Annotated in this window: 57 protein-coding genes and 4 tRNA genes; 45 read left to right on the top strand and 16 right to left on the bottom strand. The window is 52.8% G+C overall.

The features are described 5' to 3' along the window. Window positions 1–389: 389 nt before the first annotated feature. Window positions 390–1,619 carry a hypothetical protein gene (locus NFS31_RS18170; protein ID WP_251498233.1) on the top strand — a complete coding sequence of 410 codons (1,230 nt, stop codon included), beginning with the start codon at window positions 390–392 and terminating at the stop codon, window positions 1,617–1,619. 95 nt (window positions 1,620–1,714) lie between these two features. Here the strand turns inward: NFS31_RS18170 and NFS31_RS28500 are convergent, their stop codons facing one another. Next, a complete protein-coding gene (locus NFS31_RS28500) occupies window positions 1,715–1,765 on the bottom strand; it encodes a hypothetical protein (RefSeq protein WP_465223441.1) in 51 nt (16 codons plus the stop codon). Here NFS31_RS28500 and NFS31_RS18165 point away from each other — a divergent pair. Further along, window positions 1,745–2,419, top strand: a complete 675-nt coding sequence (locus NFS31_RS18165) for a DUF6783 domain-containing protein (RefSeq protein ID WP_465223440.1) — start codon at window positions 1,745–1,747, stop codon at window positions 2,417–2,419. The two genes, NFS31_RS28500 and NFS31_RS18165, sit on opposite strands and share 21 nt — an antisense overlap. Before the next feature lie 60 nt (window positions 2,420–2,479). Here NFS31_RS18165 and NFS31_RS18160 read toward each other — a convergent pair whose 3' ends face one another. Together NFS31_RS18160 and NFS31_RS18155 are read right to left on the bottom strand one after the other, a co-directional pair. Then, window positions 2,480–2,863, bottom strand: a complete 384-nt coding sequence (locus NFS31_RS18160; RefSeq protein ID WP_251498228.1) for an IS3 family transposase — start codon at window positions 2,861–2,863, stop codon at window positions 2,480–2,482. A gap of 160 nt (window positions 2,864–3,023) precedes the next feature. Continuing rightward, complete coding sequence (locus tag NFS31_RS18155) at window positions 3,024–3,185, bottom strand: transposase (protein ID WP_251498226.1); 162 nt, start codon at window positions 3,183–3,185, stop codon at window positions 3,024–3,026. Window positions 3,186–3,600: 415 nt separating this feature from the next. On the opposite strand from NFS31_RS18155, the gene NFS31_RS18150 reads away from it, so the two are divergent. The 6 genes from NFS31_RS18150 (at window position 3,601) to NFS31_RS18125 (ending at window position 8,624) form a co-directional block, all read left to right on the top strand. Next, entirely contained in the window at window positions 3,601–5,028 is a 1,428-nt protein-coding gene (locus NFS31_RS18150) for an MATE family efflux transporter (protein ID WP_251498224.1), read from the top strand. Between the two features lie 114 nt (window positions 5,029–5,142). After that, on the top strand, window positions 5,143–5,871 hold the full coding sequence (locus NFS31_RS18145; protein ID WP_251498222.1) for a MarR family winged helix-turn-helix transcriptional regulator: 729 nt from the start codon (window positions 5,143–5,145) through the stop codon (window positions 5,869–5,871). 2 nt (window positions 5,872–5,873) lie between these two features. Beyond that, window positions 5,874–6,035 (top strand): hypothetical protein, encoded by a 162-nt coding sequence (locus NFS31_RS18140; RefSeq protein WP_251498220.1) that lies wholly within the window; start codon window positions 5,874–5,876, stop codon window positions 6,033–6,035. Between the two features lie 20 nt (window positions 6,036–6,055). After that, window positions 6,056–7,282, top strand: coding sequence for an ABC transporter ATP-binding protein (locus tag NFS31_RS18135; protein WP_251498218.1), 1,227 nt, complete (start codon window positions 6,056–6,058; stop codon window positions 7,280–7,282). 72 nt (window positions 7,283–7,354) lie between these two features. Continuing rightward, a complete protein-coding gene (locus NFS31_RS18130; RefSeq protein ID WP_251498215.1) occupies window positions 7,355–7,768 on the top strand; it encodes an ABC transporter transmembrane domain-containing protein in 414 nt (137 codons plus the stop codon). A 64-nt stretch (window positions 7,769–7,832) separates the two neighbouring features. Continuing rightward, window positions 7,833–8,624 carry an ABC transporter ATP-binding protein gene (locus NFS31_RS18125; protein ID WP_251498212.1) on the top strand — a complete coding sequence of 264 codons (792 nt, stop codon included), beginning with the start codon at window positions 7,833–7,835 and terminating at the stop codon, window positions 8,622–8,624. A gap of 296 nt (window positions 8,625–8,920) precedes the next feature. On the opposite strand, the gene NFS31_RS18120 is transcribed toward NFS31_RS18125, so the two are convergent. After that, window positions 8,921–9,169 (bottom strand): hypothetical protein, encoded by a 249-nt coding sequence (locus NFS31_RS18120; RefSeq protein ID WP_251498209.1) that lies wholly within the window; start codon window positions 9,167–9,169, stop codon window positions 8,921–8,923. 440 nt (window positions 9,170–9,609) lie between these two features. On the opposite strand from NFS31_RS18120, the gene NFS31_RS18115 reads away from it, so the two are divergent. The 3 genes from NFS31_RS18115 to NFS31_RS18105 all read left to right on the top strand — a co-directional run bounded on the left by NFS31_RS18115 (window position 9,610) and on the right by NFS31_RS18105 (window position 12,409). After that, complete coding sequence (locus NFS31_RS18115; RefSeq protein ID WP_251498206.1) at window positions 9,610–9,753, top strand: hypothetical protein; 144 nt, start codon at window positions 9,610–9,612, stop codon at window positions 9,751–9,753. A gap of 676 nt (window positions 9,754–10,429) precedes the next feature. Beyond that, a complete protein-coding gene (locus NFS31_RS18110) occupies window positions 10,430–11,692 on the top strand; it encodes a M15 family metallopeptidase (RefSeq protein WP_251498203.1) in 1,263 nt (420 codons plus the stop codon). A 354-nt stretch (window positions 11,693–12,046) separates the two neighbouring features. Continuing rightward, complete coding sequence (locus NFS31_RS18105) at window positions 12,047–12,409, top strand: hypothetical protein (protein ID WP_251498200.1); 363 nt, start codon at window positions 12,047–12,049, stop codon at window positions 12,407–12,409. A 123-nt stretch (window positions 12,410–12,532) separates the two neighbouring features. On the opposite strand, the gene NFS31_RS18100 is transcribed toward NFS31_RS18105, so the two are convergent. Continuing rightward, entirely contained in the window at window positions 12,533–12,997 is a 465-nt protein-coding gene (locus tag NFS31_RS18100; protein WP_251498197.1) for a GNAT family N-acetyltransferase, read from the bottom strand. A gap of 396 nt (window positions 12,998–13,393) precedes the next feature. On the opposite strand from NFS31_RS18100, the gene NFS31_RS18095 reads away from it, so the two are divergent. From NFS31_RS18095 to NFS31_RS18080, 4 genes are all read left to right on the top strand, one after another. Then, entirely contained in the window at window positions 13,394–13,735 is a 342-nt protein-coding gene (locus NFS31_RS18095) for a hypothetical protein (RefSeq protein ID WP_251498194.1), read from the top strand. A 158-nt stretch (window positions 13,736–13,893) separates the two neighbouring features. Next, window positions 13,894–15,318 (top strand): Wadjet anti-phage system protein JetA family protein, encoded by a 1,425-nt coding sequence (locus tag NFS31_RS18090; RefSeq protein WP_251498191.1) that lies wholly within the window; start codon window positions 13,894–13,896, stop codon window positions 15,316–15,318. A gap of 54 nt (window positions 15,319–15,372) precedes the next feature. After that, the gene (locus NFS31_RS18085) at window positions 15,373–16,023 is read left to right on the top strand and encodes a DUF4194 domain-containing protein (RefSeq protein WP_251498188.1); all 651 of its coding nucleotides are present in this window, start codon (window positions 15,373–15,375) and stop codon (window positions 16,021–16,023) included. Further along, window positions 15,995–19,255, top strand: coding sequence for an ATP-binding protein (locus tag NFS31_RS18080; protein ID WP_251498185.1), 3,261 nt, complete (start codon window positions 15,995–15,997; stop codon window positions 19,253–19,255). Before NFS31_RS18085 ends, NFS31_RS18080 begins: the two co-directional genes overlap by 29 nt. Window positions 19,256–19,378: 123 nt before the next feature. Here NFS31_RS18080 and NFS31_RS18075 read toward each other — a convergent pair whose 3' ends face one another. The 3 genes from NFS31_RS18075 to NFS31_RS18065 all read right to left on the bottom strand — a co-directional run bounded on the left by NFS31_RS18075 (window position 19,379) and on the right by NFS31_RS18065 (window position 20,313). Beyond that, window positions 19,379–20,014 (bottom strand): DUF6652 family protein, encoded by a 636-nt coding sequence (locus NFS31_RS18075; protein WP_251498182.1) that lies wholly within the window; start codon window positions 20,012–20,014, stop codon window positions 19,379–19,381. A 137-nt stretch (window positions 20,015–20,151) separates the two neighbouring features. Then, a tRNA-Met gene (locus NFS31_RS18070) sits at window positions 20,152–20,225 on the bottom strand. A gap of 15 nt (window positions 20,226–20,240) precedes the next feature. Further along, window positions 20,241–20,313: transfer RNA gene (locus tag NFS31_RS18065), tRNA-Val, on the bottom strand. Window positions 20,314–20,490: 177 nt separating this feature from the next. Here NFS31_RS18065 and NFS31_RS18060 point away from each other — a divergent pair. From NFS31_RS18060 to NFS31_RS18025, 8 genes are all read left to right on the top strand, one after another. Then, window positions 20,491–21,417: a diacylglycerol/lipid kinase family protein gene (locus NFS31_RS18060; RefSeq protein WP_251498179.1), complete on the top strand. Its 927-nt coding sequence runs from the start codon at window positions 20,491–20,493 to the stop codon at window positions 21,415–21,417. 85 nt (window positions 21,418–21,502) lie between these two features. Further along, window positions 21,503–22,054: a 2-C-methyl-D-erythritol 2,4-cyclodiphosphate synthase gene (gene ispF, locus NFS31_RS18055; protein WP_251498176.1), complete on the top strand. Its 552-nt coding sequence runs from the start codon at window positions 21,503–21,505 to the stop codon at window positions 22,052–22,054. A 31-nt stretch (window positions 22,055–22,085) separates the two neighbouring features. Beyond that, window positions 22,086–23,495, top strand: coding sequence for a cysteine--tRNA ligase (cysS, locus tag NFS31_RS18050; RefSeq protein ID WP_251498173.1), 1,410 nt, complete (start codon window positions 22,086–22,088; stop codon window positions 23,493–23,495). Continuing rightward, entirely contained in the window at window positions 23,480–23,911 is a 432-nt protein-coding gene (locus NFS31_RS18045; protein ID WP_251498170.1) for a Mini-ribonuclease 3, read from the top strand. Before cysS ends, NFS31_RS18045 begins: the two co-directional genes overlap by 16 nt. A gap of 62 nt (window positions 23,912–23,973) precedes the next feature. Beyond that, complete coding sequence (gene rlmB, locus NFS31_RS18040; protein WP_251498167.1) at window positions 23,974–24,735, top strand: 23S rRNA (guanosine(2251)-2'-O)-methyltransferase RlmB; 762 nt, start codon at window positions 23,974–23,976, stop codon at window positions 24,733–24,735. Window positions 24,736–24,778: 43 nt separating this feature from the next. Beyond that, a complete protein-coding gene (locus NFS31_RS18035; protein WP_251498164.1) occupies window positions 24,779–25,114 on the top strand; it encodes a cyclic-di-AMP receptor in 336 nt (111 codons plus the stop codon). A gap of 324 nt (window positions 25,115–25,438) precedes the next feature. Then, window positions 25,439–26,011, top strand: coding sequence for a 3'-5' exonuclease (locus NFS31_RS18030; protein ID WP_251498161.1), 573 nt, complete (start codon window positions 25,439–25,441; stop codon window positions 26,009–26,011). A gap of 150 nt (window positions 26,012–26,161) precedes the next feature. Beyond that, window positions 26,162–26,234 (top strand) — tRNA-Thr (locus tag NFS31_RS18025). 238 nt (window positions 26,235–26,472) lie between these two features. On the opposite strand, the gene NFS31_RS18020 is transcribed toward NFS31_RS18025, so the two are convergent. Beyond that, entirely contained in the window at window positions 26,473–26,961 is a 489-nt protein-coding gene (locus tag NFS31_RS18020) for a putative ABC transporter permease (RefSeq protein ID WP_251498158.1), read from the bottom strand. 65 nt (window positions 26,962–27,026) lie between these two features. Then, the gene (locus NFS31_RS27915; protein WP_416389481.1) at window positions 27,027–27,215 is read right to left on the bottom strand and encodes a DUF6783 domain-containing protein; all 189 of its coding nucleotides are present in this window, start codon (window positions 27,213–27,215) and stop codon (window positions 27,027–27,029) included. On the opposite strand from NFS31_RS27915, the gene NFS31_RS27910 reads away from it, so the two are divergent. Beyond that, window positions 27,195–27,245 (top strand): hypothetical protein, encoded by a 51-nt coding sequence (locus NFS31_RS27910; RefSeq protein WP_334303110.1) that lies wholly within the window; start codon window positions 27,195–27,197, stop codon window positions 27,243–27,245. The genes NFS31_RS27915 and NFS31_RS27910 overlap by 21 nt on opposite strands. A gap of 198 nt (window positions 27,246–27,443) precedes the next feature. Here NFS31_RS27910 and mutM read toward each other — a convergent pair whose 3' ends face one another. The 3 genes from mutM to NFS31_RS27905 are packed head-to-tail and all read right to left on the bottom strand — an operon-like array spanning window position 27,444 to window position 28,563. Continuing rightward, window positions 27,444–28,277: a bifunctional DNA-formamidopyrimidine glycosylase/DNA-(apurinic or apyrimidinic site) lyase gene (gene mutM, locus NFS31_RS18015; RefSeq protein WP_251498155.1), complete on the bottom strand. Its 834-nt coding sequence runs from the start codon at window positions 28,275–28,277 to the stop codon at window positions 27,444–27,446. Continuing rightward, window positions 28,270–28,401, bottom strand: coding sequence for a hypothetical protein (locus NFS31_RS26910; protein WP_275563906.1), 132 nt, complete (start codon window positions 28,399–28,401; stop codon window positions 28,270–28,272). Before NFS31_RS26910 ends, mutM begins: the two co-directional genes overlap by 8 nt. Before the next feature lie 15 nt (window positions 28,402–28,416). After that, entirely contained in the window at window positions 28,417–28,563 is a 147-nt protein-coding gene (locus NFS31_RS27905) for a DUF6783 domain-containing protein (RefSeq protein WP_334303109.1), read from the bottom strand. Between NFS31_RS27905 and NFS31_RS27900 the strand changes: the two genes are divergently transcribed. Beyond that, entirely contained in the window at window positions 28,507–28,710 is a 204-nt protein-coding gene (locus tag NFS31_RS27900; protein WP_416389480.1) for a DUF6783 domain-containing protein, read from the top strand. The genes NFS31_RS27905 and NFS31_RS27900 overlap by 57 nt on opposite strands. A 120-nt stretch (window positions 28,711–28,830) precedes the next feature. Here NFS31_RS27900 and NFS31_RS18010 read toward each other — a convergent pair. Next, window positions 28,831–28,913, bottom strand: a tRNA-Leu gene (locus NFS31_RS18010). Window positions 28,914–29,364: 451 nt separating this feature from the next. On the opposite strand from NFS31_RS18010, the gene NFS31_RS18005 reads away from it, so the two are divergent. From NFS31_RS18005 to NFS31_RS17975, 7 genes are all read left to right on the top strand, one after another. Beyond that, window positions 29,365–29,703, top strand: a complete 339-nt coding sequence (locus tag NFS31_RS18005; RefSeq protein ID WP_251498152.1) for an anti-sigma factor family protein — start codon at window positions 29,365–29,367, stop codon at window positions 29,701–29,703. A 53-nt stretch (window positions 29,704–29,756) separates the two neighbouring features. Further along, on the top strand, window positions 29,757–32,429 hold the full coding sequence (gene polA, locus NFS31_RS18000; protein WP_251498149.1) for a DNA polymerase I: 2,673 nt from the start codon (window positions 29,757–29,759) through the stop codon (window positions 32,427–32,429). Window positions 32,430–32,468: 39 nt separating this feature from the next. Continuing rightward, on the top strand, window positions 32,469–33,050 hold the full coding sequence (coaE, locus tag NFS31_RS17995) for a dephospho-CoA kinase (RefSeq protein WP_251498147.1): 582 nt from the start codon (window positions 32,469–32,471) through the stop codon (window positions 33,048–33,050). 1 nt (window position 33,051) lies between these two features. Beyond that, the gene (locus NFS31_RS17990; RefSeq protein WP_251498144.1) at window positions 33,052–33,849 is read left to right on the top strand and encodes an MBL fold metallo-hydrolase; all 798 of its coding nucleotides are present in this window, start codon (window positions 33,052–33,054) and stop codon (window positions 33,847–33,849) included. Between the two features lie 15 nt (window positions 33,850–33,864). Beyond that, window positions 33,865–34,137, top strand: a complete 273-nt coding sequence (locus NFS31_RS17985) for an ACT domain-containing protein (RefSeq protein WP_251498142.1) — start codon at window positions 33,865–33,867, stop codon at window positions 34,135–34,137. A 33-nt stretch (window positions 34,138–34,170) separates the two neighbouring features. Further along, complete coding sequence (locus NFS31_RS17980) at window positions 34,171–35,535, top strand: PFL family protein (protein ID WP_251498138.1); 1,365 nt, start codon at window positions 34,171–34,173, stop codon at window positions 35,533–35,535. Window positions 35,536–35,797: 262 nt separating this feature from the next. Then, window positions 35,798–37,096 (top strand): class I SAM-dependent methyltransferase, encoded by a 1,299-nt coding sequence (locus tag NFS31_RS17975; RefSeq protein ID WP_251498235.1) that lies wholly within the window; start codon window positions 35,798–35,800, stop codon window positions 37,094–37,096. Window positions 37,097–37,406: 310 nt separating this feature from the next. Here NFS31_RS17975 and NFS31_RS17970 read toward each other — a convergent pair whose 3' ends face one another. Continuing rightward, window positions 37,407–38,627, bottom strand: a complete 1,221-nt coding sequence (locus tag NFS31_RS17970; protein WP_251498135.1) for a tRNA(Met) cytidine acetate ligase — start codon at window positions 38,625–38,627, stop codon at window positions 37,407–37,409. Window positions 38,628–39,110: 483 nt separating this feature from the next. Between NFS31_RS17970 and pta the strand changes: the two genes are divergently transcribed. From pta to ggt, 8 genes are all read left to right on the top strand, one after another. Then, entirely contained in the window at window positions 39,111–40,112 is a 1,002-nt protein-coding gene (gene pta / locus NFS31_RS17965) for a phosphate acetyltransferase (RefSeq protein ID WP_251498133.1), read from the top strand. A gap of 87 nt (window positions 40,113–40,199) precedes the next feature. Beyond that, a complete protein-coding gene (locus tag NFS31_RS17960; RefSeq protein WP_251498130.1) occupies window positions 40,200–41,390 on the top strand; it encodes an acetate/propionate family kinase in 1,191 nt (396 codons plus the stop codon). A 59-nt stretch (window positions 41,391–41,449) separates the two neighbouring features. After that, window positions 41,450–41,977, top strand: coding sequence for a YceD family protein (locus NFS31_RS17955; protein WP_251498128.1), 528 nt, complete (start codon window positions 41,450–41,452; stop codon window positions 41,975–41,977). A 2-nt stretch (window positions 41,978–41,979) separates the two neighbouring features. Further along, window positions 41,980–42,162, top strand: a complete 183-nt coding sequence (gene rpmF / locus NFS31_RS17950) for a 50S ribosomal protein L32 (protein ID WP_002564324.1) — start codon at window positions 41,980–41,982, stop codon at window positions 42,160–42,162. A gap of 758 nt (window positions 42,163–42,920) precedes the next feature. Continuing rightward, window positions 42,921–44,330 (top strand): sensor histidine kinase, encoded by a 1,410-nt coding sequence (locus NFS31_RS17940; protein WP_251498126.1) that lies wholly within the window; start codon window positions 42,921–42,923, stop codon window positions 44,328–44,330. Then, window positions 44,311–44,943: a response regulator gene (locus tag NFS31_RS17935; protein ID WP_251498123.1), complete on the top strand. Its 633-nt coding sequence runs from the start codon at window positions 44,311–44,313 to the stop codon at window positions 44,941–44,943. The genes NFS31_RS17940 and NFS31_RS17935 overlap by 20 nt, the downstream gene beginning before the upstream one ends. Before the next feature lie 195 nt (window positions 44,944–45,138). Beyond that, window positions 45,139–45,837, top strand: coding sequence for a DUF6305 family protein (locus NFS31_RS17930; protein WP_251498120.1), 699 nt, complete (start codon window positions 45,139–45,141; stop codon window positions 45,835–45,837). A gap of 131 nt (window positions 45,838–45,968) precedes the next feature. Further along, on the top strand, window positions 45,969–47,813 hold the full coding sequence (gene ggt, locus NFS31_RS17925; RefSeq protein ID WP_251498117.1) for a gamma-glutamyltransferase: 1,845 nt from the start codon (window positions 45,969–45,971) through the stop codon (window positions 47,811–47,813). A gap of 85 nt (window positions 47,814–47,898) precedes the next feature. Here the strand turns inward: ggt and NFS31_RS17920 are convergent, their stop codons facing one another. Beyond that, complete coding sequence (locus NFS31_RS17920) at window positions 47,899–48,156, bottom strand: hypothetical protein (protein ID WP_251498114.1); 258 nt, start codon at window positions 48,154–48,156, stop codon at window positions 47,899–47,901. A gap of 413 nt (window positions 48,157–48,569) precedes the next feature. Here NFS31_RS17920 and NFS31_RS17915 point away from each other — a divergent pair, with 413 nt between their 5' ends. The 5 genes from NFS31_RS17915 to NFS31_RS17895 all read left to right on the top strand — a co-directional run bounded on the left by NFS31_RS17915 (window position 48,570) and on the right by NFS31_RS17895 (window position 53,414). Beyond that, complete coding sequence (locus NFS31_RS17915) at window positions 48,570–49,250, top strand: 4'-phosphopantetheinyl transferase family protein (protein ID WP_251498111.1); 681 nt, start codon at window positions 48,570–48,572, stop codon at window positions 49,248–49,250. Between the two features lie 33 nt (window positions 49,251–49,283). Further along, on the top strand, window positions 49,284–50,618 hold the full coding sequence (locus NFS31_RS17910; RefSeq protein ID WP_251498107.1) for a sensor histidine kinase: 1,335 nt from the start codon (window positions 49,284–49,286) through the stop codon (window positions 50,616–50,618). Window positions 50,619–50,884: 266 nt separating this feature from the next. Beyond that, the gene (locus NFS31_RS17905) at window positions 50,885–51,079 is read left to right on the top strand and encodes a hypothetical protein (RefSeq protein ID WP_251498104.1); all 195 of its coding nucleotides are present in this window, start codon (window positions 50,885–50,887) and stop codon (window positions 51,077–51,079) included. A gap of 44 nt (window positions 51,080–51,123) precedes the next feature. Continuing rightward, window positions 51,124–51,747, top strand: coding sequence for a VOC family protein (locus NFS31_RS17900; protein ID WP_251498101.1), 624 nt, complete (start codon window positions 51,124–51,126; stop codon window positions 51,745–51,747). 86 nt (window positions 51,748–51,833) lie between these two features. After that, window positions 51,834–53,414, top strand: coding sequence for a dicarboxylate/amino acid:cation symporter (locus NFS31_RS17895; protein WP_251498098.1), 1,581 nt, complete (start codon window positions 51,834–51,836; stop codon window positions 53,412–53,414). Window positions 53,415–53,525 lie beyond the last annotated feature (111 nt).

Genomic DNA, 53,525 nt, shown 5'->3' with positions numbered 1-53,525 from the left:
TGGTTTTGTCAATAAAATTCAGGTGGTTCGGCTAAGTGTGGCGAAAATTCATCGTCACGTTTTCGAGAATCCGGGTTTTCAAATAATTTATAACATTTACCCTTCATATTATACAATAGCGGTCAGGAAAATACAAAAGCTTTGCATGAAAAGACATTTTTTTGTGGATTTTGGGAACGGCATTGTGTTGTCCGCAGGGTTACAGTTTCCTTACATTTACAAAAAATAATGAAAAAATTACCAGAATGACCAAATGAATGAAAAAAATGTCGTTTGGTGCAAATGGGGTTGAAATTATGACCGGAATAAAAAATAATAAGAAGTGTCATTGATTTCAAAAAACAGCTACACAAAAGTTCACTACCTAATACAGAATGGAGAAATTTAATATGGTAAAAACAAAAAAATTAAGTGGAAAGAAGTTTTTTGTAAAAGGAGAAAGTCGGATGAAAAGGCAACTATGTTTGATGTTGACTGTTATTTTTTCTATGTCTATATTTGGGTGTGGAAATTCAGGACAGGGACAGGATTCTGGAAGTAAAATATCAAATGTTCAAAATGAAGCAGGTTCTGAAACAGAAGAACCTTATGTAGAAAACGATATACCTGATGAGAAAATTATTTTTCCAGCGAGTTACGAGAACACCATAGAAAATGTTGATTTTAAGATGGATGTTATTGTTGGTGCTGATTTAGGAGAGAAATTTCCAATTACCGCGAAAGCAAGAATGTTGAAAGTAAATGAGGAGCGGGCATTTCAATCATTATTCAGCGGTAATGATGATTACGAAGTATACAGTTATGAAGAAAAAAACGAATATGGGGAAAAAGTAGATACGGCAACTTATGTCACTCCAGAGGAAATAACGTTATCTTATGGTCCGCTTTCCAGTCAGATGTCATATATGCAAAGAGATTTAATGCCATATATACGCAGCTCTTTTGTACTTGATCCGGCAGATGAGCGATATAATGCAGGTTTGTATTCTACAGAAGAACAATTGTCGTTTATGACGCGTGAGGAGGCTTTTCAGATAATTGATAACGCATTAACAGAAGTGAATATTAAATTTGAGCATGTTTATACGGGATATGCGTTAGATTACGATTGTATGCAGTCACAGGAATATCACGAAGATATGGACGGAAATATTGACCGGGCAAACTATAAAAACGGGTGGTCTGTCTCAGATGAAGGCTATTATTTTTGTGTCAATCAGATATACAGAGAATTGCCGCTTTATCATGTATATTGTGAGATATTTTCAGATGCAGCAGATGTAAATGCTCCGGTACAGGCATTTATATCAAAAGATGGAATAGAGTATTTGGACATTGAAAGAGTATTTGAAATTTCCGATGAAGGAATGGCAGTCTCTTTATCTCCTATGGATGTGATTGCTGAAACGGTTGCTCATAAGTATAACCAAATACCCGGAAGCTCAACATATGAAATGACAGAAGCAGAATTATGTTATTATGTTGATTTATCTTCAGGAACAGGCGTATATGATGTAAAGCCTGTCTGGATCGTGAAGGGGATTGAAAAAAGTGAACAGCATGAGCAGGATATTCAGGTCATTATAGATGCACAGACAGCGAAGGAGATTATACCTTGAGAAAATTTTGTAATTATTTAAAAACAGACTTAAAGAGGTAGTTGGAGTCCTTGATAATTGGTTTTCAACTTTTAAGAAGCCCAATGACAAGCTTGCTACTTTATGCTCTTTTTCCTAGAGCGTGTTTGAAAATTCATTCCTGGCATCTGCACGCCCCACTTCGCGGTATATTTGTGCCAAATTCACTTAACGCAGCCCACTACGCCGCGTTCATTTGGCACAAATCTCCCACAAAGTGGCACGCACAGCTACCAGAAAGCAATTTTCAAACACGCTCTAGAGTCAAACGGAAAGAATTAACGTCGTTTACTATAAAAACCATCAATGAACAGCAGGCTGCGCGAATCCGGGAACAGGAAGAGACGATCAGGGAACTGCGGGCGGTCATCGGGGAACTGCGCGTCCTGAAGGCAAACCTGGAGGAAACCATCGGGGAATTCCGCCGGAAGTTCTTCGGGGTGCGCAGCGAAAAGGCATCTCCTTCTTCCGAAGATCCGGAGCAGGAAGCGGTCGGAGAGAAAATCAAAGTAAAAAGCCACACCCGTGAACGAAAGAAAAAAGCAGTCCGCGGCGACCTGTACGCCGCACTTCCGGTAAGGGAGATCCGGTGTCCGGTTTCGGAAGAAGAGAAGAACTGTCCCTACTGCAACGCCCCGATGGAGCCCCTGGGCTATCGATTCGTAAGGGAAGAACTGCGCATCACACCGGCAAGAGTGGAAAGGGTCCGTTATCTGCAGGAGACCGTGATCTGTCCGGAATGTAAAAAAGACGGAGATGGCTGCATGAACAACTCCTTCTGAGGGAGGTCCTTCATGCAGATGCGGGATATCAAACAACCGGGAGGAGCGCCGCTGCAAAAGCTATGCGATCGGAAGGAAGAATGCGCTGTTCCATAATTCCGCAGTTTCCACCACCCTTGATATCTGCCCAAAGGGATGCTGCCGGAAAAATACCGACGGCGACGAACTCAGGAACAGATATGTGAAATCCGTACACCATTTCTGGTTCGGCCTGTCCGCATGGAAGTCCTGCTTCAGCTTGTTCTCGAATACCTTATGGGGCCTCCCGGGCTTTGTCCCCGGCTTTTCAGGACGGACAACGGAATGCAGCCCCGGCTCGGTGTTCATATATTTATGAATGGTCGTCTGGCTGTAGCGGCAGCCTTGGCGCTCCAGACAGGCCGTCATGCTGCGGCAGCCGTCCACTCCGCTGTGGCTGCGGCAGATTTCGGCAATCTGCTTCATGAGTTTTCTGCTTTTTGAGTATAATAACCAGCCTTCCGGTGTTTCCGGTAGTTATAGCAGGCATTCGGGCAGATCTCCAGCCGCCTGAGCAGCCAGCGAACGCCGAATTCTTCATAATGTTGGTCGATAAACCGGTAAGCCTCTAACCGATTTCCTTCGCTTAAGGGTCTGTCCGGCATTCTTTGCTGAATTCGCTGCACCACTTGGAGATGCTGGCTTTGGATACACCATATTCAGCGGTGATGCTTTTGTAGGTTCGTCCTTCTTCCACATGGAGACGGACAATCTTCTTTTTAAATTCGGGAGTGTAATTCTGTAACATAATGAGTACCTCTTTTCTTGTGATTTTGATTATATCTGATTAGCCACTCCTGTTACAACTCTATTATAGCATATCAGCTATGTGTGCCGGGAGATCGTAAGACGGGCCGGCATCCTCTATGAGGTGCAGCATAAAGCAGGCTGAGTGGGAAACAGCCTCACCGGCAGAAAAGGGGTGCTTTGTACATATTATACAAGTGTAAACAATAATATTTTTGTGCAAAAACACCTTTGAATTTTTTCCTGAAAAACATATAATATATGTAAGAACGTGTGGCGTAAACTGCGTAAATCCGGTTACATGCCATGCGTTTTTTTTGATAAGAAACATACTGTAATAGGTATTCAGCGTGTAGCCTTCGGCGTAAATCCAGCGGCCGGGGTTATGCGCTGTTTTTGCATGAAAGGAGACAGACATGGAAACAAAAAACAATGTATTTCTGATGGAAGAGCCGGTTTCCCGGCTGATGGGGAAATACGCAGTCCCCTGTATCATCTCACTCCTCGTGGGCGCGCTGTACAATATCGTTGACCAGATATTTATAGCCAATGCATCGTACCTCGGCTCTTATGGAAATGCAGCCAATACAGTGGTATTTCCGCTGACAGTGATCGCTCTTGCTGTTGCGGTGATGGTGGGCGATGGCTGCTGTGCGTTTGTGAGCCTGAGCATGGGGAAAGGCAGGCCGCAGGATGCAGGCAGAAGTATGGGAAATTCCATTCTGCTCACGGTTATTTTCAGCCTTATGCTTTGCGGGGTCTATCTTGTATTCAGCAGCCAGATCATCGCTATGTTCGGAGGTACTGTGAATGAAGAAACATTCCGCAATTCAAAGGAATATTTCTTCTGGATCACTCTGGGGATTCCTTTTTATATGTTCGGGCAGGCAATGAACCCTGTCATCCGAGCGGACGGCAGCCCGAAATTTGCTATGGCATCTACGCTTGCGGGGGCGGCAGTGAATGTGATCCTTGACCCGGTATTTATCTTTAGGTTCCGGTGGGGCATGATGGGCGCTGCTGTGGCGACGGTGATCGGCCAGGTGGTGACGGCTGTCCTGGCAGTGTGGTACCTCACCCATACCAAAACCGTAAAGTTTGGCAAAGAGGATTTTAAACTGAAATGGAACATTGCAGGCAGAACGCTGATGCTGGGGATCTGCAGCTTTTTGTCACAGATATCTCTTGTGGCTGCAATGGCCGCCATTAATAACATGATCCGGCGGTACGGCGCTCTGGATGCCGTATTTGGTCAGGAGCACTACGCACAGATTCCCATGGCCGTGGTGGGGATTGTAATGAAGTTCTTCCAGATCGTAATATCCATTGTGGTCGGCATGGCTGCAGGCTGCATCCCCATCGTTGGGTATAACATGGGCGCCGGAGCGAAAAAAAGGGTAAAAGAGCTGTTTACAAAACTGCTGGCGGCAGAGGCATCGGTTGGCATCCTGGCGTTTGTCATTGTAGAATTTTTCCCGGCTTTGCTGATCGGCATCTTTGGTGCGGCCAATGAGAGTACGTATTATACGGAATTTGCAGTCCGGGCATTCCGGATTTACCTCTGCATGGTTGTGTTCGCCTGCGTGAATAAGGCGGCATTCATCTTCCTGCAGGCCATGGGAAAGGCGGCGGCGTCCACCATGCTGTCTATGGTAAGGGAGATCATGTTTGGCGTTGGGTTTGCGCTCCTTCTGCCGCGTTTTTATGGTTTGGATGGAGTTCTGTACTCCATGCCGGTATCCGACATTTTAACATTTTTGTTTTCCGTTGTTGTCATAGCAGCAACTTATAGGCAGTTGGACGGGAAACATATCCGGCAGCAGCCAAAGCCTGAGTACAGCTAAAGGAAGAGCGGTGGAGAATTCGGTATACTGCAGTAGAAAATAAATTTAGGCGCCTTGATATTTTGCTTTTGCGGTGATAAAATCAAGGTACCTAAATAAAAGGAGGAATGATTTATGACGGAAAATACCATTTGTCCGGGCTGTGGACGGCATTGTAATCTGGAAAAGCCTCGCTGCGGCAGAGGAGAGGAATACCGCCGCACCGGGAAAATGCCGGAGCAGCAGGTGAAACTGCGGGATCAGGAAATGTATACAGCCAATGATCCGGCAGCGAGTATCAATGACAGGCTGATCATCAGTCTGCGGGATTTATATCATACCATGCGTTCTCTGTATGAGGGGAAAGCGAGCCAGAAGCGCATCCTGATCATCCTGAACGGGTCGGGAGCAATCACTCAGAGGGACCTGACACAGCGCCTGGGGATCCAGCCGGGTTCAGCCAGTGAGATCCTGTCCAAGCTGGAAGGCTCAGGCTGGGTCGTCCGGACTCAGAATGAATCCGACCGCAGGACGACAGACATCTCCCTGACAGACAGCGGCAGGGAAATTGCGGAAGAGGCACTAAAGCAGCGCAGAAAGCGGCATGAGGAGATGTTTTCCTGTCTCTCGGGAGAGGAAAAGCAGGAACTGCTGTCCCTTCTGGAAAGAGTCCGCGGTGACTGGAAAAAACGGTATAAAGAAAACGAGAATACATCCAGAAACGGACATTGGCATGAATGCCGGGATAACTGTGAACACCATGACGGACATGCACACTGGGATGACAGCGGACATCATGACGGACACGGACATCAGGACAGTCACAGACACCACGGGGCTTCAAGGGGGCGCGGAGGACGCTGACCATGTGGAAGTATATCAGAAAGTATCTGTCCTTTGCCATTATCGCCGGCCTGTTCATGGTCGGCGAGGTGATGATGGATCTTGTGCAGCCGGGCTTCATGAGCCGGATCGTGGATGACGGTGTCCTTGGCGTCAGCAACGGGGCAGCGCTGATCTGTGTCTGATATGGATGCTGGGGCTGCAGATGATCGGCCTTGTTCTGGTGGGAGGACTTTGCGGATCTCTCAACAATGTGTTCTTACACATATCCAGCCAGAATATCGGAAATGAGATTCGAAAGGACTGCTTTCGCAGGATCATGGATTTTTCATTCCCTCAGATGGATCGCTTTGGCACAGGCTCTCTGGTAACAAGGGTGACCAATGACATCACTCAGGTGCAGAACTTTGTCTCGCTGTTTGTCAGGGGGCTGATCCGCACTTCGCTTCTTACCTTCGGGAGCATGTATTTGATGTTCCGGCTGAATTTGGGATTCGGGTTCATTGTACTGTGCGCTTTCCCGTTTCTGGTGGGCGTCATTGGATTCTGCCTGTGGAGAGCAAATCCCCTGTTTTCCAGGCTGCAGGCGTATCTGGATGCTATGAATGAAATCATGCAGGAAGACGTGTCCGGTATCCGCATTATGAAAGCCTGTGTCCGGGAAGCTTATGAGAAAATGCGCTTCGGTAAGGCAAATGAGGAGTTGGTCGGGACGCAGCTGAAAACTCTTGTGATCTTTGCCTTTATGAATCCCCTTACGAATGCGATTATGTACATGGCTGTCACGGCCATTTTACTGTCAGGATCTTTTTCGGTGGAAAACGGCAGTGTCACACCGGGAAATGTTATGGCGGCACTGACCTATACCACACAGCTTCTGAACGGTATTCTGATGCTTGTCATGCTGTTTCAGAATATTTCCAGGGGACTTACCTCCTGGAAACGGGTAAAAGAAGTGCTGGAAAGCGTGCCGGAACTGAAGGAAGGCTCTTTCGGCGGGGCGGTTCAGGCACAAGGGGAGATCGAATTTCGCGATGTCTCTTTTACTTATCCAAAAAGCACCCGGAGCGTGCTTTCCCATATCAATCTAAAGATACATAGAGGGGAGACAGTGGCGGTCATTGGAGCTACCGGATGCGGAAAGACGACCCTGGCCGGGCTGATGCTGCGTTTTTATGATGTGGATTCCGGCGCGGTTCTGGTGGACGGGGTTGATGTCAGAAAATACCGGCAGCGGGCGCTTCGGGAAAAAATAGCGGTCGCCATGCAGAAAAGCGAGCTGTTCAGCATGACAGCGGGGGAGAATATTACCTGGGGGATGCCGGGAGCGGATGAGGCATTGCTTGCATCCGCGGCATTCATCGCGCAGGCGGACAGCAGACAGGATCGTCGTACTGGAAAACGGCGGTATCCTGGCCTGTGGCGCCCATGAGGAATTGATGGGGTCCTGCCGGGTTTATCAGGATATCTGGCATTCCCAGATGGGAGAGGAGGCGAAAGAGGCATGAGCAAAGAACCGGATTTCAAACTTGCCGAACGCAATATTCCGGGAATGATGAATCGGCAGCAGCATTTTGCGGAGCCGGAACACGCCGACAATATCGGAGCCACAGTCACGCGGATCGCGGTATATTTTGTGAAGGAGAAGAGGCTGGCTGCCGGGATGCTGGCGGTTGTGCTGTCCGGTACCGTGTGCGGCATTCTGGCGCCGGGCCTGCAGAGCGGAGCCGTTGACATCATCGCGGGGGAGAAACAGGGCGTTCTCTCCCATACACTGGCGCTGATGCTTTCCGTCTATCTGCTTTACAGCATCTGCGGACTGCTTCAGGGATTGTGCAGCGCCAGGCTCAGCCAGAATGTGGTCAGGCGGATGCGGGAGGAGCTGTTCGGAAAAATCGTGGAGCTGCCGGCCCGTTAATGAAATCGCTCAGATTTACGGACAGATCCAGACAGCGGTTGCCGGTGCGGAGAGGGTCTTTGCCGTGCTGGATGAGGAAACAGAGGATAAAAATGGCGGGACGCTGGAGACAGGCGAAAAAGCGGCCGTGTTTTTTCAAAATGTATGCTTCTCCTATGAACCGGGAACTCCCGTGATCCGGGATTTTACCCTGGCTGTTCCGAATGGCAGAAAAGTGGCGCTGGTGGGCGCTACCGGAAGCGGGAAGACGACCATCGTCAACCTGCTCATGCGGTTCTATGACATAGAAAGCGGGGAAATCCGCATAAACGGGCAGAACATCCGCGATGTGTCCAGGGAGAGCCTGCGGCGGAATATTGCGATTGTCCTGCAGGATACGGTCCTGTTTTCCGATACCGTCCGGAACAATCTGAAATACGGAAACGGCAGCGCTGCGGAGGAACAGCTTACGGCGGCGGTGGAAATGAGCCAGTGCCGGGATATGATCGGGCTTCTCCCGCAGGGTTATGATACGGTGCTGACCGGGTCCGGCGCAAATATCAGTCAGGGGCAGAGGCAGCTTTTAGCCATCGCCCGGGCTTTTGTGGCGGCCCCCAAAATCCTGATTCTGGATGAAGCCACGTCCAATGTGGATACCCGCACGGAGAAGGCGATACAGGACGCCATGCACAGCATTATGCAGGGACGCACCAGTATCGTGATCGCTCACCGCCTTTCGACGATAAGAGACTCCGATTTGATTGTGGTTATGGATCACGGGGAGATAGCGGAGAGCGGCAGCCATGAGGAGCAGATTGCGAAAAAGGGCAGATATTATGAACTTTACATGACTCAGTATGCCGGATTTGCGGTATAAAGGAAAATTTCAGCAAGACATACGTGTCCTGAATCTTATCATGTAAGTCCTGAGTTTAAATAATTGTTTTGCTTTATAATAACCTCCTACTATTTTTCTATAGACAAAAACGGCACATGCGCATGCATGTGCCACATAAATCAACCACGCACCACATGCAGTAATTATCTGTACCGTAATCAGATTTACGTGCAAAGCACCACATGTGTCGTTGAATGGCTGTATTTATTTTTTAACCTTGATGATCATATCAAAATCCGTTTTCAAAAGTCAGGAAAGCAAATTTGGAATGTTAATTATGACTGTTGATCCAGATAATCTCCAACAGGGCTGGAATTATACTGTTTAATCACTTTAATGATAATCGAACCGTCCGGCTGGTTTGTCTGTTCCGTAATTTTATATTGTATGTGATTCCGTTCCAGATTTTTCTTGTAATGCTCAAGTTCCTGTTCTACCTGCATTACCGCATCATCATGCCCGACATCTTCTTTCAGCATAAAGTGCAGAGTCTGGCAAATACAGGCTGCTTTTACTCGTTTCATGTGCGTTCCCTCCATTCTCAAAAATAAAAGCGCAGCTTATATGCAACTGGAATTACGCCGAAAAGCTACACGTTGTAAATACATTATAGTGAAAAACAGATTTCTTTTCAAAGGACTTTTTTACCAAAAAGGCAAAAAAAGAGAGGTCTGTTCGTTATTATTTTTTTAAGGAATATGGTACGGTATGTGCTTTTTTATGGTTTTATATATGCTGAATATTGTAGAAAATGTGTAAGTGTGTGGTTTGAACTGAATCGGGTACTGTATTCCATGCCGGTTTCGGAAGGATTCCTTTCCCGCTGTCTGGATGTGCAGGAGACAGTTTGGCGGCAATCGGAAAATCAGAAAGCCACTTGCCGCTGAAAGATCGGGAAGGGACGCAATGACAAATAAAGATTACCCTGCTCCTGAAATGTTCGGCGGGTACGAAATACGCTTCTATGATTGATGACATGGTGGAGATTGAGGTGGAGGCTGCCCATCATTATTATGAAGTCTTAAAGCAGCTTGGGGCTCCTTCACCCAAAATTGACGAAAAACTGGAACAATATCATGGCAACGGGGATGATAGGCGCTTTTTTTGAAATGGTCCTCCATAGGATGCCTTTTGACAACGCAAAGGTGTTTTTGAAGAGTTAAATGATTTTTATGCCGCAGGGCAGATGAAAATCATGGGACAGTGATCTGATCCAACAGCTAATATATAGAAAGTTTGCATTGCGGGCTTTCTATTATATTTTTCTTATTGGTTAGTTAAAATTAACTAATATTTTATAGGGGTAACGAAGAATGACTGCAGCGTTTCCCTCATCATACCCAAAGGGCATGTGCCGGGTTTTTGTTCGCCCTGGGAGTGTGTATCAGGTGGCTTATGAAGCTGAGGAGGAAATTCAGGCAAGGAGGTTTGCCTGAATATAATCGGGACAGTATACTATATACCTTGAAATCGAAGTTATACTATCGTTTTAGTTATTCCAAATTTGAAATCTCCCCTTGGGGGCAAAATCAAAAAGTATGCCCAAATCAAAATGTATAAGGAAAAATCGAATTGTATCAAAGACAGCGTTTACATAGATGACGGGATTATTGATTCTTTTGCCGCCTATGGCTGCTTATAATAATGCCATTGGTTCAGAGGTTGCCTGAACTGTTCTGTATAAAGATAATTAAGCAAAGAAAATTTCCAGCAATTATTTACATTTTTCGTGTTTGATTGTAAAATGAACGGGTGAATTGCAGAGAGTTTAAGGAGATGTGGACATGAGAGTTCTGTGGGGAAACGGGCCGGGCGGCCCGGGGCGCAGAGACAGGAAATGGGCCTTCGCGGCCGGGGCGCTGGCGGTTATAGCCGCGTTTTTCATCCAGTATGCGTGGGAGCATGACATGAGCGCCCTGCGGCAGGGCGAAGGAAACCGAAAAGAGGAAACCATTGTCTCAAGAGCCGCGGCACCCTCCGAATTGTCCGGGGACTCAGAGGCAGAAAAGGGACAGGACAGAGAGCGCGCCGGAGAGGGCGGCGTGGAAGAGCAGCCAGAAGATAAGACGGCGGCCGCTGAAAGCGGAGAGAACCATGAGAGCGGGCCGGATAGCGGCGCGGCTTCAGAGGGCGCGGGAGAAGTGGAGGAGAAAACAGGAGAAGAAGCCGGTTCCGCAAGCGGCCGCAAAGAGCGGCGGGATGGATCCGGGGATGGCACAGAGGGAAGCCGGGACGATTCCGGGAGCGGTTCGCCAGAAAGCCGGGACGGCTCCGGAAACGGCCCGGAAGAACGGCAGGAGCCGGGCAGCAAATCCGTGGATGAGACAAAGCCGGCCGCCCCTGAGACTGAGGAGGCAAAGCCCGGGTCAGCTCCGGCGCAGTATGCGGTCAGTGATTACGGCCCGGGCGATCTGGTGGGGGAGGATGCGGTCTACGCTCTGGGGAGCAGTTCATTTTTCCAGGAAACAGAGATAAGCGACAGCCTGTTCCAGAGAATATACGGAAAATCATATAAGGAAAACAGTATCATTCCAAGAGAGGATCTGCGCTATATCCGCGTGCTCTACTATGATTTCAGCGGAAACTGCCGGTATGGGGAGCTGGTCAGCAATAAGGCCATCAGCCGGGATCTGGTGGAGATTTTCCAGGAGCTTTACAATCAGAAATACCGCATTGAGAAGATCCGGCTGGTGGACGATTACGACGCGGATGACGACAGGTCCAGCTCGGAGAATAATACATCATGCTTCAATTACCGGACCGTGGCCGGAAAAAGCGCGCTGTCCCTGCACGCAAGGGGACTCGCCATTGACATCAATCCAAGGTATAATCCGAATGTATTTTATGATGAGGCGGGAAATGTGACCGGCTGCCTTCCGGCCAACGGGATGGATTATGCGGATCGCTCGCAGGATTTTCCGCATAAGATTGATGAGAATGATCTGTGTGTGCGCCTGTTTAAGGAGCACGGCTTTATCTGGGGAGGCGACTGGAGGCGGGAGCCGGATTATATGCACTTTTCGAGAAGCACTGTGCCGGAGAGCTGAGTTATGAATCTATATGCGCCGCTGTTTACACGCCAGCCGTTGTGATGCGTATCGGTGTGTATAAGCGGCCATTTTTCATTTATATGAAAATTGGACAGTGGGAGTAAATAAACGGATGATAAAGCAAGGGATGATACGAACTCCTATCACAACTGGGATAATTTGCACGCTGCGTGGAGGATATGCCGGACCTTGGCCGCACATACAAAATACAGGACCATGGGAAAAAGCAGAGAAGGAGAGCTTTCAGTATACAAAACAAGCCGTGTTGCAGCGCGTCCTGAGAAACATTCCCGGCCGCGGGTTTCCGCTCTCTCTTTTTCGCTGCCTGATCATAGTGAATGGGGGCAAATAATGGAAAGAGCTCTTTTAGAAGAGTCCGGAGATCTGCGGTTTATGCAGATGGAGCGGATTGGGGAGCTGGACTGCTGTATCTTTGAAGCCGGGGATGCCTGGGATGCGCAGAAACAGGAATTCGCATACTACCCCTCATTTCCGGCCCAAAGCATTTCGATCGAACCTGACAGACAGAGAGTGGTGACAAGAGGATGCTCAGGCGTATCTTACGAATATGTGATCGTATACGAAGTGGTGAATGGGGAGTATATGCAGGCCAAAGAACTGGTGTTAAAGCGTAAATATCATCCGGAGTCCGGCGGATGGCAGTCTGTATTGTCTTACTTTGAAATGGGTGAGCTGATACAGACGCACCTGTAAAACGATGACAGTGAAAGAGAACAGCTATATCCCGATATGGATTATTGGATGAAAGGCTGATACGCCCGGAGCATGCGGGACAGCGGAACTATGTTTCAGGCGCGCTCCGGGCTCATGTCCATATCAGAGCTTTAGAATCATCCCCGTATACCGCGGCTTTATCTCCGTAAATTTAAGCTTCCGGTACAGGGGAAGCCCGTCCTGAGTCGCGTCCAGCGAAATATAGGACAGAGAAAGCCGCCTTCCATCCTCAATCGCCATAGTCAATAACTGTTTTGCTATCCCCATCCTGCGGTATTCCGGTCGGGTATACACATTCAGCATAACGCCGAATTTCCCTGTCAAAACCGCCGGATTCGCCGGCATTTCCGTAATATGAAGAAAAGCGGACGCCGCAATTTTCCTCTCATCCTTCGCCGCATAAGCAATCAAATCCCGATTCAGATGCCCCGCGAAATACCCGGGAAGCTGCGCGCGGATCGCATCCGCCTGCTCAGCAGCCAGGGTCTGGTAATCTTCTGTCAGATAAGCGATCCTCATATCAATCAGGGCCGGGATATCGGTTTCCAACGCTTTTGTATAGTTCATGGCAATTCCTCTCCTTCTAAATGCACAGCTTTCGCAACCGTTCAGCTACCCCCTGAACGGTTGCCGGCTTTTTCATACATATATTATACACAGCCTTTTACTATTTTACAATAAGGGCAAAAATCGTATCCCGGATATTACAATCCGCAGGCCGATATCACACTGATAGCTTACCGGGATCTTTTCGGGCTGTACAGACCGCTGTATACGCAGGGCTGTACTGGTGCCGCTGCGCTTTTCTCCGAGCGGGAGCGGGGGTTCTGTTGGATATCGAAGCTGACACTGGCGGGCTTTTCACGACTTTCCAAAACTTTTCACAACTCCCCAGGCAAATAAGTGATTGAATTCCCCCTCAGATAATGGTAAAATATACCCATAGCAAAGGAGACGAAAAACATGAGCGATTATTCTTACAGCAAAGAGTTCCATCAGGACAACGTGACATTTTGTGAATTCGATCTGGAAACCATCCGAAAGATGTTCACCAGAATATTTCAATCATACAACCCCAAAGTAAAAGACGAAGCCTTCGATTCCTTCTGCGAAGATTTCTATGCTCTCGCAAAGGAGATGCCTGTATCGAACGAGCGCATGTGGCGCATGATCATAACCGACATGCTGTTCAATTACGACGACAGGGGCTGCCTTGAATCGGGAGCGGCCGATAACGGGATTAAGAGAAAGCAGTTCGCGATTATTGCAAAAGTGATTTTGGGCATACTGCGTGCTAAGAATTAGGCCGCGCAGGCGGCGCGAAGAGAGCGCCGCCTGCGGATCAGGCTCAACGACAAAAAGGTTAAAAGAGCGCCGGAAGTATCCGGGGCTTTTTTATGCACAGGCCCGCATAAGGAAGCCTGCCGCCAGTACGGCGCGGGTAAACCCTCATAGGATAACATATGACAAGACTATTTGACACCATACCGCCCGGTTTTTTTAATTGCTTATCAAGCGCCGGCAATCAGGGAATCTACTCGGACTGCCTCCAGGTGATTTATGAGCAGTATGACCGTGAGATATCCTACCGCATCGCCAGGGGGCGGATCCGCGACGCGCTTGCGGCTTATCTTCTGGAAAACCATGTGGATTTTATCGATCCCGAAGAGGAGACGGAGGCCAGGAAGAACCACAATGAGATGGCGAACAGCATCATACGGCGTTTTTGCTCCGCGGAGATCGGGTGGCTGGAGGAGGAAAACGACGACGCGACGTATGAGAAGCATATCATTATGACCGAACAGGGGATCCTGCTGGCGGAATTTTTGCAGCAGATCCGCAGGCCGGACAGGGAAGAATTTTCCAGCTATATTTACAATATCTACAATATTCTCCGGAATGAGGAGCAGTGGCGGCGGGATCCGTATGTGGACGGGCTTAAGAATATTTACCGCAATGCCAAGCTTTTGTCCAAGGCGCTCAAGCGGCTGGCCACATTTATCAGGAAGATCATTGAGCGCATGGTAAAGGAGGAGAGCCTGGAGAGCCTGACCGAGAATATTATCGAATACTGCGACGGCAATTTTATCCGTGAGTACGCGAGGCTCACGAAGCAGCAGAATATCCATATTTACCGTTCCTTTATCCGCTCAGAGCTCGATCGCGTGCAGAATGACCGGGCGCTTTTTGAGCGCCTGAGAGCCGGCTGCGCCGCGGAGGAAGGGCTTAAGCCGGAGGCGGCAAAAGAGTACGCGGAGGATATGCTCCGGCAGACGAAGCGGTTCCTCTCCGAGGATTATGACCGGATCATGCGGGACATCAAGCACCGGATCAATGTGTACCTGCAGATTGCCGTGGGGCGCGCTCGCTTCCTCAGAAGCCGCGGGGGAGATATGAGGGGCAATGTGGAGCAGGCGGTTAAGGCGCTCACAGAGGAGATGCGGGAGCTTGGCTTTAAGGAGGAAGCGCCGCCGGAAGTGAACCGCCTGTTTTTGCTGGAACGGCATGAATTTATCGACGAAGGCTCGCTGCGTTTCCCCAGAAAGGCGAGGAGCGTCCGCCGGGAGACCGCCTCGGGCCTTGAGGTGATGAGCGAAGACGATATGGAGCAGGCCAGAAAAGCGCATGAGAGAGAGGCATATAATCCGTATTCCCGGGAGAAGATGGGAGCCTACTTAAATCGCCTGATGGGAGAGAAAGCGGGCATCGAAAGCGACGCCCTGCCGCTTGAAAGCAAACGCGATCTGCTCTGCAGCCTGTCGGCCGTGGCGTATGGCAGGGAGAACGGCTTTTCCATCCGCTTATTGGACGGCTACGTGGAGACGAACGGGATGCTGCTGCGCCGGTTTGAGATCGTCAGGGAGGACGGGGCGGGGGATGAAAAATAACAATTCAGATGATGTGAATTGCTGCGGTGAAGGAGATATCACGGAGGATCATGGATGAGTATAGAGGAATTCTGGGAGGAATACACCTCGTCGGAGCGGGCCCTGTTTCAGAAGTCATGCAGGCGTCTGCTGAAGCAGACGTTTATTGTGCGCGCAAAGGATGAGGACAGCAAAAAAGCGTATTATTTTATTTCCAAAAAGCCGGAGCCGTTTTCCACGTATTTCAGTTATATCGGGTTTGACATTGAGATCGACCGGGAAAATGGGGTCGTGATGCTTCGCAGCCGCGGGGAGACGGCAGAAGGCGGCAGGGCGCAGGTAAACCGGCTCATGCTTAAAAAGGCGGAGAGCGTTGTGCTGTGCTGCCTCTGGATCCTGTATACAGACCGGATCAGCACGGTCAGCCTTACCCAGCCGGCGGTCATTTCCATCACCGATCTGCGCTTTGAGCTGGAGAAATACGGGATCCGGGATCAGATAGATAAGAGCGCCATGGCGAATATCCTGGCCCTGTTTTCGCGGTTTAACCTGATTGACGTGCACGGAAAGGTCGGGGATGCGGACTGCATGATCCGCCTGTACCCCTCGCTCCAGTTTGCGTTAAGCGAGGAAGAATTCCGGCGTTTTGCCGGCGCGGCGGCGCGGCGGATGATGGAGCTTTCGCCGGAGGAGGAAGATGGGGAGGACGACGATGCAGACGAATAGAAAGACAGCCACAAAGCTTTTGCTGGTCCAGTGGTCCAGATTCCAGAATGTGTGTATCCGCCTGGAAGGATCGACGCTGTTTACAGGGGTAAACGGGAGCGGAAAATCGACGATCCTTGACGCCATGACCTATCTTCTGACCGGGAACACGCAGTTTAACAAGGCCGCCAGGGACCGCGACCGGACCGTGGCCGCGTATGTGCGGGGCGATACGAAAAGCAACGGCCCGGAGCGGTATTTAAGGACCGGCGAGATCGTCAGCTACATTGCCATGGAATTCTGGTCGCCGGTGGACAGCGCCAGCATGGTGGCCGGCGTGTGCATTGAGTCAGCGGATGATTTATCCTACAAGAGCAGTTGGTTTGTCTGCCGGGGCGCGGCCATGGAGCAGCTAAATTTTACGGCCGTTGAGGGAAAAACCATCCGCTTCACGCCGAAACAGGAGCTTGCGGTAAACGGACAGAAGCTTAAATCCGCTGATTTCTGGGGGCGCGAGCGGGGCGTGGAGCAGGTTCTGCGGGCTTTGGGCCTTCGGTGCGACGCGGCCAAATACCGCTTACGGCTCTTAAAAATGATGGCATTTAACCCGGAAAATAATATTGACCAGTTTATTAAAGAGTGCGTGCTGGATCCCGGAAAGGTGGATTCCCTGGGGGAGCTTCGGGAGCAGAAGCGCCAGTTTGAGCATATTAAGGACATGTATGAGAGCCTGCGGGCCGGCCGGGAGCAGCTTGAGGAAGTGGAGCAGAGGGCGGCTGAGTATGAAAAAAAGCTGAAAAGCCTTCAGATCCGTGAATTCATGCTCTGCTACCAGAGGCTGCGCGACAAGGAAGAAGAGCAGCAGAGAAAAACGCAGCAAAAGGAAGCTCTGCTTCACAGACAGAGCGCTCTTGAGGAGCGCAGAAAAGAGCTGGACGGACAGTACGAGGCGGCCGGGGAGCGCTGCCGCATCGCGGAGCAGAACGATATGGCGCGGGGCATGCAGGACAGCATCCGGGCCCTTGAGGGCCGGATCCGGGCGGCGGACGAGGAAATTCACAGATATGAAGAGAAGAGAGAGGCTTTAAGGAGGCTGCAGGCGCAGCTTTCTGAGCTTCTTGAGGGGGGAGGGGAGCTTTTCGGGCTTACGGATGATGAGACGCAGCTCCTGCGCCGTCTGGCGGAAATGGGCGCGGCGGCGGACAAAAAAACAGAAGTGTTTCTGCATGCCGCGGAGGTTTTCAGGCAGCAGGGCCGGATCATGGAGAAGGAGGAGGTCCACTGTGAGGATCGCATGGAACAGCTTGACAGGGAAATGGACAGGCTGGAGACAAAGATCCGGCTTTTAAAGGCGAACCGGATGGTATTCCCCGCGGGTGTGGAGCAGGCGAGGCGGATTCTGGAAGAGGAATTTACACGGCAGGGCCTTAAGACAGACGTGCGGATCTTTGCGGAGCTGGTGGAGGAGGTAACGCGGGCAGAGTGGAGAACCGCGGTCGAGACGTTTCTCGGGCGGAAGCGTTTTTACCTCATCGTGGACGGGGCGGTCTGCCATAAGGCTATGGAGATTTTGCAAAAAAAGGCGGTTCACGGCGTAAATGTCGTTCTGACAGACAAACTGCCCGATACGCCCGTCACGCCCGGCTCCGCGGCGGAAATCCTCAAGATCCCCAACGTCTATGCCAGAAGATACGCCAATTATCTGCTGAACGCGATCCATCTGTGCGAATCAGAGGAAGAGCTCCACGAATACCCAAAGGGCGGGCTGATGAAGAACGGAATGCTGGCCAAGGGCTATGCGGTATCCTGCATGGACATGAGCCGCACGGACGCCTGCCTGGGGGGCGATTCGATCCGGCTGCAGCTTAAAAAGGCGGAGGAAGAAAAGGAGAGAACGCAGGAGGCGCATTCTGAAAGCCGGAGAGAGGCGGATGAGATCAGGCAAAAAAGGGCGCGGATCGGTTCTGTGAACTGGGACGCGGGGCATTATGATTTCCAGGCGGCAGCCCGCCTTAAGGAGAGCGCGCAGAGAAAAGATAAGCTTGCAGCGGATCTGGAGAGAATCCGCAGCAACCCCGATTTCCTCGCCATCCTGCAGGAGCAGCAGGACGCCAGGCAGGAGTACGACGGGCTTAAGGCCGCGGTGGAGGCGGCCGCAAGGGAGATTGGTTCATGTGAAAATGAGAGGCAGAGGAAAGAGGAGGAGCTCGCGCAGATTTCCGCGGAGCTGTATATCCTGAATCAGGATTATTCCGAAGCCTGCATCCGGCACATGGAATTAAAACGTCCCATGCTGGAGGAATACGAATCGCTCGTAAAGAATTCCCGTCCGCCCGCGGCGCAGAAAGCCGTCCGCCGGCTTGAGGGAGAGTTAAAGGAATGCGTCCGCCGGCTTGAGGACGCGCAGCTTAACTACTGTAAGCTGACAGGGACCGACATCAACCGGCGCGGGGCGGGCTACATCCCGTTTTACAGGGAGGAATACAGAAATATTGCCAATATCCGCATTGAAGAGGTCCACAACCGGCTGAGGGAGCAGGGAGAAAAGCTTGAGAACGCATTTATGAATGATTTTGTGGCGGAAATCAATGAGACGGTGCGGGAGGCCAGGGCAGAGATCGAGATCATTAACCGTGAGCTGAAGAAGATCCCCTTCGGCAGCGACACGTACCGGTTTGTGATGAGAAAGAAGCCGGATCGGGATGTCTTTTTCCGCATCTGTGAAAGGCTTGAGGAATACATGGACACGCCGGAGGCTTACATGAACTTGGCGAGGGACGACGAGGAGATGGAGCGGGATATCCGGGAATTTATGAGTGTGATCCTCGATGAGGAGGACGAGACGCAGTACACGGATTACCGCAATTATTTTGTATACGACATGGAGATATCCAGCTTGCAGGGAGGAAAGGAGATCACCGCCGACTTATCCAAAAAGCAGGGCTCAGCCAGCAACGGCGAAAAACAGACGCCGTACTTTATCATTCTGGCTGCAAGCCTGCTCCAGTATTATCCCAGGCAGGTCTGCTGCGCGAGGCTCGTATTTATAGACGAGGCATTCTCGGCGCTGTCCAGGGAGCGCATTGAGCAGATGGTAAAATACTTTGAAGAGAACCACTTCCAGGTCTTTTACGCCGCGCCGCCGGAAAAGATCAGCAGCATCGGGGCCTTCATTGAGTCAACGGTCAGCCTGGTGGCCTCCGGGCGCTACACACACGCGGTCGAGGGGCTGGCTGGCGCGGCGCTTGCGTAAATGAGCAGGGCTGCAGGTGATTACGCGCCGGCCGGGAACGTGTCAGGCGGGGATTCCCGGCCAGGTATATGTCAGACGGGATTCCCGACCGGGCATGTGTCAGACGGGACTCCTGGCCGGGCGTCAGGCGATCTGCAAAAGGAAGAGGATGCCGCACGCAAATCCGGCCGAGTAGAGGCCGAAGACTGCAAGGGACACAGGCCGTGCGGCCCGGAAGGTCACAAGGGACAGGTACACGGCGTCCAGCACATCCAGAAGAAAGATAAACTGCAGGATGCCGTGCAGGAGGGCCGCCTTCGGGCCGATCCTGCCCATCCTGCAGGCCATGCGGATCGTCTGCACCCCATAAAAGGCTCCGGGAAGCATGGCGAGCCAGGTGCAGAGGCTTCCAAAGGCGATCAGTCCGGCGATAACCGGAAACGCAAACAGGATCGTCCCGCGGCTGGCGACAAACGCGGTCAGAAACAGGAAGGTTATGGAGATAAAATTGATCAGGAAAAACGGAATAAGGCCGTATTTTAAGGTCAGCATACCTTTAAAGCAGGCGTCAGAATCCTGCCTTGCGAAAGCGTGGAAGGATCGGACGATGCAGCGGATGCCTAAAGCGGCCACCGCGGCCCAGTAGAGGGCGGCCAGCAAAAGATAGACGCCCGCCGGGATCCCGGCGCGGCCGCCTGAGGCGACGGAATAGGAGGCGATGATGAGACAGACGATGTTGGCGGGAACCTGTATGGACAGGAGGAGAATGTAAATCAGCATGGTTTGGGCTCCTTATCTTAGAAAAAATTTCCCTTTTTGTTATCAACCGAATTCGTTATAGCACGCAGAAAAGGTAAAGTCAACCGGAATTTAAAGTATACAAAAAAGCATATATCAAAAGATATATGCTTTTCCAATAGCGGAAGGGAGATTTGAACTCTCGACACCACGGGTATGAACCGTGTGCTCTAGCCAACTGAGCTATTCCGCCATATTTAGTTTTGACTGGGGCCTATAGGGCTCGAACCTATGACCCTCTGCTTGTAAGGCAGATGCTCTCCCAGCTGAGCTAAGACCCCGTCCGCACCGCTTATTTGCGACTGCTTAGATAGTATAATATGTATTGTTCTAATTGTCAATACTTTTTTGGAAATATTTTATAGAAATTTTCTTATCATTTAGTATGAAGTATGCTATACTATTTAAAACAAAGGATGTAAGGATTCGATTCCTTAACATACAGAGCAACGGAGGCCATGATGTATTACTTTATCATTAATCCCTGCTCCGGGAGCGGAAGGGGCCGTAAGGTCTGGAATAAAGTGGAACGGTATTTGCTGCCCAGGGGCGTGGAGTACCGGGTGTTTCTCACAGAGCGCCCGGGACAAGCCACAGAATTTGCACAGCAGCTTACGAGAGGGAGCCGTGATCCAAGGCTGATCGTCGTAGTCGGCGGGGACGGGACGGTCAACGAGGTGGTGGACGGGATCTGCTTTGGCGGCGCGGTGACGCTGGGCTATATTCCGGTTGGGGTGAAAGGCGATCTGGCGAGGAGCTTAAAGCTCTCGCGTTCCCCGCTTCGGAATATGAAAAAAATTCTCCATCCGAAATATTATAAATTAGTGGATTACGGCGTCGTGACCTATGGGGACGAGGCGGTCCGGCACCGCCGCTTCATGGTCAGCGCCGGCATCGGGTTAAACGGGGCGGTCTGTCAGAGCCTTCTTAATATGCGCTCGGCAAGGCTTTGGAGATACCTGGCTTTAAAGAGGCTTCCGAACTGCCTGTGCGAGACGGCGCAGTATGTAAAGGCCAGGCCGGCAAAGGGCTATATCCTCTTAGACGGCGAGAAACGGGTGGAATTTAACAATATCTATCAGGTCGCGGTTCAGAATCACTCGTTTGAGGGCGGCGGCTACCGGATTGCGCCCGGCGCAGACTGCAGCGACGGCCGTCTGGAGGTGTGCGTGCTGAGCAATGCCTCCAAGCTGCAGGCTTTGGGAGTCCTGACGCGGGCATGGCAGAAGCGCAGTTATAACAAGGGCATGCGGATCTATTCCTGCCGGGAGGCCAGGATCCATATGGAGCGCCCGATGGCGGTTCATGTGGACGGAGAGTGCTGTTCCAGCCAGAGTGATCTGGAGGTGCGCTGCATTGAGCGGGCGCTGCGGATGATTGTGTGATCTGCGATAGTTCCTAAGATACAGTTCCTGTAACCGCCCGGGACGTCCGGACGGCGGCGGGATATCCAACTGGAGGGTTAAATCAATGAGAATTGGTCAGGGATATGATGTACACCGGCTGGCAGAGGGGCGTGAGCTGATACTGGGGGGCGTGAAGATTCCCTATGAGAAGGGGCTGCTGGGCCATTCGGACGCGGATGTGCTGACGCATGCTGTGATGGACGCCCTTTTGGGGGCGGCGGCCCTGGGAGATATCGGGCGGCATTTTCCGGATACGGATCCGGCGTATGAGGGGATTTCCAGCATGATACTGCTTAAAAAGACGGGAGAGCTTCTGGCAGAGAGCGGGTATGTGATTGAGAATATTGACGCCACGATCATTGCCCAGAGGCCAAAAGTGTCGGGCTTTCGCGGGCAGATGGAGGAAAATATAGCGGCCGCGCTGGGGATTGAACCCGGACGGGTCAATGTCAAGGCCACGACCGAAGAGGGCCTGGGCTTTACCGGGAGGGGAGAAGGGATCGCCGCCCAGGCGATTATTTTGTTGACGGCAGTGGAAAATTACTGTTATGATAGAGAGATGATGGCGGGGCCCGGCTGCGGCGGATGCTGCGGCCGCGGCGCGCAGCCTGCCTGACTGGGAATCGATAGAATAGGAGATGTTCAGGATGAAGATATTTAATACGCTGTCCAGAACCAAGGAGGAATTCATTCCCCTTGAGGAGGGCAAGGTTAAGATGTATGTATGCGGTCCGACGGTGTACAATTTTATCCATATCGGAAATGCAAGGCCCATGATTGTATTCGATACCGTGAGGCGTTATTTTGAGTACAAGGGCTATGAGGTGAATTTTGTGTCCAATTTTACGGATGTGGACGATAAGATCATCAAAAAGGCCATTGAAGAGGGCGTGGACGCGGATACGATCTCGCAGCGCTATATCGCTGAGTGCAAAAAGGATATGCAGGGCATGAACGTTAAACCTGCGACCGTGCATCCGCAGGCCACGCAGGAGATCTGCGGGATGCTGGATATGATCGGGGATCTGATTGAAAAGGGGCATGCGTATGTCGCCAAGGACGGGACCGTATATTTCAGGACCGGCTCCTTTAAGGAGTACGGGAAGCTTTCGCACAAGAACCTCGAGGATCTGCGCTCCGGCTTTCGAGAGCTGAAGGTGACCGGGGAGGAGGACAAAGAGGATCCCACGGATTTCGTGCTCTGGAAGCCGAAGAAAGAGGGGGAGCCTTACTGGGAGTCGCCCTGGTGCCAGGGCCGCCCGGGCTGGCATATCGAGTGTTCCGTCATGTCCAGGAAATACCTGGGGGAATCCATTGATATCCATGCCGGCGGGGAGGATCTGATTTTCCCGCATCATGAGAACGAGATTGCGCAGAGCGAGGCGGCAAACGGAAAGCCGTTTGCGGCCTACTGGATGCACAATGCTTTTTTGAATATCGATAACCGGAAGATGTCCAAATCTCTGGGGAACTTCTTTACAGTCCGGGAGATCAGCGAAAAATACGACCTTCAGGTCCTGCGCTTCTTTATGCTGAGCGCCCATTACAGAAGCCCCTTAAATTTCAGCGCGGATCTGATGGAAGCCTCAAAGAACGGCCTGGAGCGGATCCGCACCGCTGTAGAGCGATTAAATGACGGCTTAAAAACAGCCTCCGCCGGGTCAATGACCGGTGCGGAGAAGGAGCTGGCGGCTGAGGTGAAGGGCTTTGTCGGGAAATATGAGGCGGCGATGGATGATGATTTCAACACAGCGGACGCGATCGCCGCGGTGTTTGAGCTCGTAAAGCTGGGGAATTCCACCTCCTCCGGCGAATCCTCAAGGGAATATTTAACGCTTGTGAAGGAGACGATTGAGCGGCTCTGCGATGTGCTGGGCATTATCACAGAGACAAAGAAGGAGGCGCTCGACAGCGAGATCGAGGAGATGATCGCCATGCGGCAGCAGGCGAGAAAGGATAAGAACTTTGCCCTTGCCGACGAGATCCGCGGGAAGCTTCTTTCAATGGGAATTTTGCTAGAGGATACGAGAGAGGGCGTAAAATGGAAGCGTGCGTAAGCGAGTGGAATAAGGCGCTTCATCTCAAGGCCAGGGATGCGGGAGAGTATTCCCCCCTGGCTTTGGCCTATTTGGGCGATGCGGCGTATGAGCTGGCGATCCGCGGGATGGTGATGAACCGGGGCAATGTCCAGGTGAATAAGATGCATAAAAAGACAGCCAGCCTTGTGAAGGCCCAGGCGCAGGCCGCGTTTTACAGGCTCATAGAGGAGAGCCTGACCGAAGAGGAAAAGGCCGTTTACCGCCGGGGCCGGAACGCCAAACCGGCGAGCGTGGCGAAGAATGCGACGGTCCACGATTACAGGATGGCCACGGGATTTGAAGCCCTGATAGGCTACCTCTATCTGACAGAGCAGTTTGCCCGCATGTCGGAGCTTCTGGGCGAGGGCCTGCGTAAAATGGGGGAGATTTCGTAACAGCGCGGCGTGCAGATGGCGGGAATGATTTTAAAACACGCTTCAGGGGAAGGAGACGCGGGATGCGGTATGAGGAGATGACGATTGAGGGACGAAACGCCGTGCTGGAGGCATTTCGTTCCGGAAAAACCATAGATAAGCTGTTTGTCCTGGACGGTTGCCAGGACGGCCCGGTAAAGACCATCACAAGAGAGGCCAGGAAGAGCGATACGATTATCAATTATGTGAGCCGGGAGCGCCTGGATCAGATGTCCGCGACAGGAAAGCATCAGGGCGTGATCGCATTTGCCGCCGCGTTTGAATACGCGCAGGTGGACGATATGCTGAAGCTGGCGCAGGAAAAGGGGGAGCCGCCTTTTTTGTTTCTTCTGGACGGCATTGAGGATCCGCATAACCTGGGGGCGATTATCCGGACTGCGAACCTGGCGGGGGCGCACGGCGTGATTATCCCCAGGCGCAGGGCGGCGGGCCTGACCGCTACGGTGGTGAAAGCCTCGGCAGGGGCCCTGTGCTATACGCCGGTGGCAAAGGTCACCAATCTGTCCGCTGTGATAGAGGACTTAAAGAAAAAGGGATTTTGGTTCGCCTGTGCGGATATGGAGGGCGAGCTTATGTACCGCCTGAATCTGACCGGGCCCATGGGCCTGGTGATAGGAAACGAGGGGGAGGGCGTGAGCCGCCTGATAAAGGAAGCCTGCGATTTCCGCGCATCCATTCCCATGAAGGGCGATATCGACTCCTTAAACGCCTCCGTGGCGGCCGGCGTGCTGGCCTATGAGATTGTGCGCCAGAGGATGGCCCTGCAGGCGCGGGGAACGGCGTAGTACACAGGCAGGTTATAACAGTTCAGACGGGAGGGACAGTCATATGAAAATGATCATTGCAGTAATTGGAAGCGAGGACGCGGAGGATCTGGTCTATGAATTGAACCAGAACTCATTTTTTGTAACCAAACTTTCCACTGTGGGCGGATTTCTGAAGAAAAAGAGCATGACCCTCATGCTGGGAGTGGACGACTCCCGGGTGCAGGAGGCGATTTCCATTATTAAAAAGATGTGCGGGAGCCGGGAGCAGCTTGTCTATACGCCGCCGACCATGGCCGGGAACTGCTGTCCGACCGTGAATATGACGGTGCCGATGAATATGAAGACAGGCGGCTCTACGATTTTTGTGCTGAATGTGGAGGATTTCCAGAAGTTTTAGGGGGCGGCCGGAATGCGGACGCTGCGTTGAATCAGGCGTTGTTTGTCGTGAGAGGGCCGCCAGAGTCAGATTCTAAATCCATAAGGCCCCCCGCTCGGAGAAAAGCTCGAAAAGACCTCGCTAAGCGCCGGCGGTTTTTTACGGGTTCCTTATGGATTTAGAATCTGGCTCTGGCTGCACACCCGGTAAGCTATAATAAAAAACAATCGATAATATAGCTCACACGGTGATTTGTAAACAGGCATGAGGCTTATACAGTAAATGCCATTGATTCAGACAATTTGAACAGTTACGATTTTATACATAAGAGGCGGGATACAGGCCATGCTGTGGAAGAACAGGATTATTTCCATTGATATAGAGACAACCGGTTTAGACGCAACCGAGGACGAGATCGTGCAGATTTCGATTGTCAACGGGAGAGGAAAAACTCTTTATAATTCATACATCAGGCCAGAGGACGGGCGCGCATGGGACAGAGGGATGGGATCCCGCAAGGCCGCCTGGCAGGCTGTCAGAAACGCGCCGGCGCTCCGGCACGAGCGCCGTAAGATCGAGCGGATCTTACGGCGGGCGGATCTGATCGTGGGATATAACCACAAGGCGTTTGATATGCCGTTTTTGGCGGCCAAGGGCATCAATACAGCGGTAAAGGCCAGGCTCTATGATGTCATGCTGGAATTTGCCTATATTGCCGGGGAATACAATGATGAGTACGGGGACTATTGCTGGAAGCCTCTGACCTACTGCGCCTGGTATTACGGCTATACGGATTACAAGCCGCACGACGCGAATGAGGACGCCCTGGCGGCGCTGTACTGCTACTACGCAATCCAGCGCGACCGGAAAGGGCGGAAGACAGCGGAGAAAAGGAAGCGGTCGCTTCGGGCGGGATGAATGGTAACCCTTCAGATACCTCTGAACGGTTACGGTGAATGGGCGGCGATGTCATCGAAAAAATAATGGTTGACAAAAGCGGTGGGGCGTGATAAACTATCTAAGGCTTGAATGAAGCGCGCGTTGTTTAGACCTTCATTTGCCGTTATTGCTGCTGTGGCTCAGTCGGTAGAGCGTCGCATTGGTAGTGCGGAGGTCACGGGTCCGATTCCCGTCAGCAGCTTTAAAATACTTGCAAATACAGGCGTTTTAAGGAGCTTGCTCTTTGAAACGCCTGTATTTTGTAACAGTCCGGGTTATCGGAACTGTTATTTTTTTGCGGGCCGCGCGCCGGGCGGGGGAAACGCATTCCCCCTGCCCGGCGCGCAATTTGAAGCCTGCATATGCATATAGCTGAAAAGGGGCGTTTTTATGTCATATCGCTCAGCCGCATATCCCATTGAAAATTCGTGAGGACCGGATTAATTTTTAGTTATTCTGTTTTTTTCTTTAAATCTGAAAATCAAATTTCCAACATGATAGTGGGGGCATGGCTCTTCATCCAGTATGTAATAATTGATGGCGTCTGCCACGAGAATCGCAATCACAGCCACGCCAATCCATATCAGCGAAAATGGCAGGCAGATGACGCCCTGATAATTAAAGGGCATGCCGCTGTAGTCCCACATTCCGATATGAAGAAAATATTTATCCCAAAGGCCGACCGTCAGCTCAAGCAGAGTCACCACGCAGGCGCCAAGCATCCCCTGTAAAAGGAGATCCAGATGCCAGGATAGCTCATTGTTAAACTGGTCAAAAATCAAAAACGAAAGACCGCCCATGATGCCGCACAGAGGATGGCTGCACCCCAGTCCCCCATGCGACATAGCGCTTTTAAAACATACCTCAATGGCAAGATACGCGGTAAAGCCCACAAAAAACAGAAACAGGCTCTTATAAAAATGTTTCATCCCAAAACCTCGCTTATGATTCTTTATTTTGTACAGTATATGCTTTGGGCGCTTCGGATTGGTACTCATCCGGGATGGCAATGGCATAATCGATCATCTCTAGAGCGTGTTTGAAAATTGCTTTCTGGTAGCTGTGCGTGCCACTTTGTGGGAGATTTGGGCCAAATAAACGCGGCGCAGTGGGCTGCGTTAAGTGAATTTGGCACAAATATACCGCGAAGTGGGGCGTGCAGATGCCAGGAATGAATTTTCAAACACGCTCTAGGGCGATGACGATAAAATAAAAAAATACGGGGAATGATTTTTCAGGTATTTCATGGCAGAATAGAATTAAAGATGGGAGGCATGCGATGCGTAAATTGAAGGTTTATCCGGACACCTCGGCGGCCAGCTATCTGTATCAGTTGGACACACCGGAAAAATGAAAGATACGCTGGTTTTCAGAGGAGGCGCCGGGTAAGATGAAACCATCGCGGAACTTATCACCCTGAATCCTTTTGGCAGGCAGGGCAGTACACGCTGCTCCTGCCGCCCACTACAATACGGCAGAGCGTTTCCCCGCATTTCGGGCATGGTTTTCCAGCCTGTCCGTAGACCTGCAGGTATGGCGTGTTGCGGTAATCCTGTCCTTTGGTTTCTAAATAGTCCTCCGGCGTTATCCTATTCGTATCAATAAAAAAAGAAATACGTTCCGGGATAACTGCCGTAAGCTGTTCCCATTCGTCCATATTCAGGCTGTTTGCCGGACGCGCCGGATAGATCCCCGCAGTAAACAGAATTTCGTCAGAATAGATATTTCCTATGCCTGCGATAATGTGCTGATCCAGCAGGCATTCTTTTATGGCTTTCCTCCGTTTCCCCAGGCGGCTGCTCAAATATGCGGCGGTAAGCTCCTCATCCAGCGGCTCTGCCCCTAATTTGCGGATCCCGCTGTACGTGTCAGCCTCGTCTTTTCCGAGGAGCCAGAACCGCCCGAAACGGCGCGTGTCAGAAAAACGCAGTTCTTTGCCGCTGTTCAGGCTGAAAATGACGTGCGTATGTTTTTCTTCCGGGCAGCCGGCGGGGGTAATCAGAAGGCAGCCTGTCATTCGTAAATGCAGGATCATACGGTCGCCGCTGTCTAGGTGGACAGAGAGAAATTTCCCCCTGCGCGTCAAGTGTGAGATGGTCTGTCCTGTCAGCCGCCCGCAAAATTCGCGGGCCGCCGGGTAAGCCGTCACTTCCGGGCGTTTTACCGTTACATGTTGAATCGTAAGCCCCTGTATCTGCGGCTCAATGACTCGCTTAATGGTTTCTACTTCAGGTAATTCAGGCATTTTTTTCCTTTCTCTGTGTGATCAGGCTTCTGGCTGGCTTTCGCGCTTCCCCGTGATAAGAGTAGTAATGAACCATCACAGGAGGAGCGTCAAAGGGAAGCTGCATGGCGTCATCATCCCTCAATAGCCAAGCCCGCCTTTACCAACCATTCCAACGGATCTTATTTTCCGCGGTCGCCCTGATCTGCGCGGGCAGTTCGGCATCCTTGTCCGGATAGCTAGAGCGTGTTTGAAAATTCATTCCTGGCATCTGCACGCCCCACTTCGCGGTATATTTGTGCCAAATTCACTTAACGTAGCCCACTACGCCGCGTTCATTTGGCACAAATCTCCCACAAAGTGGCACGCACAGCTACCAGAAAGCAATTTTCAAACACGCTCTAGGAACAACCAGGGCAGGAAGATAATAGATGTCAGGGACAGGCAGTCTTAAACATTACCTGCTGCTGCGTTTTCGGATCCTGATTCTGTGAGGATACGGTTCATAGAAAAAACAACAAAAAAATAAACGCACCGAAACCCGATCATTCAAGTTTTCAATACGTTTTAAAAGTGCCGGCTGCGGGACTTGAACCCGCACGGTGTTGCCACCAATGGATTTTGAGTCCACCTCGTCTGCCATTCCGACAAGCCGGCATTTTTACTAAGCTATTTTATATTACCAAATCTTCAGGGGAATTGCAACTGTTTTTTTGCTTTTAGCCAAGAGATTTTAGCCAGGGATTTGTAACAGTTCAGGGCCATCTGAATTGTTACGGAGATTAGGCTTATGTGCGGTTCAATATCATGATGTCGGGGGCAAAAGGTCTTTTGACCCCTTTGATACCGGATTGCTCCGCACTTTGCGCTCCCGCAATCCTCAAAAACATTCAAAATCCGCCCTGATCACACCCACCAGCCCGCGCCCGCGCCGCCACCGTATTTTTCAACGATCAGCGGCAACAGACAAAGCTCAAAACAACAACTCGCACACATGCAGAAAATCAGAGATTGAAAAAACGCCCATAATATTGTATGATAAACGAAACCGGCAGGCAGGCCGCCTTTGGCCGGCTTTGCGAACACATTGCATATGGAGGTGAATACCGTGACTTGTCAGGAAGCGGAGCGCATGGTGACGCCCTATATAAACGACAATCTGTCCGGAGAAGAAGTGGACGCGTTTCTGCATCATCTGGAGACGTGCAAAAACTGCCAGGAGGAGCTTGAGATCTATTTTATGGTAGATGTGGGCTTAAAACAGCTTGACAGGGATTCCGGGGCGTTTGACATCGCCGGGGCGCTGAAGGAGAGAATTGAGGACTCCTATGCAAGAGTGGGCCGTCTGAGGACGCTTAAGACGTTAAGCTATGCGGTGCGGACGCTGGCGGCCATGGCCGTGGCTGTGACAGTTCTTCTGCAGTTTCGGATCTGGCTTTGGCCGTGACGCGCGGCTGTTTGCCGGGGCGGCCCGGCCGGAAAAATGAGGAGACAGGAAAAATGGGCAAAATCGTATTGATAGACGGGCACAGTATCTTAAACCGCGCCTTTTACGGCGTGCCGGAGCTGACGAATTCGGAGGGGCTTCACACGAACGCGGTATACGGCTTTTTGAATATTATGTTCCGGGTGCTGGAGGATGAGAAGGCGGATTATCTGGCGGTGGCGTTTGATTTGAAGGAACCGACCTTCCGCCACAAGATGTTTGAGGCGTATAAGGGAACCAGAAAGCCGATGCCGGAGGAGCTGCGGGAGCAGGTTCCGCTGATTAAAGAGGTTCTGGCTTCGATGGGAATACCTCTGCTTACAAAGCCGGGGTATGAGGCGGACGATATCCTTGGGACCGTGGCCAGGCGGTGCGCGCAGGAAGGGGCGGATGTCTCGATTGTGTCCGGCGACCGCGATCTCTTACAGCTTGCGGATGAGCGGATCAAGATCCGCATGCCGCGGACATCAAAGGGCGTTACGCAGATAAAGGATTACTATCCGGAGGATGTAAAGCGGGAGTATCAGGTGACGCCAAAGGAATTCATTGACGTAAAGGCCCTGATGGGCGATGCGTCAGACAATATTCCCGGCGTGCCGGCCATTGGGGAGAAGACGGCGACGAGCCTGATTGCCGCCTATGGTTCCATTGAAAATGCGTATGCCCATATAGATGAGGTGAAGCCGCCAAGGGCCCGGAAGGCGCTTGGCGAGCATTATGATATGGCAAGGCTCTGCAAGGAGCTGGCCACGATCTGCACGGACTGTGCGGTTGACTTTTCGCTGGAGGAGGCAAAAGTCGGAAACCTGTTTACGCCGGAGGCGTACCGCCATATGAAGCGCCTGGAGTTTAAATCGCTTCTCCAGAAATTCGGGCAGGACGCGGTTTCAGAAGAAGGGATTGAGACGAAATTCTGCCTGATATCGGAGCTTTCCGCGGCGGAGGCGGTGTTTGAGAAAGCCCTTAAGGGGCCGGAGGCCGGCGCGCAGCTCGTGACAGAGGATGGGGAGGTGGAGGCGCTGGCGCTCTGCCTTGGCGAGGAGGAGATCTATGCGATCCCGGCGTCGGGCTTTATGACAGGGGCGTATCTGGCGGGGAAGCTGGAGGAGATCTGCCGGAGCGCGCCGCGGGTCAGCGCGCTGGATTTGAAGGCGCAGCTTCCCTATCTGAAGAGCCGGGACCGGACCGTGGCGGACGGGCTGAGGAATATGGACGGCGGCGAGGCGCTTTTTGACGCCGGGGTGGCGGGGTACCTGCTCAATCCCTTAAAGGATACCTACGGCTATGATGATCTGGCCAGGGATTACCTGGGGATGACAGTTCCGTCCAGGGCAGATCTGCTGGGAAAGACGTCCTTTAAGGAAGCGTTTGCGGCCGGGGATGAGAAGGCAAAAACCGTTGTCTGCTACATGGGCTATGTGGCCTATAAGAGCCGGGCGGCGCTGGAGGAGCGGCTTTTAAAGGCCGGCATGAGGAAGCTGTTTTATGAGATCGAGATGCCGGTGATCTACAGCCTGTACCATATGGAGGAGGAGGGAATCACGGTCCGGCGCGGGGAGCTTAAGGCGTACGGGGAACGCCTCAAGGTGCAGATAGAACGGCTGGAGCAGGAGATCTACGCGGATACGGGCTGTGAATTTAATATCAATTCCCCCAAGCAGCTCGGTGAAATTTTGTTCGGGAAAATGAAAATGCCGGGCGGGAAGAAGACGAAGACCGGCTACTCCACGGCGGCGGATGTGCTGGAAAAGCTGGCGCCGGATTATCCGGTGGTCAGGAAGATCCTGGATTACCGCCAGGTGGCGAAGCTGAAATCCACGTATGCAGACGGCCTGGCCGCCTTTATCCGGGAGGACGGGCGGATCCACGGGACGTTTAACCAGACGATCACCGCCACAGGCCGCATCAGCAGCGCGGAGCCGAACCTCCAGAATATCCCGGTGCGCATGGAGCTGGGGCGGGAGATAAGACGGCTGTTTGTGCCCGCCAAAGGGTGCGTCCTTGTGGACGCCGATTACTCGCAGATTGAGTTGCGCGTGCTGGCCCATATGTCAGGGGACGAGAACTTGATCGGCGCGTACCAGAAGGCGGAGGACATCCACGCCATCACGGCCTCGGAGGTGTTCCACGTCCCGCTTTCCGAGGTGACGCCGCTGCTGCGCAGGAATGCCAAGGCGGTCAATTTCGGGATTGTGTACGGCATCAGCGCGTTTGGCTTGAGCGAGGACTTAAGCATATCGAGGAAGGAAGCGCTTGACTATATTAACCGCTATTTTGAGACCTACCCGCAGGTAAAAAAATTCCTGGACGGCCTGGTGGAGAGCGGGAAGGAATGCGGCTATGTGGAGACAATGTTCGGCCGCCGCAGGCCCATACCGGAGTTAAAATCCACGAATTTCATGCAGCGATCCTTTGGCGAGCGGGCGGCCATGAATTCGCCGATCCAGGGGACGGCGGCGGATATCATCAAGATCGCCATGATACGGGTGGATCAGAGACTGCGAAAGGAGGGCTTCCTCTCGCGGCTGGTGCTGCAGGTCCACGACGAGCTTTTGATCGAGACGAGGAAGGAAGAGCTTGAGGGCGTAAAGCGGATCCTCGAAGAGGAGATGAAGGGGGCCGTAAGCCTTAAGGTGGCCCTGGAAATCGATATGAAAACAGGGAATTCCTGGTTTGAGACGAAATAGGGCGGCGGTTTCCGTTGTCAGGGAAGGAATAAAAGAATTATGAAAATCATCAGTCTGACCGGGGGCGTCGGCTCCGGCAAAAGCGAGGTTTTAAAGCTTCTGCGCGAGGAGTACGGCGCGGAGGTGATCGTAGCGGATCAGGTGGCCCACCAGCTCATGGAGCCGGGGAAAAAGGGATATAAGCGCGTGGTGGAGGCCCTGGGGGACTCCTTTTTGAACGCGGACGGCAGCATTGACCGCGGAAAGCTTGCGAAACTGATTTTCCAGGATAAGGAGGCGGTCGCCAAAATGAATGCGATCATCCACCCCATGGCCTGGAAGGAGATCGGGTATGCGATTACGCATTCCGATAAAAACCTGATCGTGGTGGAGGCGGCTCTGTTTGACGAGGAGCACAACGCCATGTTTGATGAGATCTGGTATGTCCGGGCCGAGCGGGAGACGCGGATCCGCCGCCTGATGGAGGGCCGGGGATACACGAGGCAGAAGTGCCTGGAAATCATGGCGAACCAGGCGTCCGAGGAGGAGTATGGGGCGCTGGCGGATCATGTGCTGGACAATAACGGGACAGTGGGGGAGCTGCGCTCCCTCCTTGCGCGGCTGCTGGAGGAGGATTCATAACATGCGGATGGTGAGTATTGCGAGCGGCAGCAGCGGAAATTGTATTTACATAGGAAGCGAAAAGACGCATATCCTGGTGGACGCCGGGATCAGCAACAAACGGATCGAAAAGGGACTGAATGAGCTTGGCGTCAAGGGAAGCGAGCTGAACGGAGTCCTGATCACCCATGAGCATTCGGACCACATAAAGGGCCTGGGGGTTCTGGCCCGCAAATACGGGCTCCCGATCTACAGCGCAAAGGAGACGCTGGAGGAGATAAGCGCTGTGAAAAGCCTGGGCGATTTTCCAAAGGAGCTCTTCTGCCCGATCTGTCCGGATGTGGATTTCATGATCGGGGATCTGGAGATCAAACCGTTTCGGATCGATCACGACGCGGCCAATCCGGTGGCGTACCGGATCCAGCACGGCAGAAAGTCAGCGGCGGTGGCCACGGATATGGGGCATTATTCCCAATATATCATTGATCATCTGCAGGGCCTTGACGCGGTTCTGCTGGAATCGAACCATGACGTGCGGATGCTGGAAGCCGGGCCGTACCCTTACTATTTAAAGAGACGGATTCTCGGGGATCACGGCCATTTATCGAATGAGACGGCGGGGCGGCTTTTGAACTGTATCCTGCACGACAATTTAAAGCATATTTTCCTGGGCCATTTAAGTAAGGAAAATAATTATGAGGAGCTGGCCTATGAGACGGTGCGGTTTGAGATCACGCAGGGAGACGGGCCGTATACGGCGGCTGATTTCCCCATCAGCGTGGCGAGGCGCGATGAGATGTCCGGGATTGTTACGATTTAAGGAGGAACAGGCGGTATGAGCAAGATTATTATTACAATAGTAGGAAAGGACCGGGTGGGCATTGTTGCCAAAACCTGCAACTATCTGGCGGATAACCAGATGAATATCCTGGATATCACACAGACGATCCTGCAGGATTATTTTAATATGATGATGATCGTGGATATTTCCAGGGCGGAGAAATCCTTTGACGATATGGCGAGGGAGCTGTCTGAGGTAGGGGAGTCGATCGGCGTGGCGATCCGCTGTCAGAGGGAGGAAATCTTTACCAGCATGCACCGGATTTGACGGGCGGCAGACGCAGAAAGGACGGAACATCAAATGATTAATATTTCGGAGGTACTGGAAACCAACAATATGGTCGCGCATGAGAAGCTGGATGTGCGCACGATTACTATGGGAATCAGCCTTCTGGACTGCGCGGACAGCGATTTAAACCGGATGAACGCCAGAATTTACAATAAGATCACGACCTTTGCCAGGGATCTGGTTTCCACCGGGGACGCGATTGGGCGCGAGTTCGGCGTGCCGATTGTCAATAAACGGATTTCGGTGACGCCGGCTGCGCTGGTTGGCGGAAACGCGTGCAAGGATTCCGCTGATTTTGTGGAGGTGGCGAAGACGCTCGATAAGGCGGCCAAAGAGGTAGGGGTGAATTTTATCGGAGGCTATTCGGCGCTGGTATCCAAGGGCATGACCCCGGCGGACGAGCGGCTGATCCGCTCCATCCCGCAGGCCATGGCCTCAACGGAGCGGGTGTGCAGCTCGGTCAATGTGGCTTCCACAAAGACGGGCCTGAATATGGACGCCGTGCGCCTGATGGGGGAGATTGTCCTTAAGACGGCTGAGGCCACGAAGGAGCAGGATTCCCTGGGATGCGCCAAGCTTGTGATTTTCTGCAACGCGCCGGATGACAACCCGTTTATGGCAGGCGCGTTCCACGGGGTTACGGAGGCAGACGCGATCATCAATGTCGGCGTCAGCGGCCCGGGCGTGGTGAAGACCGCGCTTGAGAGGGTGCGCGGCGAGAGCTTTGAGGTTCTCTGCGAGACGATCAAAAAGACGGCCTTTAAGATCACGCGCGTGGGCCAGCTTGTCGCGCAGGAGGCGTCCAAGCGCTTACATGTCCCGTTCGGGATTATCGATCTGTCCCTGGCGCCGACTCCGGCTGTGGGAGACAGCGTGGCGGGGATCCTGGAGGAGATCGGCCTGGAGCGCAGCGGCGCGCCGGGGACCACGGCGGCCCTGGCAATGCTGAATGATCAGGTGAAAAAGGGCGGGATCATGGCCTCTTCGTATGTGGGGGGATTGAGCGGCGCGTTTATTCCGGTCAGTGAGGATCAGGGGATGATCGACGCGGTTTCAGAGGGCGCGCTTACGCTTGAAAAGCTGGAGGCCATGACGTGCGTCTGCTCCGTGGGGCTTGATATGATTGCCATTCCGGGAAATACGAAGGCGGCGACGATTTCGGGTATCATCGCGGATGAGGCGGCGATCGGCATGGTGAACCAGAAGACGACGGCTGTGAGGCTGATCCCGGTGATCGGGAAGGATGTGGGGGATACGGCGGAGTTTGGCGGGCTTTTGGGGTATGCGCCGATTATGCCGGTGAACCGTTTTGCGTGCGATGCATTTGTGGGGCGCGAGGGGAGGATTCCGGCGCCGGTGCATAGTTTTAAAAATTAGCGGGATGACCGTGATTTGAGGCGGATCGTAGAAGAGCCGCCGGAAACAGACCATATATCCCACGAAACCGCGCTCTCGCTCAGAGAAAAGCGCAGCGGATGCTAAGCTCGAAAAGACCTCGCTAAGCGCCGGCGGTTTTTTATGGGTTTCTTACGGATATATGGTCTGTTTCCGGCTGCTTTATTGGCGGTTTCGGGGAGATGGACGAGGATATATGAAGGTTGGTTCGGGATTGACGGGGGAGAAGAGCGGGGAAGGGGCTATGACGCAGAGGGAGGAGCTTGAGGATGCGGTGCGCGGGCTTTTGAACAGGGAGCTTAAGCGGATTACGTGTTCTAATCCGAACGGGAGAGGGGAGTTTATTAAGCTGACGGTCCGTCCGGTGGAAATTAAGGGGAGGCTGTTGTTTCAGGTGGAGGAATTTACGGATAGACAGGCTTTTCAGAAGAATCTGGGGAGGGATGAGGCGGCTTGCTATGTGGCGGGGCAGATTGGGAGTTTTTACCGCAATGCGGAAGGATTTTCGGGAACGGCGTCGCTGTATGTGATGGTGAGTAAAAAGGGGAAGATGACTGTTAAGATGAGGGGGATTTCCGGGGAGCGGGCGGGCGCGGCGAAGGCAGAGGCGAGGAGGCCGGGGCCTGCGCGTATTGGGGCGCCGGGGTATGAGGGCGCGAACGGTTCCCTAACGGAAAATGGGAGCGGAGCGTGCGGCTGGGAAAAAACCTGTCTCAGTCATAACCGGAGCAGGAATTATATTCTAAGGGAAGGCGAGCCGGTTCCGTTTTTGGTGGATTTGGGAGTTATGACGCGGGACGGCAGGGTGGTGAAGGGGAAGTATGATAAGTTCCGGCAGATCAACCGGTTTTTGGAGTTTATTGAGGATGTTCTTCCGGAGCTCTCGCGGGAGAGGACGAATACGATTGTGGATTTTGGCTGCGGGAAGTCGTATCTGACGTTTGCCATGTATTATTATTTGAAAGAGGTTAGGGGGTATCCGATCCGGGTAACGGGGCTGGATTTGAAGAAGGATGTGATTGATCTCTGCAGCCGCCTTGGGGAGAAGTTTGGGTTTGAGGATTTGCGGTTCTGCCATGGGGATATCGCCGGATATGAGGGCGCAGAGCGGGCGGACATGGTGGTTTCCCTGCATGCGTGCGACACAGCCACGGATTTTGCCCTGGCAAAGGCTGTGAAGTGGGGCGCTAAGGTGATTTTGTCTGTGCCTTGCTGCCAGCATGAGCTGAACCGCCAGCTTGAGAATGAGCTTTTGGGGCCGGTGCTTCAGTATGGTATTATAAAGGAGCGGATGGCGGCTCTTTTGACAGACGGGATCCGGGCGCGGCTTCTGGAGGAGGCCGGGTACAGGACGCAGCTATTGGAATTTATCGATATGGAGCATACGCCGAAAAATATTATGATCCGCGCGGTGCGGCGCGGGAAACAGCGTGACGGCGGCGGCAGGGATGAGCTTGAGAGGCTTTTTAAGGAGCTTCATGTGGAGCCGGCGCTTTGGCGGCTGTTTAAGGAGGGCGGTGATACGCTGGCGTCATGTAAGTAAAAAACGATAAAGAAAGATAAGCACAGAGGCAGGTAATCATCAGCAAATGAAAGAGAGTAATATATGGTGAGATTTGCTTATTGGAATGTACATAAAAAAAGCCGTCAATAATTTTATTGTTGATCTTTATATGAAAGATACCAGGGGCAAAAGGTCTAAAATCCGATGCAGGCTCGCTTGGATGAGGATTTTTGAACCTGGGACCCGCCAAAAACATGAAAAAGGAATTCATGAACCACGGCCCGCATAATTTGTCTGCCGGATGCTTTGAGTAAATGGTATTCGGCAGACAAATTACGCGGGCCGTTTTCTACACAATCACAACCCCCTGCTGATATTCATTTTTATAATTCCCCCCCTTTTCATACCGGATGGTTTCACGGATATGGGAGGCGCGGATCTCCTGTTCCAGCATGGCCAGGGCCAGGGGCGGGAGTGTTTTTTTTGCGGCCGCGGGCCGCGTCAGGAGCGGGATGGACGAGGTTTCTTTTAAATGCTTAAGAAGCGGCGCGCTCTGCCGGCGAAAGCCCAGGATACGGGCATAGGGGGCGTAGCCGGCCTGTTTAAATGCCTGGACATCGCCGGCCCGCAGATCAAGTGCCAGATGCAGCAGGGCGCGGCTTATGCGGCTGTACGTAAAGGAACGGCTTTTGAGCAGGCGGATGCGCTCTGTGAAGGAGGCGGGGAAGAAGGCGCTTTTTTGCAGGCGCTTCTCAAGCTCGGGCGCGAGATCCGCGATATCGCAAAAGGCGCCGGAAAGGATCCGGTAATTGAGCAGGGAGGAGAGGTCGTCCGCAAACAGGGGAAGCTCCCCCCGGACGGCGTCCAGGGAGGAAACGGGGATAAACGGCGCGAGCGCGTCCGCATCCCCGCTTTTCAGCGCCCTTCGCAGGGCCGCGGCGGAGGGAAGAAAGGACGCGTCCGGAAGCCCGTTCTCATGATAATGGCTGCCTTCCCGGAGGAAGGTGACAAACCTTAGGGGGCTTTTCTGCCGGATCCCGGCCCGGATATATTCAATGCCAAGGAGGTTATTCGGAGATTGGAGAAGCTCGCGCTTCTTTTCGTCAAAAAGGGAGGGGGCCAGGAGGCAGAGGGCCCGGCTGCGGCTCGTCGGGTAGCTCATGCCCTGCTTTAAGCCCTCAAGGAGCAGCTCCTTAAACTCCGGCGTCTCGCGCTCCATAAGGCCGGCCGCCCGGGCAAGGGGTTCAAGGCTTCCGCACTCGCTTCCGAAGCACAGGCAGTCCACGCCTCCAAGAGCCGTAAAAAGGGCCACGCCAAAGGAGGCAAATTCCATCGCCGAGGCGGTGGAAAAGGCGACGGGAAGCTCAAGGACGAGATCCACGCCGGCCCGCAGGGCCATCGCGGCGCGCGCGTATTTGTCAAACACAGCCGGCTCGCCGCGCTGTACAAAGCTTCCGCTCATGAGCGCAACGCAGAAATCCGCCCCTGTCAGCTCCTTTGAGCGCTCCAGGTGGTACAGGTGGCCGTTGTGGAATGGGTTGTATTCGGTGATAAAGCCAATAACGTTCATGTTGAATTCTCACTTTTTTGAATTATTTTGAAGGATTGTGTTACTGTTTTTTAAAATTTATATCAGGATTGCGTATTCTATTATATAGGGAAATGGAAGGCGCGTAAAGGTAAAGATATTTAGACGGCGAGAGCCGTTGGGGAAGGGCCGTGGATCCGTGCAGTCCGGCATTTTTTCGGAGCGGAAGCGCGGTTTCACCGGGTTTACCGTACTTTTTTGGCAGCATTGTCTCAACTCTTCCCGCGAACATGATTACTGAAACAATTTATCCGGAAAAACCATGATTTACAGCCCGCCGCCTGTTAAAAATTTAATTAACAAATTATGGCTTGTATACAATAAACAGGTGGTATATAATAATACCAGTGGATACACGGATGCGCGCATTTCCACAGTCCGGCATAGCTGTGGAGCGCGGCAGTTACGGTTCGCACACCAGAGGCGCGCAGTACATTACACATTCAGGAAAGGGGTTTTTGATTCATGAAATTTATTGATTTGATGAAAGAAAAGGCAAAGCAGGACAAGCAGACCATTGTTTTACCGGAGAGCAAGGACAAGAGAACGCTGATTGCGGCGGCCCAGGTATTAAAGGAAGGAACGGCGGATCTGATCATGGTCGGTAAGGAAGAGAAGATCATGGACGGCGCCGGATGGTTGGAAGTGGATCTGGCGGGCTTAAAGGTGGTGGATCCGGATCTGGATCCGAATTTTGAGAGCTATGCCAACACCCTGTTCGAGCTCAGAAAGCACAAAGGGATGACCCTTGAGAAAGCGGAGGAGATCCTGAAGGAGGATTATATCACCTACGGCGTTATGATGGTTAAGAAAAAGGATGCCGACGGACTGGTGGCAGGGGCCTGCCATGCGACGGCGGATACGCTGCGGCCGGCGCTTCAGATTCTTAAAACGGCTCCCGGGACGGAGCTCGTTTCCGGCTTCTTTATCATGGATGTTCCGAACTGCGAATTCGGCAGCAACGGCACCTTCCTCTTTGCAGACTGCGGCTTAAACCAGGATCCGACGGCGGAGGAGCTGGCCGCGATCGCGGATTCCAGCGCCAAGAGCTTCCGTTCCCTGGTGGGAGAGAAGCCGACTATCGCGATGCTGTCCCATTCCACCAAGGGAAGCGCCAAGCATCCTCTGGTTGACAAGGTGGTAAAGGCAACGGAGATTGCCCATGAGAAATACCCGTCGCTTGATCTGGACGGCGAGCTTCAGCTTGACGCCGCGATTGTTCCGGCGGTGGCCCGGACAAAGGCGAAAGGGAGCGAAGTGGCGGGACGCGCCAACGTGCTCATTTTCCCGAACCTTGACTGCGGCAACATCGGCTATAAGCTGGTTCAGAGGCTGGCCAAGGCAGAGGCTTACGGCCCGATGCTGCAGGGTATCGCAAGGCCGGTCAACGACTTATCCCGAGGCTGCTCGGCAGAGGATATCGTGGGCGTGATCGCCCTGACCGCCGTACAGGCGCAGATGGTTTAAGACTTAGGAGACATGCCGCCATGGGAGAGCAGGGCCCATGGCGGCGTGCGTTGTGAGAGAACGATGTGTGAAAGAAAGGAAACAGCCATGAATATTTTAGTTATCAACTGCGGAAGCTCTTCATTAAAATATCAGTTAATCAACTCCGAGTCCGAGGAGGTTCTGGCAAAGGGGCTGTGCGAGCGGATCGGCATTGACGGCCAGCTCACCTACCAGCCGGAGAACGGGAAAAAGGAAACTTCCGACATTGCGATGCCGACCCACACAGAGGCCATCAATGCGGTCATCCGCGCGCTGACGAATGAGGCCACGGGCGTGATTAAGAGCCTGTCCGAGGTGGGGGCGGTAGGCCACCGCGTGGTGCATGGCGGCGAGAAATTTACTTCCTCCTGCCTGATAAACGAAGCCTCCATCAAGGCCATTGAGGAGTGCAACGACTTGGCTCCGCTGCATAATCCGGCCAATCTGATCGGAATCCGCGCCTGTGAGGAGCTGATGCCGGGCGTGCCGATGGTCGCTGTGTTTGATACGGCTTTCCATCAGACTATGCCGGAGGTGGCCTATATTTACGGCCTTCCGTACGAGTATTACGAGAAGTACAAGGTGAGAAGATACGGCTTCCACGGAACCTCCCACAGCTATGTATCAAAGCGTGTGGCAGAGATCACCGGAAAGCCCTATGATCAGATGAAGATCATCGTGTGCCATTTAGGAAACGGCGCGAGCATTTCCGCCGTAAACTGCGGAAAATCCGTGGATACCAGCATGGGACTGACGCCGTTGGAGGGCCTGGTGATGGGAACGCGTTCCGGCGATATCGATCCGGCGATTATGGAGTATATCGCCAAAAAGGAGAACAAGAACATAGAGGAGATGACGGCGGTTCTCAATAAGAAGTCCGGCATGCTGGGCATCTCCGGCGTATCAAGCGACGGGCGCGACTTAGAGGCTGCCGCGGCCTCCGGGAATAAGAGGGCGGAGCTTGCACTTGACGCGTTCAACTACAGGGTGATCAAATACATCGGCGCCTATGCGGCTGTCATGAACGGCGTGGATGCCATCGCCTTTACGGCCGGCATCGGCGAGAACAATAAGGCGATGCGTCAGGCCGTGTGCGACAGCCTTTCCTATCTTGGCGTAAAGCTGGATCCGGAAAAGAACGATGTCAGAGGCGAGGAGCGCATTATCTCAGCAGACGACTCAAAGGCGCAGGTATTGTTAGTGCCCACAAATGAGGAGCTTGCCATCGCAAGAGAGACGCTGGCTCTTGTAAAATAAAGGATTGACAAAAGGCATTCCTCTTTGTATAATATCAAAGTGCGTATCAGGAGAGAAGTATGCTGATTCATTTATCTGAGCTTTTTACCCGCGAGGGAAAAAGGGAGGTATATATCGTCCGGTTCGGGCTTTCGTCCGTGGCGTTTGGCTCCGGCCTTTATGAGGTGGTACAGGCAGAGCCCTTTGAACTTGTGTTTACGGGCCTTGGCGGGAGGAAGTGTTCCATGAAAGGGGATTCCTCGCTTGTGCTTCGCACCCCGTGCGCCAGATGCCTGGAGCCTGTTACATTTTCCTGTGAGCTGCATTTTGATCAGGAGCTTACTCCGGATCAGGGCGGGGCGGCGCAGGATGCGGATCAGGAAAAAGAGCCGTATTTGAACGGCTGCGAGCTGGATGTGGATCAATTGGTTTGCAATGAGCTGATATTGAGTCTGCCTATGAGAGTCCTGTGCAGAGAAGACTGCAAGGGGATTTGCAATAGATGTGGTACAAATCTCAATCTTCGGACTTGTACCTGTGACACTGGGCCATTCGATCCAAGGATGTCGGTTTTTCAGGAGATTTTTAATGAAATGAAGGAGGTGTAACCATGTCTATCTGTCCTAAGAATAAGTCTTCCAAAGCGAGAAGAGACAGCCGCAGGGCTAACTGGAAGATGAGCGCTCCGAATCTGGTAAAGTGCAGCAAGTGCGGCGCTTTGATGATGCCTCACAGAGTCTGCAAGGCTTGTGGCTCTTATAATAAGAGAGAGATCGTCAGCGTTGAAGATTAAGATTTGAAAAACATCAAAACTGAAAAAGTTAGGTAACATGGGGCTTCTGGGGTTTTTCCTCAGGAGCCTTTGTTCTTGACAATAGAATCCACGCTCTGTGAGGATTCTATTGTATACATAATGCGGCTTTCCGAAAGATTTTCTTTAGCGGGGCTTTTATTATGTTACTGTTCACACACCGGCCAAACCGCATTTTTTGGGGTTTGTGCGCATCGCGAAGCGTGTTACTGGGCACAGCCCGGCAGGGGGGTGAACAGTAACTTTGTTATTCCGACAAGCAGGAAATTTTATTCCTTTAGAATTGATACTATTCCCAAAATGGGATATACTGTTTAGGAAAGCGAGGTGCGTTCTTAATGTATATGACCGTAAAACAGGCCGCAGAAAAATGAAAAATTTCTGACAGGAGAGTTCGTATATTATGTTCAGAGGGTAAAATACCAGGAGTAACCCGTGAAGGACGTATCTGGATGATTCCGACAGACGCGAAAAAACCAGAGGATGGGCGATTTAAGACAGAGGGGCTGACACACATAAAACAGTCCTGTAAATTTTCTTTTTTCTATATATTTCAGACGTTTCAGACATTCACAATCAGATTGTGGATACATAAATTTCTAAGTGCCTTTTCCGGCAAACTGTGTTATGATAATCCCAATCATTTAAAGCGCCGCAGAAAGAGATCTGCACTCTCAGCCGCCAAGGCAGGCGCGGCGGGGCTCCGGGAGCACATAGATTAGCAGAGGAGGAATGCCGCGATGCGGATTCAGCATATTCACAAGACAAAATGTGTGTTTGGCTGTCTTTTGATGGCGCTGGGCGTGGCGATGCCGTATTTCGTGACCATTGACGCCTGGGGGATTCCACAGGGGGCTTATGCGGCGCTCGGCGGGAAGAATGAACTGTCGCTGTGGATTGCGGCCATGCGCCTGATCGGGATGAATTCGCTCCGGGCCTTTCCCCATTATCTGGGCGCGTTTACGCTCGCGGAGTCCGTGGAGCTTGCAGGCGGCGGGCAGGCGGCGGCCTGGCTGAAGGCGGCGGCTGTGTGTATCCTGATCCCGGCCGTATACGCGCTGATAGGGGCCGTCCACCATATCCGCTACGATTTCGGCCTCCCGGCCATGGCGGTGATCATCCTGCTGGTGCTTTTGGGGAAAAGCGCATATGGCTATGTGAGCCTGTGGAAAAAGGCCATGATGATTCTGGTGCTTTTAACCGCGCTTCAGGTTCTGGATCTGATGCCGTGCTTAAAGGGCTTTCCCACAGGCCGCGGCGAGATGTCGAGGAATATCAAGCAGATCGCGGAATTTCTGGAGATGGATCCGGAGATGAACGGCGTATTCGGCGTGTTTTTTCTGGTGCTGCTTTTCATGGGCTTTCTGCTCTTCCTTCTGATCCGGGACGAAAACCGTTTAAGGGCCATGAATGAGCTGAAGGCGCAGAATGAGCGGATGCTTATGGAGACGAGGCTCGGGGTGCTGGAAAACAGGACGTATCTGGAGATGCGCCATCTGGTGCATGATCTGAAATCGCCGCTGACGTCGGCCCAGGCCCTGGTGGGAGTCGTGCGCATGGCATGCGAGGACGGGGCGTGGAAAAAAGAGGCGGAGTATTTAAACCGCGCCGAACATTCCATTGAGAAAATGAGCAGTATGATCTCGGAAATTTTATATGAAAATCACAGAACACGTATTTCGGTGGACGCGATTCTGGCCTATCTGATGTCTCAGATATCGGTTTCGGATTATGCGTCTCTGGTACATGTGGAAAACCGGGCGGGAAGCGCCGTTATCTGTGTCAACCGGATCCGCTTTGTGCGGGCCCTGATCAATCTTTTAGAGAACGCATACTATGCGCTGCCGGACGGCGCGGGGAGGATTCATTTCGCGGCGGACGAAAAAGAGAGCAGGGGCGAACCGTTCATCCTGTTTACGATCGAGGATAACGGCGCGGGGATCGACGAGGCGTCCATGGAGCTTATCTGGGAACGTGATTTTTCGGCCCGGGGTTCGCACGGGCTGGGGCTGAGTTTTGTGAAAAAGGCGGTGGACGACTCGGACGGAACGATTGAGATTGACAGCCGGGCCGGGATCGGAACCCGCGTGAGACTGATGGTTCCCGCGGAGGAAGGAGAGGAAGAGGAGCTTGAAGATACTGGCGATTGACGATGACAGGGAGATCCTGTACGCCCTTAAGGCCGTGTTTGAAACACAGGACTGGGGGGCGCTTATGGCCCGGAATGTGAAGGAGGGCATGGAGCTGTACAGGAGAGAGGCTCCGGATCTGATTCTGATTGATTATCACATGCCGCATATGAACGGCATAGACGGCGTGCGTTTGCTTCGCAGGCAGGATCCGGACATACCGATTATTGTGTTTACCATCGATGAGGATCAGGCCGTCGCGGATCGTTTTCTGGAGGCCGGAGCCAGCGATTTTGCCATAAAGCCCATCCGGACGCCGGACATACTCTCCCGGATCCGGGTTCATATGAAGCTGTTAAAGAGCCGGAGGGCGGACGCAGGAAAAGGGGAGTTTGCCCCGTACCCGTACCCATACCCGGTCAAGGGGATCGGGAGCGGCACGATGCGTCTGATCGAGGGCGCGCTCCGGGGGGAAGCGGATTACCTGACTGTGGAGGAGATCTCCGCAAAATCAGGGCTGGCCAACCAGACCGCCTATCGCTATCTGCAGTACCTCACTGCAGCAGGGCTGGTGGATGTGAGAAACAGCTACGGAAAAAAGGGCAGGCCCAAGCAGAGCTACCGGATGATATGACGCAGAAGGAGAACAGAAAAAAGAGAGGTTCCCAAACCGAAACGGGCGCCTGTTTTGCGATTATATTTGTCGAAAATCACAAAACAGGCGCCCGTTTTTTGTGCGTTTTAACGAAAGATAAATAAGAGAGAAAATAGAAGTTTCGATTACGGTATGATACCATATTTTTACGAAAAACACATAAGGAGGATATGTATGAAAAAAAGATGGATGGTATGGGCCGCCATGTTTTCCGTGTCAGCGGCGCTGGCGGGGTGCAGCGGCGGCGTTTTGATCCGCGACAGGAAGACATCAGGCCAGGCGGCGCAGGCAGGGCGGGGGACGGCCGGCGCTGAGAACGGGAGCGGCGGATCAGGGCGGGACGAAAAGAAGCAGGCGGGCGCGGCGCAAATGCCGGAGGGGCTTTCCGAACCGCTGGCAGAGCCGCCGGCGCTTTTGACATCCGTGGGGCAGAGCGCGGATTATGAGATCATAAAAACCATGCTCGACAAGAACGAGATCGCGTATGAAAAAAACAGCCTGGCCACATCGGGGGATCTGGGGGATGCGAAGACGCTGGTGCTGGCTGTGGGCGGTTCCTCCAAGGGTCTTGGAGCGGCGGGAATTGACGCAAACGCAGAGTTAAAGCGCGTGGAGGAGCTGATCGGCGCGGCGGATGAAAAGGGGCTTGCCATTCTGGCCGTCCATATCGGGGGCGAGGCAAGGCGCGGCGATTTATCGGATCAGTTCATTGCGCCCAGCTTTGAAAAGGCGGATTATGCGCTTGTTGTGGCAGACGGGGATAAGGACGGGCTTATGGCCGGGCTGGCAGCGGAAAAGGGCATACCGATCGACATCGTGGACAGCATGGCCGAGGCGGTTCCAAAGCTTGGGGCGGCGTTTATTCAGGAATAAAGACTGGTCTGTGCGGACTCCCGCGAGGCAGGCGGACGCGGGCCGACGGGAGGGAGGCTTATGAGACGTAACAGTTCAGGCTTCCTCTAACGGTTACTGCAAAACAGCAAATGAAAGAAGGAGGAATGGGAATGAGGAAAAAACAGTTAGCACTCGTACTGGCAGCGGTTCTGGGCATTTCGTCAGCCGGCTGCGCGGCCCCGGCAAAGGGGACAGGGGCCGGGACAGAGGCTGACGCGTCCGGGAAGGCGTCTGCAAAAGAGACGTCCGCAAAAAACGCTCCGGAAGCGGATCAGGAGAGCGGGGCGGAAAACGCCGGAAAAAGCGGAGCGTGGAAGCCGTATGATGAAAACGGGCAGATTAAGCGCGATGATCGCGACGGGACCGGGAAAAACGGCGTGGTGTCAACAGGGAAGTATGAGGCATCCCGGATCGGCGCGGATATCATCGAGGCCGGCGGAAATGCCGTGGATGCGGCCGTGGCCGTAGGCTTTGCCCTGGGCGTGTGCGAGCCGCAGTCATCGGGTATCGGCGGAGGCGGGTTCATGCTGATCCATTCGGCAGAGACAGGGGAAAATGTATTTGTCGATTTCCGCGAGCCGGCCCCGGCAGGCGCATGGGCGGGAATGTGGCCCATGGATGAGGACGGGGAACTGACGGATGAGACAAAATGGCTGGGCGGCCCGTCCGTGGCTGTGCCGGGCGAGGTAAAGGGTCTTTTATACGCGCTGGACACGTATGGGACCATGAGCAGGGAAGAGGTCATGAATCCCGCTATCCGCCTGGCGGAAGAGGGCTATGAGGTATCGGCAGTCTTAAACCGGGATATGATGGAGGAATTTGAAGTCCTGCAGCAGTTTGAGGAGTGCGGAAAGCTGTACTTAAAGGACGGATACCCCTATTCAGTGGGCGATACGCTGAAAAACCCGGATCTGGCCAAGACACTTTCCATGATCCGCGACGGCGGAGCGGACGCGTTCTACAAGGGCGAGGTGGCAGAGGCCATGGTTAAGGCCGTCGCAGATGCCGGGGGCGTGCTCTCCATGGAGGATCTGGAAAATTATGATGTAAAGCTGAGGACGCCGGTATCCGGCGCATACCGCGGCTATGAGGTGCTCTCCTCGCCGCCCCCGTCATCCGGCGGAACGACGATCGTGGAGATTTTAAATATTCTCGAAAATTTTGATTTAAAGGAAATGGGGCACAATTCGACCGGGCACCTGCACACGCTGACAGAGGCGATGAAAATGGCCTATCAGGACAGGGGATACTTTGCGGCGGACACGGATTTCATCGATGTGCCGCTGGGCGGCCTCTCATCCAAAGAATACGCCGCCAGCCTGGCTGCCCGGATTGATCCGGACAAAGCGCAGATCTTCGGCCACGGGGACGCATGGGGCTATGAATCCACGGATACCACGCATTATTCGATTATGGATAAAAGCGGAAATATCGTCGCAGTCACAAAGACCATCAACTACGTGTTCGGATCCGGCGTGGTTCCGGCAGGGTATGGCTTTATCATGAATGACGAAATGGATGATTTTGACGCGGAGACAGGCACAGCCAATGAGGTACAGCCCGGAAAGAGGCCCATGAGCTCCATGTCGCCGACCATCGTGCTCCGGGACGGAAAACCGGTCATGACCGTCGGCGCGCCGGGCTCCCAGCGGATTATCTCCGGCGTGGCCCAGGTTATCTCCAATGTGATTGATTTTGACATGGATATCCAGGACGCCATCAGCGCCCCCAGAATCCACGCGGGCTCAGACTGGACGACGAGCGACGAGACGATCATGATCGAGACGCGGATCCCGCAGGATGTGATTGAGGGCCTTAAAAAGCTTGGACACCCGGTTCTGGAGACAGGAGACTGGATGGATTATCCCTGCGTGCAGGCGGTAGTTATGCTGCCGGACGGAACGCTGCGCGGCGGAGCGGATCCGAGGCGCGACGGAAAGGCGGTTGGATATTAAGCGCGCGGCATAATATGAAATGATTACATTATAACAGACTCTGCAGCGTTTCAGGCTGTCTGAACGGTTGCAGAGTCTGAGAATCTTATTTCTTATTTTTCTTCATGGCATCGAAAACCCCGTAAATCGAATGCTCATATATAGCCCGTTCACTCTCCGTGGGCGGGCACTTGGTGCATCCTGACGGCGGGAAATATACACATGAGGTGTTGGTGTAGTCCCGGCGAAACGGACAGCGCGTGAACTTACAGCTTCCTTTCTTCCGGAACAGACAGATAAATCTCCAGGCCATCCCTATGATCATGTAGATGAACATCAGTCCGTATAATATATCCAGGATCATCTTAGTTACCTCCTTTTTTTGACAAAATAAATTTTGTAAACTATATACATGTAATAATACATAATTCTACATCTTTTCACACATATAATCAAGTAAAAAGTTGGAAATCCACACTTTTAATTGATAAGCGGTTACTGTTCCCGGGCAGTATTCCGCGTGGTGTTATTTGTGAGCAAAGGTCACAGACAGCGGGCCTCTTTGGGTCAAACCCGGGGGCGGCGGTAAACCGCAGAGTAAAAACCATTAATAGTTGACAAGCGTATGATTCAAACGTATGATTACTAATACAAGCCCCATGAAAGGATAAAACATATGAAGATTCCCCAAAAATGCAGATCATCGATGATGAAATTTCAAAAGATACAATCGTTATGCTTCCATACGTTCCGGCTCATTATGATGGAGAGAGATAAATGGATCGGCTCATAATCGAAGAACACGCTGCCAGCCTCTATTTGATGGATGTGGGAGAGCTTGAGGACGAAGCGTGCTTTTGGAGAAATTACAGCTCTGTTTCCCCTGCGCGCCGCGCTAAAATTGATTCGTTCCGTTTCATGAAGGACAAGCGTCTGTCCCTGGGGGCGGGGATGCTGCTCGCGAGAGGGCTTTCGGATCACGGACTGGCGGGGGCGGCGCTCGTCTGCGGGGAAAACGGAAAGCCGTATCTGGCGGATGCGCCGCAGCTTTACTTTAATCTGTCGCATTCGGAGCAGATGGTTCTGGCGGTGTTTGCGGATGTGGAGGCGGGATGCGACGTGGAGCGGATCCGCGGGGCGGATCTGGCTTTGGCGCGGCGGTTTTTCTGTCACGGCGAGTATGAATATGTGGCGGGACAGGCGGGGGAGAAAGAGAGGAACGAGGCGTTTTACCGCATATGGACGCTGAAGGAAAGCTTTGCCAAGGCCACGGGGCTGGGGCTGTCGCTCGATTTGGACGCCTATGAGATACAAATTGGCCCGGAGGGGACGGCGGGTGTTTGCCAGAGCGTGGATGATGCACAATATCGGTTCAGGGAATACGTCTTTGGGCAGTACCGCGCGGCGGTTTGCTTCCGGCGCCCTGCCCGGAGCAGCACGGAGGGATTCCGAGAGTGAGTATATAAACAGTAGAAAGGAGAACGCCATCCCATGGATTTCCTGCAGATTTTAAGACCGGCGACGGTATATCCCTGCCATTCTGTTATCTGCTATTTGATGTCAGAACACAAATACGGCAGAAAAACCACCCTGCTCATATGGGCGGCTGACGCCCTGATTTGGTCGGCTCTGATCGTGATGGGCGGCCTCCATCCGGAATCGTATATTGTGTACAGATATGTGTATGTATTCTCTGTGCTCGCCTATATGGCGGCATTTATTGCCTCCTCCACAGGCGGCGTGTGGAAGAATGTCTTCCTGTTTGTCACCTATGTGATTTTCTTCCTGCTCCTCAACGGTATCTGTATGGGAGCTGTAAAGGCGCCGCCGGGGGAATCGGACGTCCTTTTTCTCGCAGTGCGGGTATGTGTGTACGGGCTTTCCGTCTGTCTGCTCTGGCGGTATATTCTGCCTGCATTCCGGAACGTCAGCCGAAATATCCGCCATGGCTGGGGGATGCTTGCCGCCGTGTCCGCGCTGTACCTGATATTTATCTCTGCATTCGGCCTGCGCGATACGTCGCCGGCCGGCGAATCCTTTGCATTTATGGAAGCAGAGGTTCCGTTTTTGACTATGAATGTGCTTCTTCTGGCGATTATTTCAACCTCCTATGTCGTTATTTTCCGTCTGGTGGGCTATCTGAATCAGGAAAACAGCCAGCAGCAGCTCCAGCTCAGGCAGAAGATGCTGGAACATGAGCTGTGCGCGGAGAAGGAATATGTGGCGCAGGCCAGACGGTTTCAGCATGATCTGCGCCACCATAACCGCCTGCTGGCGGAATATTTAAGCCAGGGCAGGGTTGAGGAGGCGGCGGAGTATCTGCGGGATTATGAGGCGTCCACACAGGAAGCGCGGCTTAGGGAATTCTGTGCGCATCCGGTCGCGAATGCCCTGCTGTGCATCACGCAGCGACGGTGTGAGGCGGGCGGCATCTGTTTTAAGGCAAAGACACAGATACCGGAGCAACTGCCATTAAGCGCGCCGGAGGCCGGCCTGCTGTTTGGGAACCTTCTGGAAAATGCATGGGAGGGCTGTGAGGCCAGCGCGAAGGATCCCGGGCTTCCGCAGGGGAAGCCAGAGCTTTCCGTCTATGCAAGGGCCTATGACAATAAGTTTTGCCTGGAGGTGAAAAATACGGTAGCCCGCAATGATGGGTGGCCCGGCGGCCTGCCGTCCGGAGACGGGGGCGGGATCGGGATCGGCAGCATCCGGGCGGTTCTGGAAAAATATAAAGGAATGCTGCAGTACCGCATGGACGGTGATCAGCTTGCGGCGCAGATGATCCTGCCGCTTGCCAGGCAGGATCCGCCTGATGGAGAAGCGTAACGGCGGCATGCGGGAAAATTGAAAACAGGGCAGGAAAAGGGCGGTCTGATATGTAATACGGTTCAGGCGGCCCTTTTCCAGTATGTCTTTCATCCGGATCGCGTCAGCGCAGCCCGTTCATATCATGCTGTACTGGCCATCACAAAGGTATAATCATCCCAAAATAGACGCCAATTGTCCCAGACACCGCTATTACGGAACGAGATCTGTTATAATAACAGCGCGGAATTTTGTTTGTGCAGGATATGAAAGGAGGACGGACGATAATGGCAAATTGCGGTAACCATAGGCCATGTCCGTGTACGTACGACTGCCCAAGACATGGGAAATGCTGTGAGTGCGTGGCGCATCACCGGGATCACGGCGAGGGAGTTCCGGGATGCTTTTTTTCTAAGGAAGCAGAGGCTTCGTACGACAGAAGTGTTGAGGCGCTGTGCCGTGATCGGGGCATTATCAAGTGACAAAGCCGGACAGGAGGCGTTCAGCCTGCCCGGAGGTCTGGCGGATGAAGCAATTTGACAGCATGAAAGTAAAGGAGCGGATACATATGAAAAAACCAGTTTTTACAGGACTTTCACATGTCTGCATATTTGTGGACGATGTGAAGGCGGCATTTGAATATTATGAGAGAATTCTGGGCGCGGTTCCGAACCAGCATATTCCTCACTGGAAGAATAAGGGATTTTTCCAGGCGGGCGGCTTTATCGAAGAGGCAGAGCAGGCGGAGGTTTCGATTGGCTTTATGGATGTGCCGGGAACCAGGTTTACAATTGAGCTGATGTGCTACCACAATCCCAGGGGACGCCAGGAGCCGGTGATTTTTAAGGCGAATGATATCAGCGGCGCGAGGCATGTCGCTTTAAAGGTGGTCAATATTGAGGAAGCGTTTGAGTATATAAAAGCACAGCCGGATGTAACACTGATCAATATATCAGACGATTATAAGGTGTATCAGATAAGCAAAACCGAACCGTCAGATTTTTATTTCTTTGACGAGGCAAAGGAAAAGGACGCTGAGGGCAAGAAAAAGGCGGCGGATATCCTGGGAAATACGAAGTATTTCTATTTTATTGACAAATACGGCCTCCAGTGGGAGTTTGAACAGGGGCATACGGACATCGGGGATTAGACACGGGCGTACATGGCGGCGGGTGGTCCGGGCAGACGGGAGCCTGTCGTTTTGTGCAGGGCCGTTTTTGCAGCGCGGCAGGTAAAATGATGGAGCAATTACAATTAACGAATGAGAACATCGCCGCTGCGGCCGCCGCGGCGGAGGTATTTCTCAGGGAGGCAGGCGCAGCCTCCACGGACATTCTGCGCGTGAAACTGGCGGTGGAGGAGACGCTTTTAAAGTACCGGGAGGCATTTGGCAGCGGGGCAGTATTTTGGCAGCGGTGTACAAAGCGCATGAACCGTTTGCGCGTGGAGGTGTCGGTTCCGGGCATGAGCCTGGATATATTCAGCACAGGCGGGGAAATGGACAGCGAGATCCTGCGGGGAATCCTGTCCGGCATGGGGGCGGCCCCTGCCTGGCAGTATAAGAACGGGGTAAACCTCGTTGTATATACGCCTAAGAAAAAGAAACGTTTCCAGATGGGCCCGACGCTGACGGCGATTGCGCTGGGAGCGATTGGCGGCGGGCTTTGCCGGATTTCACCGGCAGGCGTCAGGGGTTTTCTATCCGGACAATTGTTCGAACCTGTTTTTAACACCTGTATGGGATTTTTGTCAGCCGTTGCGGGACCGATGATTTTTCTCTCCGTGCTGTGCGGCATCTACGGCATGGGGGATATCGTTACGCTTGGCAGGATCGGCAAGCGGATCATTCTGCGCTTTCTGTCTGTCTCGTTTCTGGCGTCAGCCGTTGTCCTGGCGCTGATTCTGCCGTTTTTTACAGTCACATCAGGCCGGGGCAGTTCGCTTGACATATCGGCGCTTCTTCAGATGGCGCTTGATATTATCCCGGATAATTTTTTGACGCCCTTTACGGAAGGAAACCCGATGCAGATCGTCTTTCTCGGCGCGCTGATTGGTCTGGCCCTTTTGGTTCTGGGAAACAGGGCGGATACGGCGGCGGCCGTTGCCGGGCAGGCGAACGCAGTCATACAGTTGATCATGGAAGGCGTCGGCTTTTTTGTGCCGTTTTTTATATTCTGCAGTATCTTTCAGATGATGGAAAGCGGCGGTATTTTCATGATTGCCCGCTCCTATAAGTGGCTGTTTCTGATGCTTTTGGGGGATATTGTGATTTCCGCATTCTATTTTATTCTGATCTGTGTGAGAAAACGGGTGCGGCCTGCGGTGCTGTTTCGGAAGATGTTTCCGGTTTTTCTGATCGGCTTAACGACCGGGTCGTCCTCAGCGGCCCTTTCGCTGAACATGGAGTGCTGCGAAAAGGAGCTGGGGATTGATAAGGGGATCATAAGCTTTGGAATTCCGCTCGGGCAGATCGTGTTTATGCCGGGAGTCGCGGTGCTGTTCCTGACCGCGGGGCTGTGTATGGCGGAGATGCACGGCGTGCCGGTTTCCGCGCCGCTTCTGGCGGCGGATCTGCTGATATCCGTAGTGCTTTCCATCGCCGCGCCGCCGATCACAGGAGGGGCGCTGACCTGCTATACGATCCTGTTTCTCCAGCTTGGGATCCCGTCCGGGGCGGCGGCGCTGGCGCTGGCTCTCAACGTGATTCTGGAGTTTGCGGCTACGGCGGTGAATTTGTTCTGCCTGCAGGCGGAGCTGATTGAATCGTCGGGATCGCTGGGGATGCTGAATCTGGACAGGCTGCGGGGGCAGTCCTGAAGCGGCTGTGAGAAGGACGCCATGAGCAGACTTAAAAAGTCCAGCTAAGAAATGTCAATAGGTAAAATGAAAAATGTTTAAAAAGTTTTTTTCAAGCAACTGATGTAAAAA

This window comes from Otoolea muris (assembly GCF_943193115.1).
Taxonomy (GTDB): Bacteria; Bacillota; Clostridia; order Lachnospirales; family Lachnospiraceae; genus Otoolea; species Otoolea muris.
The sequence above is the reverse complement of the archived record's forward strand: the minus strand, read 5'-3'. Positions and strand labels throughout refer to the sequence as shown.

Excerpts from the sequence above, each read along its gene's own strand:
- NFS31_RS18170 (WP_251498233.1), top strand. The coding sequence starts at position 390 with ATGGTAAAAACAAAAAAATTAAGTGGAAAGAAGTTTTTTGTAAAAGGA.
- NFS31_RS18160 (WP_251498228.1), bottom strand. The coding sequence starts at position 2,863 with ATGAAGCAGATTGCCGAAATCTGCCGCAGCCACAGCGGAGTGGACGGC.
- NFS31_RS18155 (WP_251498226.1), bottom strand. The coding sequence starts at position 3,185 with ATGTTACAGAATTACACTCCCGAATTTAAAAAGAAGATTGTCCGTCTC.
- NFS31_RS18150 (WP_251498224.1), top strand. The coding sequence starts at position 3,601 with ATGGAAACAAAAAACAATGTATTTCTGATGGAAGAGCCGGTTTCCCGG.
- NFS31_RS18145 (WP_251498222.1), top strand. The coding sequence starts at position 5,143 with ATGACGGAAAATACCATTTGTCCGGGCTGTGGACGGCATTGTAATCTG.
- NFS31_RS18140 (WP_251498220.1), top strand. The coding sequence starts at position 5,874 with ATGTGGAAGTATATCAGAAAGTATCTGTCCTTTGCCATTATCGCCGGC.
- NFS31_RS18135 (WP_251498218.1), top strand. The coding sequence starts at position 6,056 with ATGATCGGCCTTGTTCTGGTGGGAGGACTTTGCGGATCTCTCAACAAT.
- NFS31_RS18130 (WP_251498215.1), top strand. The coding sequence starts at position 7,355 with ATGAGCAAAGAACCGGATTTCAAACTTGCCGAACGCAATATTCCGGGA.
- NFS31_RS18120 (WP_251498209.1), bottom strand. The coding sequence starts at position 9,169 with ATGAAACGAGTAAAAGCAGCCTGTATTTGCCAGACTCTGCACTTTATG.
- NFS31_RS18115 (WP_251498206.1), top strand. The coding sequence starts at position 9,610 with ATGATTGATGACATGGTGGAGATTGAGGTGGAGGCTGCCCATCATTAT.
- NFS31_RS18110 (WP_251498203.1), top strand. The coding sequence starts at position 10,430 with ATGAGAGTTCTGTGGGGAAACGGGCCGGGCGGCCCGGGGCGCAGAGAC.
- NFS31_RS18105 (WP_251498200.1), top strand. The coding sequence starts at position 12,047 with ATGGAAAGAGCTCTTTTAGAAGAGTCCGGAGATCTGCGGTTTATGCAG.
- NFS31_RS18100 (WP_251498197.1), bottom strand. The coding sequence starts at position 12,997 with ATGAACTATACAAAAGCGTTGGAAACCGATATCCCGGCCCTGATTGAT.
- NFS31_RS18095 (WP_251498194.1), top strand. The coding sequence starts at position 13,394 with ATGAGCGATTATTCTTACAGCAAAGAGTTCCATCAGGACAACGTGACA.
- NFS31_RS18090 (WP_251498191.1), top strand. The coding sequence starts at position 13,894 with ATGACAAGACTATTTGACACCATACCGCCCGGTTTTTTTAATTGCTTA.
- NFS31_RS18085 (WP_251498188.1), top strand. The coding sequence starts at position 15,373 with ATGAGTATAGAGGAATTCTGGGAGGAATACACCTCGTCGGAGCGGGCC.
- NFS31_RS18080 (WP_251498185.1), top strand. The coding sequence starts at position 15,995 with ATGGGGAGGACGACGATGCAGACGAATAGAAAGACAGCCACAAAGCTT.
- NFS31_RS18075 (WP_251498182.1), bottom strand. The coding sequence starts at position 20,014 with ATGCTGATTTACATTCTCCTCCTGTCCATACAGGTTCCCGCCAACATC.
- NFS31_RS18060 (WP_251498179.1), top strand. The coding sequence starts at position 20,491 with ATGATGTATTACTTTATCATTAATCCCTGCTCCGGGAGCGGAAGGGGC.
- ispF (WP_251498176.1), top strand. The coding sequence starts at position 21,503 with ATGAGAATTGGTCAGGGATATGATGTACACCGGCTGGCAGAGGGGCGT.
- cysS (WP_251498173.1), top strand. The coding sequence starts at position 22,086 with ATGAAGATATTTAATACGCTGTCCAGAACCAAGGAGGAATTCATTCCC.
- NFS31_RS18045 (WP_251498170.1), top strand. The coding sequence starts at position 23,480 with ATGGAAGCGTGCGTAAGCGAGTGGAATAAGGCGCTTCATCTCAAGGCC.
- rlmB (WP_251498167.1), top strand. The coding sequence starts at position 23,974 with ATGCGGTATGAGGAGATGACGATTGAGGGACGAAACGCCGTGCTGGAG.
- NFS31_RS18035 (WP_251498164.1), top strand. The coding sequence starts at position 24,779 with ATGAAAATGATCATTGCAGTAATTGGAAGCGAGGACGCGGAGGATCTG.
- NFS31_RS18030 (WP_251498161.1), top strand. The coding sequence starts at position 25,439 with ATGCTGTGGAAGAACAGGATTATTTCCATTGATATAGAGACAACCGGT.
- NFS31_RS18020 (WP_251498158.1), bottom strand. The coding sequence starts at position 26,961 with ATGAAACATTTTTATAAGAGCCTGTTTCTGTTTTTTGTGGGCTTTACC.
- mutM (WP_251498155.1), bottom strand. The coding sequence starts at position 28,277 with ATGCCTGAATTACCTGAAGTAGAAACCATTAAGCGAGTCATTGAGCCG.
- polA (WP_251498149.1), top strand. The coding sequence starts at position 29,757 with ATGGGCAAAATCGTATTGATAGACGGGCACAGTATCTTAAACCGCGCC.
- coaE (WP_251498147.1), top strand. The coding sequence starts at position 32,469 with ATGAAAATCATCAGTCTGACCGGGGGCGTCGGCTCCGGCAAAAGCGAG.
- NFS31_RS17990 (WP_251498144.1), top strand. The coding sequence starts at position 33,052 with ATGCGGATGGTGAGTATTGCGAGCGGCAGCAGCGGAAATTGTATTTAC.
- NFS31_RS17985 (WP_251498142.1), top strand. The coding sequence starts at position 33,865 with ATGAGCAAGATTATTATTACAATAGTAGGAAAGGACCGGGTGGGCATT.
- NFS31_RS17980 (WP_251498138.1), top strand. The coding sequence starts at position 34,171 with ATGATTAATATTTCGGAGGTACTGGAAACCAACAATATGGTCGCGCAT.
- NFS31_RS17975 (WP_251498235.1), top strand. The coding sequence starts at position 35,798 with ATGACGCAGAGGGAGGAGCTTGAGGATGCGGTGCGCGGGCTTTTGAAC.
- NFS31_RS17970 (WP_251498135.1), bottom strand. The coding sequence starts at position 38,627 with ATGAACGTTATTGGCTTTATCACCGAATACAACCCATTCCACAACGGC.
- pta (WP_251498133.1), top strand. The coding sequence starts at position 39,111 with ATGAAATTTATTGATTTGATGAAAGAAAAGGCAAAGCAGGACAAGCAG.
- NFS31_RS17960 (WP_251498130.1), top strand. The coding sequence starts at position 40,200 with ATGAATATTTTAGTTATCAACTGCGGAAGCTCTTCATTAAAATATCAG.
- NFS31_RS17955 (WP_251498128.1), top strand. The coding sequence starts at position 41,450 with ATGCTGATTCATTTATCTGAGCTTTTTACCCGCGAGGGAAAAAGGGAG.
- rpmF (WP_002564324.1), top strand. The coding sequence starts at position 41,980 with ATGTCTATCTGTCCTAAGAATAAGTCTTCCAAAGCGAGAAGAGACAGC.
- NFS31_RS17940 (WP_251498126.1), top strand. The coding sequence starts at position 42,921 with ATGCGGATTCAGCATATTCACAAGACAAAATGTGTGTTTGGCTGTCTT.
- NFS31_RS17930 (WP_251498120.1), top strand. The coding sequence starts at position 45,139 with ATGAAAAAAAGATGGATGGTATGGGCCGCCATGTTTTCCGTGTCAGCG.
- ggt (WP_251498117.1), top strand. The coding sequence starts at position 45,969 with ATGAGGAAAAAACAGTTAGCACTCGTACTGGCAGCGGTTCTGGGCATT.
- NFS31_RS17920 (WP_251498114.1), bottom strand. The coding sequence starts at position 48,156 with ATGATCCTGGATATATTATACGGACTGATGTTCATCTACATGATCATA.
- NFS31_RS17915 (WP_251498111.1), top strand. The coding sequence starts at position 48,570 with ATGGATCGGCTCATAATCGAAGAACACGCTGCCAGCCTCTATTTGATG.
- NFS31_RS17910 (WP_251498107.1), top strand. The coding sequence starts at position 49,284 with ATGGATTTCCTGCAGATTTTAAGACCGGCGACGGTATATCCCTGCCAT.
- NFS31_RS17905 (WP_251498104.1), top strand. The coding sequence starts at position 50,885 with ATGGCAAATTGCGGTAACCATAGGCCATGTCCGTGTACGTACGACTGC.
- NFS31_RS17900 (WP_251498101.1), top strand. The coding sequence starts at position 51,124 with ATGAAGCAATTTGACAGCATGAAAGTAAAGGAGCGGATACATATGAAA.
- NFS31_RS17895 (WP_251498098.1), top strand. The coding sequence starts at position 51,834 with ATGATGGAGCAATTACAATTAACGAATGAGAACATCGCCGCTGCGGCC.